Source organism: Acidiluteibacter sp., assembly GCF_055129545.1.
The window spans coordinates 115,344-169,102 of sequence record NZ_JBSRUB010000027.1 but is presented as its reverse complement, the minus strand read 5'-3'; the positions used below and the strand labels follow the sequence as shown (position 1 = coordinate 169,102).

The window sequence follows — 53,759 nt, the reverse complement described above, 5'->3', positions numbered from 1 at the left end:
GATCACCTCTTCCCATTCCGAACAGAGAAGTTAAGCTCATCAGCGCAGATGGTACTGGGTTAACCGGGAGAGTATGTCGTCGCCATTTTTTTAAATCCTCTAAGCATTTGCTTAGAGGATTTTTTTTTGCACAAATTTTTGTTCTAAATTTTTCCGTTTTTTACCGATTATTTAGCATTGTTCTTAATTCATTTCTTGTATAGAATATCCTTTAATTTGAGTAGGAATCTGCTCAAATGTATGGGGTTTTTTACATATTTTTGACCTTTCTAAAACTATGGTTAAACAAGCTTCAATTTTACTATTTCTGTTGTTAGTTAAGTTGTATGGGTATTCTCAAGACTCAACCATTAGTAAATACGTTACATTAATAGAGCACGATACTGCTACCTACTCGCCTATCAATTTAGAACATTTCGAGGATTATCGTTTTAAACATCGGCTTTTTAATACATCAATGGGTAACATAGGTTTACCTACTCATTATCTTGATAGTATCTCCTTACCAAATTACAATGGGTTTTTTCAAGGGTACTCAAGTTCCCTTTTTGAAGGTCGGCAAATTAAATTCTATCAGCAACTAGAGGACGTTACTTTAATCCAATATATTAATGGTGCTAAGAAGGAACAGTACTTTAGAGTATTTCATAGTAATCAGTTTGGGAGAGGTTTGAATCTTAGTTTTGATTACAATCGAATTATTTCGGAAGGTTTTTATCTTAACCAATTAACTGATAACACTCATTTTAATACAAGTCTTAATTATCAAACTAAAAATGAAAAGTACAGGTTAAAGATATATTACCTTATTTCTAATTTAAAAGTACAAGAGAATGGAGGTATAACATTTACTGATGCGACGAGTGTTGGGGTAGATAATTCTGATTTATTAAATGTCAACCTTAGTTCTGCTACGAAGAAAATGAGAAGCCAGTCCGTGTATTTAGACCAGGAATTGGTTCTGTTAGACTCTTCATTTTTTGGAGCAATTCGGTTACTTCAAGAATCTGAATTGGCGTGGAGTTGGAAATGGTATAAGGATAATGGGGTAACCAATTATTACAATTCTATTTATTTAGATTCATCTAAAACATTTGATTCAATACATGCACTTCAATTTAGGAATTCAATTGGATTTAGTCTTTTTGATAATCGGCTTAAATTAAAATATGAACATCAATATCATACTTACACACAGGATAGTATTTTCGACACCATTTACAATTCAGATTATGTAATTGGTCAGTTTAATCAGAATTTAGGTAAATTTAATATAGATATTCAAACTCGAATTGGAATTTCTGGCTACAATAAAGGAGACTATTTGAATCAATTAGGAATTAGTTACAGCATTGATACTATTTCTAAATTAGCGTTTAGTGGAAATTTTCAAGTACAATCTCCTTTCTATTGGCAAAATCGTTTTAGTGGAAATCACGTACGATATTCAAGTCAGTTTTCTGATGAAAAGTTAAATCGATTTGCTGTATCCTATTCAAATACTAAATTGAAAGGAGCTATAGGAATAAATCAATCTATTTCGAATAATAGTATCTATTATAACTTTGATGGTACTCCAGCTCAATATAAAAATGAGATTTCAAAGACACAGTTTTTTCTGAATAAGGATTTTAAGCTGTGGAAATTCTATTTAAATAATACGCTAAAGTACCAGTTGATTTCAAATGATTCAATATTACCATTGCCGGCTTTTATGTCTGCCCATACTTTGTATTATCAGAATGAGTTTTTTAAGAGTAATCTACTCATTCAAACAGGTATTACTTATCGTTTTATTGGAGAATATACTGGTTATGGGTATTTCCCTGAAAATTCTAGTTTTACTTTACAGAATAAAACAACTCAAGGCAAGTTTGGTTATCTAGACTTTTTCTTTAAATTTAGAATTCAACATGCTAGGGTATTTGCAAAGATTGAGAATCTCTTAGGTAATCAATTTAAACCGGAAGGGATGTTGGTTAATGATTATCCTATTCCTGGCAGAGTCTTTAAGATTGGATTAAGTTGGGCTTTGTTCAATTAGTGAATTTTATACAACAAATCTACTTAATAATATACAGTAGTATTATTATTGGTATTCATCGGATATATTGTAAATTGATTTTTAAAAGTAAATGATTAAGGAATTTTTATTTAGATCTAGTTCACCGCGTTGGGTAGTTTTCACTATCGATTTAATTATAGTTTCCTTTTCGGTTCTTATTTCTTATTTACTAAGATTTAACTTTGATATTCCTTATTACGAAGTCGATGTTATGAAAATATCTTTCGTAATTATTCTTTTTGTAAGGGCAATTACTTTTTTTATAGGAAAAACATTTAGTGGCATAATTAGATTTACTTCTTCAGATGATGCTAGAAAGATATTTATTGTGACCTTTTTTGGTAGTGCAATTGTACTGTTATTTAGTATCATTAATTACATGGTAACTAAAAAGTTTTTGGTTCCTTCTTCTATATTAATTTTGGAGTTTATTATCACTTCCTTTATTATGATTTCTGCAAGAGTCTATATAAAGTTAATATATGATGGATTTAGAAGTAGAGATCAAGGTCAAACACCAGTTTTAATTTATGGGGCTGGTGAAGCAGGGATAATTGCGAATAAAACGATTGAGAATAATACCAATAGTCCGTTTTATGTTATTGGTTTTGTTGATGATGATAAAAAGAAAATAAAGAAGAAGCTTGATAACAAGAAAATTTATGATGGTAAGAATTTAGAAGAGGTTTTAGAATTAAAAAAACCATCTCACCTGGTTGTATCTGCCCAAAATATTGAGAAAAGGAAACTTCAAAAGATTATCAATATCTGCTTTAAACACAATGTTCTAGTTTTGCATGTGCCATCTCCAACAAAGTGGATAAATGGGCAGTTGAGTATTAAACAGCTTCGCCAGATTCGAATAGATGATCTTTTGGGAAGAAAGCCAATACAGATCTCTAATTCTATTATTAGTAAAAAATTAGATGATAAGGTTGTTTTAGTTACTGGTGGCGCTGGGTCAATTGGATCAGAAATAGTTCGGCAAATTTCAGTATTTAACCCACAATTATTATTAATTGTTGATCAAGCTGAATCAGACCTTTATGATTTGGAAATGGAATTATTGGCCAAGAAGATTAAAATAAAAATAGAACCAATTATATGCGATATATGTGATTTAGAAAGGATGCGTAAAGTATTTGAAATATTTAAACCCAACGTAGTTTATCACGCAGCAGCTTATAAACATGTTCCCTTGATGGAGAACAATCCTGCAGAAGCAATTAAAACCAATATATTGGGTTCGAAGATTGTTGCTGATTTATCCAATGAATATGGAGTAGAATTTTTTGTAATGATTTCGACAGATAAAGCTGTGAACCCAACAAATGTGATGGGCGCATCAAAAAGAATTGCTGAAATCTATATACAATCACTAAATGTAGAATCAGACACAAAGTTTATAACAACTCGATTTGGAAATGTATTAGGATCTAACGGATCTGTAATCCCTTTATTTAAAAGACAAATTGAAGCAGGTGGACCAATTACGGTTACCGATCCTGAGATTACTAGGTATTTTATGACGATACCTGAAGCTTGTCAACTTGTTTTAGAAGCCAGTGCTGCCGGAGATGGAGGTGAAATTTTTATTTTTGATATGGGTAAATCTATTAAAATTAAGGATTTGGCTTCTCGAATGATTAAACTTTCAGGCTTAGAAGAAGGTACTGATATTCAAATTATATACACAGGACTTCGTCCCGGCGAAAAGCTATACGAAGAGTTGTTAAATGATAAGGAGAATACGATGCCAACTCATCACCCCCAAATAATGATAGCCAAAGTTAGATCTTATGACTTTAATGAAATTAATACTAGTATCTTGAAATTGATTTCTGGGGTTATTCAAGAAAGCAATGAATCTCTGGTATCTCAAATGAAATTAATTGTTCCTGAATTCAAGAGTAATAACTCAATCTATGAGTCTTTAGATAAAAGTCAAGTAGATTAGAATTTGCTGCGTACTTTTACATTTGATTTCTATAAATTAAACGTAAGAAAAGACTAGAATATGATTCCATTTTCTCCTCCAAAGATATATCAAGAGATTATTGACGAAGTTGTTGATACTTTAAAATCAGGTTGGCTAACTACAGGTCCCAAGACTAAACTTTTTGAGAAAAACCTGGCAACTTATTGTAATACAGAAAAAGTATTATGTTTGAATTCATCAACTATCGGTATGGAATTGATATTAAGATGGTTTGGAGTCGGTTCTGGAGATGAAGTTATTGTTCCCGCCTATACCTATTGTGCTACAGCTAATATCGTGCTGCACTGTGGAGCTACTCCAGTGATGGTAGATGTGAATGATGATTTTACTATAGATTTAGATGAAGTACGAAAGAAGATTACTTCCAAAACTAAAGTGATAATACCTGTAGATGTTGCAGGATTACCCTGTGATTTTGATGGGTTAAATGAACTAATTCAATCGTATGAAGTTCGATCAAAATTTAATCCAGCCTCAGAAGAGCAAAAGATGCTCGGACGAATACTATTGATGGACGATGCTGCTCATAGCCTTGGAGCCACTTATAAGGGAGATCGAATGGGTGTGCAGTGTGATGTAACTGTTTTTTCTTTTCATGCAGTAAAAAACCTAACAACTGGTGAGGGCGGATCTATTGCATTGAATTTGCCGACACCTTTTAATAATGAGAGAATCTACAATCAGTTAAATACAAAGTCTCTTCACGGTCAGAATAAAGATGCTTTAGCGAAAACTCAGAAAGGCAATTGGCGATACGATGTGGTTGAGGCCGGTTATAAAGCCAATATGACTGATTTAGCTGCATCTTTAGGTTTAGTTGAGTTGAAGTACTATGAAGTAGATACGATAGCTAGAAGAAAGGAAATTTATAAGTTGTATTGTGAAGGTTTTGAGAATGAAAGTTGGGCAAAGTTGCCGCTTTTCAAAGATGAACTTCGGGAAACTTCATACCATCTTTTTCTCTTAAGGATTAATGGAATTTCGGAATCTCAGAGAGATCAAATTATAAGTGAAATTTTTGAACAAGAAGTTTCTGTAAATGTCCATTATCAACCCTTACCGATGTTGACTCAATATAAAAATTTGGGTTATAAGATGACAGATTATCCTAAATCGTTTGAAAATTACAAGTGCGAAATTTCTTTACCTGTATACTTCGATTTAACCGAAGAACAAGCACAAACTGTAATTTCTGCCGTAAAATTCGCATATAAAAAAGTGATGGGAGAATGATTAAGCGACTGTTTGACCTTTTCTCCGCATCTTTTGTTCTTCTTTTATTCTGTCCATTTTTTGTACTTATTGCACTATTAATTGTGATCGAATCAAAAGGAGGAGTTTTTTATCGTCAAGTTAGAGTAGGTAGGAATGAGAAGGAGTTTTTATTGTTTAAGTTTAGAACAATGGCAACAGGTTCAGATAAAGAAGGGTTGATAACAGTTGGAGCGAGAGATAGCCGGATTACTAAGGTTGGTTATTATTTAAGGAGATATAAAATTGATGAATTTCCACAATTACTAAATATCATTATGAATGATATGAGTGTTGTTGGCCCTCGGCCTGAGGTTCCAAAATATGTAATCTTATATTCACAGCAACAAAAGAAAGTACTTCAAGTTAAGCCCGGACTTACTGATTTGGCCTCATTGGCTTTTATTGATGAAAATACAATCTTAGGTAAAGCAGTAGATCCAGAAAAAGTCTATATCAATGAAATTATGCCAGAAAAATTAAGAATGAATTTAAATTACATTGAAAATCAGTCTTTTATTGGAGATTTGAAAATTATTCTAAAAACAGTCTTTAAGATATTTAGCTAAACCAATTAATTGGCATTATTTACAGTGTGATTGTATACTTCGACCATCTTCTCTATACAAATTTGGTTGTCGTAGTTATCAACAATAAATTGCCTTCCATTTTTTCCAAATAGAGCTCTAGTCTTGGGATTGGCAATTAATTTATTTATGGCAGCTACTAATTGCGAAATATTTTCAGCTTCCACTAATAAACCAGTTTCGTTTTCTTTTATTACTTCAGGAATACCTCCAACATTACTGCCAATTACAGCAATTCCAGTAGAAGAAGCTTCGGCAATAGCTACCCCAAAGCTTTCAACCCTCGAAGGGAATACTGCGATATCTATTTCTTGATAGGCTTTAACTAATTCTTTTCCGGACTTTCTACCTGTAAAAGTGACGTGCTGTTGGATATTTAGTTTTGCTACCAATTGCATTAACTCTTCTGTTTGAGTTCCGTTCCCGGTTAATTGGAGTTGGACTGTGGGATTTGATTTTAGCACATCGGAAAAGGCTTTAATCAATAAATCAATTCCATATACTGGTTCAAATGACTTAACTGTTCCTATGGTTATAAATTCTTTTTTTTGTTCTGTTGATGGTATAAAAAAAGTGGTGTCAGTTCCGAATGGAGTTATTTTAATAGACGTATTCGTATATTTTTTAGTTTCCTTGGCCATATCAAAAGAGGTAGATAAAATTATACTTGCTTTTGATAAACTATAACTTAATATTTTTTTATGGATCAAACTCTTTTTAGGGAAGACATAAACATCACTTCCCCAAACTGAAATGAGATAGGGCTTAAAGTCACTTAATGCTCCTAATAAGCCATAACCGGTTGCGTAATGAGCATGTAAAATGTCAGGTTGCGATTCTTTTATATGCTTCTTTAAATGATTTAAAGTTTTGAGATAATTAAGTTTTTTTATTGGCTGTTTGTTTAATGTCTTTACATCAAATGAGATGGGCTGAGTGTACCTTATGTTTAGATCGGAATACCAGTTTTCAATTGGGGTTGAAAAACCAAAAATTTCAATATCAATTCTTGATTTAACTAAACCAATTGCCCATCGTTTAATGTGAGGGGAGTTTATATCTCCAAGAATTAGTACTTTCATTCTGAAACTAATAATTGATTAACAAATCCGAATAGGATATACATGGGCAAGAAATAGATGCATGAACTAGGAGAAATTGCACCTAGAACAAATATTAACATTGATATTAACGATGCTTTGTAGTAGTATTGGTTTTGGCTATTTCGTTTTTTCCATAAGGTGAGAACTGTTCTAGCATACCAAATAATCCATACTAATAGCAAAAGAACACCTCCATTTACCATTAATTCTAACCAAAAGTTATGCATTGAAGTAATGTGCTTTTTACTAACGCCACCTTTTAATTCTTGGTAATAGATATCATTTCCTGCTCCGACTCCTATTAGCTTATGTTCTTTCCATAAATCTAAAGCATCTATAATTAGAGTTTTTCGGGTATTGTCTGCATTTTCTGTGAGAGAAGGCTGTTCTGATGAATTACTTTCTTCTTCCAAAATAATATCTAATTTATCAAAACGATGAAATGGAATAGCTGGAGCAAGAAAAGTTTGAATTTCTTTAAAGGAATTGATATTAGATGGGGTGCTAGAATAAAAGTTGGTAGATAATGAAATCATAAAAATTACCACTGCAATATACTTCAAGACATCCGCTTTTTTTAATAAAAATGAAATTGAAAATAACCCAAATAGAATTGCTAAGACGTTTAGCCTTGAGCCGGTATTAAATATAATTAGAAATACTATAATTGACCCAATTATGGAAATTAGATTGTTCTTATTAAAAAATATAAAAGGAAATGAAATGCTAAATATGAGAGCTAAGTCATTTGGATTCCAATGAAAACCTGCTGAATAGTTAATAATGTTTTCAAGGTCAATTCCCGGAAAAAGAGAAGGGTCGAAGCTTTTTCGTCCAAAATAGGCTAAATATGGAGATCCAATCGAAACAAACCATTTAAAATTTGTGAAAGCTTCTATTAAACAGATAATAACATCAAGAGCTAATCCAATACTGATGATTAGTATTAAGTATTTTAAGTGTTTTAGTTTTGGAAATAAGAGCTTGATTAAAAAGAAGATGGAACACCCTAAGATTAAGTAAATGATATAGTTAATTGCATAAGGGACATTTGCACTCCACAATAGCGAAAAACAAAACCAAACGATTGTTATTGGCAAAAGAAAATCAAAAATAGACCACTTATTTGATTTTATTAAGTCGATAAATTGTTGAAAGTGTTTTAAATAATAGACTGCTCCTATTGTAGTTATTAATAATAAACTAATATGGAAGAGGTATAGAGCACCATAACTTATTCCCGAACCTATGTATGCCGCAAGAATTACAAATAGCCCAAACGATCTCAAAGTGCCTATTTTTTTAATTGTATTCATAATTAATATAAGTAACTTTTATAATTCAGTTTTCGGAGTATATTGATAGATGAGCAACGAATTGAAGAAAGCAAAAAACACTATTCCAGCTTGAGTTTCTAAAGTTGATTCGGTTAAAAATGAGACGCTCATCAACAGTATAAAAAATGTAAGTAATTTATTGCCTTGTCTCAAAGCATAAATTAAAGTAAATAAAAGGCTTCCTCCCAAGATGATGAATCCCATAATTCCTAGTGTAATGTACCACTCTATGTATTGATTATGTGCATTAAATCTATTTTTGAAGGCAAATGGAATATTATCGACTTTATACTTTTCCATGAGGCTATCCTTGCTATCTCCTGTGCCAACACCAAATACTGGATTTTCTTTAATAATCTGAATGGCTTCTTTCCAAATAAGAACGCGAATCATAGTGCTCTCAGTATCATTGTTTTTAATTTCCTTATCTAACAGAGCTGCTTTAAAGTTAATAAAGCGTTCCTTAATTTTTGAATTTGTATTTATTGTAATTCCACCTATTAGCAAAGATGCAATGATAACACTTATGGGTAATAATTTTGAATATTTGTTTAAATGTTTAAAGCTATAGTAAAATATAATCCCTAACATAATTATTATTCCCATTTTGCTTACTAATAGCATATTAAAAATGAGAAAGTAAACAATGAGTAGTAATTTCAAAACCAATGTTCTATTTGACTTATTAGACTCACATTTTTGGAGCATTAAAAAGACACAAAAATTAGTATATATTGATAAGTAGGTCGGATTTAAGAAGATGGAAAGTTCAGTATAAATTGGAATATGAGTAAATGAATTTTCTACTAAATTGAATATTAGGCAAATAATTGTGCTAAGAAAACAAGATATAATGAATGCGAACAATAATTTATTAAAACTCTTCTTTTCAAATGTAGTTGTAGCTCCAATAATGATAGGCATTATTAATAATGAGAGTTTATACTCGATCTCTCTAATTCCAAATGGAATATTCTCTGTATAAATTAAGCCTATTAAATAGACTAAGTATGTACTTATAAATAGTAATATTCCTTTCCTAACTTTTAAATTATTGATTGTTGTTTTTAATGGTTGTAGGAGAAATACACTTGCTGCAAGTAAAATTATTGCAGGAGATAATAGTGCTTTAAATGGAATTAAAACAATAAGTATTAAATACGTATAAAAGTGTAAAGGAAATCCTCGTAACCTTTTCATAGTTTATCTATTGGTAGACAGGTCATTAAATTTTACCCCTTTTTTTAGTAGCTGAAATCTTACCCATCCTCTTAAATAGCCCACTCCATACGAACAGTGTATGGATATAAAAGTAAAAAATAATACTGGAGTTAATAGCAATGATTTATTTCCTAATGCTAGTTTTAGACTTACCAATAAATTAAGAAAGCTGTGTGATATCCAGATTGCTAAAAAAAGCATGCACCCCCATTTTAAGGAAACGATACTTAATGCAATTGAAACAATAGTTGACAATACAAATATTGGTGGGACAAATTGCCTTAGAGTAGCTGCTGAGCCGACTTTTTTATTTACTAGAGGTTTGAAGTATCCGTAGAAATAGAACATTTTAGAAATCTTTGAAATCGTATCTCTAGCTAAATACTTTATTTCTAAATCTGGTAAAAGGAAAATTTTCCCACCACTTTTACCTAATCTGGCATTAAACTCATCATCTTGATTCCGAATTAATTCTTCATCAAATAGACCAATTTTTTCAAATGTTTTACTTTTATAGCAGCCAAATGGAACCGAATCAATTTCTACCGGCTTATCAATACCAATTCTATGATGAGAATCGCCAATACCAAATGGGGATGAAATAGCTATAGAAATTGCCCGCGCTTTTAATGATTCATTTCTAGGATGTGCGATCATAGCTACACCTACATTATCCGCATTTAATTCAAATAAATTGGAGACTAAGTAACTGATGTAGTTTGTAGGATATTCACAATGTGCATCTATTCTCACAATGACCTCTCCTTTAGCCGCTTTAATTCCTATATTCAAACCTGTAGGAACAATTTTTCTAGGGTTGTTTAACAGTTTAACTGATGGGTATTTTACAATCTTTTGTTTGATAACATCTTTGGTATTATCATCACTTTCACCATCAATTATCAGCACCTCCATTTTTTCATTTGGATAGTCTTGATCAATGATGTCCTCAATTACTTTCCCAATATATTGGAATTCGTTTCTGCAAGGTATTATTACGGAAATAAATGGTTGGTTTTGCATAGTGTAGTTTGGCGATTAAAGCCATTGCTTTAATTCCTTATTCATTTTATAAATGGAAAGCAAAGTTAATATCATTAACAAAGTTAAACTAGTTAGAAATGATATATAGAACCAAACGTAATCAAATTCTAAACTGCCAACTATAATTGATGATAAACAGAAAAATAGCATTGAAATTATCAAATTAATGCTATTTACAGCTTTAACATAATAAGCATCAATTACACTTCTCAAAGTGATAAAAATCGCATAAAAGACAGCACCTGACATGATTATTTTAGTATCAGTCACCCAATACTCCACATTTTCTCCTAGATATAGATGTAAAATTTCTTCCGCAAATATTTGATAAATAGTTAAGCCAACTCCTGATAAAATTACAGTTGCATATATTGCTCGTTTAGTTTCTATCATTACAGCTTGGTAGTTCTTATCCTTCAATTTTTGACTAATTCCGGGCAACAGCATTAAACTTAATGGTGAAAAGGCAGCACCTACAATATTTAGTAGTGTAATTGAAAATGCCATTTTACCTGCTAGTTCAGGGTAATTAAAATGAGAGACGATAATTATTGGCAACGCAAATAAACCACCAAATGCGATATCACCAGGAACACGCGGAAGACTATATGTTAAAAGAGTTTTTAAATGCTTGAAATTGAATTTTAAATTGGTACTATTTTCTTTATTTAATATGATTATTAAAAAGGAGATGAAGGAGAACAGTAACCATCCGATACCAGTTATTAATAGAACTTTTGGTAAAGTGTCAACTATAAAAAAGGCAACTATTGGTACCATTGCCATATTAATAAATTGAAGGTAATTGGCATAAATGTATTCATGTTTACCTCGCAGATATCCGTACGTCATTAAGTGGAAGTATATTCCTGATATCGAGACTGCCATAGGTAATATAAGCGGTTTAAAAGAATTATCATTAAATAGAAATTGGCTCCAAAAGGTGTCCAAAGGGATGAATGCTATAAATAAGATGACACTAATTAAAAGGAAAAAAATGAATGAAGTGTAATAGTATGAAAATTGTTCAGACTTGCTTTTTGCATGGGTAACATACCTTGTAACACCAATTAATAATCCAAGTAGCAATATAGGTTGAGCAAATGAAAAAAGTCGTTTGTAAATTGACAAATCGGCTAGCCCTTTATTTCCAAATTCTGCGGTACAAAGTTTATAGACGAGTAAGTTGCTAACAAGTACTAAGAATTCAACTATGTATGTGGAAGCATATCCCTTAAATGAGTTGGATTTTATTGCTGACCGTACTATTTTCATTGGTTCAAAGGTATAAAAACATATTCTGTATTCTACTGAAAAAAATAGGTAATAAGTCATCAGCTATAATTAGCTTCGATTATTAAGTTTTGGTTACTTCCTTTTTAAACATTGATTAAAATCTGACTTTCAAATTGCATCTATCTAATTGTAAAAAGTCACTGATATTTTTAAACAGAGTTTACAAAAAGTTTTAATGCATGATTCTATTTTCTTATACATTTCTGCATTGTACTTTTGATCTTGAATTCATTTCCTTTAAAGAATTTCTATTGCGCACAGATTTGTTAATTTAGCAAACAACAAAATCAATAAAATTGAATAACAATCACCAATACTATTTAGGCATATATTATCGATTAGTAGATTTCTTGGCATTAAATGTTGGGTTTTTTTTAGGTGTTTTTATTCGATTTAATAACGATACTAACTTTTCGTATTCTGAGAATGGATATATAAGTTTATTACTCTTTCTTAATATCATTTGGTTTTTAAGTTCTACTTATCAAGGTGTTTACAATTTACTTTCATTTTCAAGTAAAAATAAGCTTGTCTTAAGAACTTTGTTTGCTTTCCTCGTTTACCTTGGAATTGTCCTAGCTTTTAATGGTCTTATAAAAACATACTATTCACGAATCTTTATAATTGTATCGAGTTCTATTTTTGGCGTTTTTGCATTATTATTCAGGTATATTACCAACGTACTTTATAGAAAATACTTAAAAAATAAGATTGATAAGAATGCGATAGTCATTGTAGGTCAAGATATTTATCAACAAGAAGTAAGTTCTTTCTTGGAAGTGGATATCAATCCCGACTTTCAGGAGGTCGTTCGGTTAGAGTTTTCTGGAGAACTTATTACGCAATTGGAAGAATTAAAAAATCGTTTGCCCATTTCGGAATTGTACATCCCATTATCAAAATACACAGAGGATAAGCTAGAAGAATTGTCTAATTATTGTGATAATAATTTTGTGCGTCTGAGGCTAATTATTGATTACAAGAGATTGACAGCTAGAAATTTAATTTCGTATAAATACAATCAAACATCAATTGTTGGGATCACTTTAACTCCTTTAGACGAAACTTACAATGCATTAACAAAGCGGGTTTTTGATGTTGCTTTTTCTGTTTTTGTAATGATTTTTGTTTTCAGTTGGCTTTATCCGCTTATTGCATTTATGATAAAATTAAACTCTAAAGGGCCAGTTTTTTTCAAGCAAAAAAGAACTGGGATAGATAATAAGGAATTTTATTGTTACAAATTTCGATCTATGCGAATCAATGCTGAGGCTGATGCTATTCAAGCCACAGCAAATGATAATAGAATTACTTCAATTGGTAAGCTTTTGAGAATGTCTAGTCTTGACGAAGTACCTCAGTTTATTAATGTGTTGAAAGGTGAAATGAGTATTATTGGTCCTCGACCTCATATGATTAAGCATACTAAAGAATATAATCAGGTAGTAGGCAATTTCATGAACCGACACGCTATTAAACCTGGAATAACCGGTCTTGCTCAAATTAAAGGGTATAGAGGAGAAATTGACGATATCTCTCTTTTACACAATCGTGTGCGATTAGATCGTTTTTATGTCAATAACTGGACATTACTTTTGGATCTCAAAATTGTTCTCCAAACTTTTCTAACGATTTTTAAATCTCACAAATAAATAATGCATTAGGTTTTTTGTTTCTTTTTCTTTGCAGCTGGAAACAGTACATTATTTAAAATTAAACGATAACCTGGACTGTTGGGATGTAAATTTAAATCAGTTGGAGGGTCACCAACGAAATGCTGATAATCCTCTGGATCGTGTCCGCCATAGAAAGTCCAAGTTCCTTTGCCGTAATTACCATGAATATATCTTGCACTGTTTAGTGCCTTATTTTCTCCTAAAATCAAGATCTCAGGTTTGATAAATTGCTTGTTAAAAGCGGTGGTTTGACCCATAAATCCTTTAACAATTGAAGTGTGGTTCTGACACAACATGGTTGGTACCGGATCCCATTTAGCAGAAAACTCAAATAACGTAAAAAAGTCTAATTTTTCGGAAGTTTTACTATGAGCAGGAGTCGCATCAATATTTGAAAATTCATACTCCATAGGATTTGTACTCAAAGTAAAGTCTTTAAAAGCGAAGGTATTTTTGAAATCTAATTTAGAATTGTAATTTGGTGTGGTTCCGTCTCCATCAAACATTGGCTCACAGATGTCTAAATCCATTGCAGATAAAGCAATGTCGTAAGAGTCTGTTCCAGAGCACATCGTAAAAAGGAATCCTCCACCAGAAGTGAATTCTCTTATTTTATTAGCTACACCTAATTTTAATTGAGAGACTTTATTGAATCCTAATTTAGTAGCATTTTCTTCATTGAAACGGACTTGCTCTTTATACCACGGATAACTTCTATAATTGCCATAAAAACGACCGTATTGACCAGTAAAGTCCTCGTGATGAAGATGGAGCCAATCGTAGAGTGGTAGCTTTCCTTGTATGATTTCTTCATCATATATTATTTCGTAAGGAATTTCTGCATAAGTTAGAACTAACGTTACTGCATCGTCCCAAGGTTGCTTATTTTTTGGAGAATAAACGGCCATTTTAGGTGCTTTTTCTAATTTTATTGCATCCATATTGGCTTCAGGATTGGCAATCTCGCTCAGTATGCCATTTGCCTTAGCATCAGGAATCAGTTCAAATGATACTCCTCTTATTAGGCACTCATCCTGAATTGGTTTAGCCGATTTGATCATAAAGCTACCGCCTCTGTAATTCAGCAGCCACTGCACTTCAACATCTCTTTCGAGCACCCAGAAAGCAACTCCATAAGCTTTTAAGTGATTGCTTTGCGATTCATCCATCGGGATAAGCACATAAGAAGCTTTAATTGAAATACTAAAGAGGACTAAAAGAAGAAAAGTGATTTGTTTCATAACTACTCGCCGTTATTGGTAATCCTTAAAATTAAGGATTATTTAGAACGGTACATCATCTTCATCAAAATCATCCATCTTTGACGATCGAGTAATTGTATTGGAAGTGGTATCAAATTCATCGTTCACTGGGATCTCACCAAAAGAATTTCCGCCTGAACCTCCATCTTCACCGAAGAAGTTGTTTTCAAGATTTCCGAATTTGGCCAATTCAGCAGTAAACTTCAATTGAACATCTCCCACCGAACCATTCCTGTGCTTTGCAATTATGATATTCGCAACACCCAAAGTTGAATTTCCTGCTTCGTCTTCAGTGATGCCATAATATTCAGGTCGATTGATGAACAATACCATGTCGGCATCTTGTTCAATAGAACCGGATTCCCTCAAATCCGAAAGTTGTGGACGTCTATCTCCACCTCTTGATTCTACTGCTCTACTTAATTGAGAAAGTGCAATTACCGGAATGCTTAATTCCTTTGCAATACTTTTTAATGATCTAGATATTGTACTAATTTCTTGTTCTCGATTTCCTTTACTGTCTCCACCTGCAGTCATTAACTGCATGTAATCCACAACCAATAACTGAATGTCATGCTGAGCTTTTAACCTCCTTGCTTTGGCCCTCAATTCGAAAACAGAGATTGCCGGAGTATCATCAATGAATATCGGAGCCTCTGTAAGTCCTGCAATTTTTGTATGAATTTGGGCTAGTTCGTCATAACGTAGATTTCCATTCCTCAATTTTCCTGATGAAATCTCAGATTCTGCAGAGATTAATCGAGTAACTAGTTGTAAAGAAGACATCTCCAAGGAGAAGATAGCAATTGGCCTTTTGAAATCAACCGCAGCATTTCGACACAACGATAGTGCGAAAGAGGTCTTTCCCATTGCAGGTCGAGCAGCCAATATAATTAAATCTGAAGGTTGCCACCCGGATGTCATCTTATCCAAAACAGTAAAACCTGAAGGTGTACCAACAATATTTCCATCTTGGCTTTTTGCAGTTTCAATTTGTTTAATTGCTTGACGAACAAGGGTTGACATGTCATCCCAGTTTTTCCGGATGTTTCCTTCCGTCACACTAAAAAGACTGCTTTCTGCTTTATCCATTAAGCTAAAAACATCCGTAGTTTCATCATAAGCATCAGAGATAATCTCCGAGGAGATTCGAATTAGCTCTCTCTGAATGTATTTTTGTGCAACGATTCTTGCATGAAATTCTATGTTGGCAGAGGAGACTACTTTGTTTGTTAGCTGCGAAATATAATAAGGTCCACCTACAATTTCCAATTCTCCTCGTTGTTTTAACGTATTGGTAATTGTTAATATGTCAATCGGCTCTGATTTTTCAAATAAATGCTGTATGACACTAAATATTTTTTGATGGCTGTCTTTGTAAAAACTCTTTGGCTGAAGAATATCTATGGCAGTGTTCACTGCTTCCTTCTCTAACATCATTGCACCCAAAACAGCTTCCTCTAGTTCTACTGCTTGTGGCTGTAGTCTACCATGTTCTAAGTTAGAAAGTTGAATTGTATTTTTCGCTGTTCTTTTTCGCGATTGTTCTCTTAATTTATCTCCCGTATCCATTGGTTCAAATTTAGTAATTTAGACCAGTAACCTTCAAGAATAATAAGCGATTTTAAAATTTAGTTTTAACACAGTTCAATCGTTAAGGCTGGACGAAAAATAGAAATTTTAAACAAAACATGAACAGCAAGTTAACAAGATATAAACAACTATTGAACAAGTTATCAAGATCAAATTTAGTTCAATTTTTCATTTTTTTACTCTTAATAAGCTTTAGTAGTTGTAAAAAAGAGGAAGATAAAGTTCCTCCTATCGTCACTATAGAAACCCCTGAAAGAAATGACAATGTGGATGGAGAATTTGGGTTTATCCTAAAAGGCTCGATTGTGGATAACGAAAATATTAAGGAAATGCAGATCAAGTTGGAGCCCGAATCTCCAAATAATAATTCCAGTTATTACCGTAGAATCATCATTAATAAATCAACTCACAACTTTAATGAAGAGGTGTTGATTGTGGACGAGAACTTTATCTCAGGCTATTACAATTTGAGTGTGACTGCTTATGATGGGACGAATTTCGGTGTAGCGGGAGTTAGAATATATGTTGAGTTCGATCCAATTCAATTTTTGGGATGTCTTTTGGCTAATGAAATAAACAATCAGATTATTATAAATCGGTTTAATCCTGATGAAAGATCTATCATTTCTTATGGCACATCTCCTTTTAGCTTTGCAGGACTTGCTGTTAATAGCAGGAGAAAGTTATTCATTATTGCTGAGAAAGATCAACGCGTAATTACCGCAAGGACTAAGAGTGAGAGCACAACCGTTTGGAGTGTAACTAATCCGAATGTATTAGGAACTTATCAGTATTACTCGCTAATTACTTTTGATAATTTTTTGTATGCGTTAAGTTATAACAATGAAATAGAGGTGCTGAATAAGGATGGTGCTCGGCAGCGGATAATTTCAACTACTTATCGTCCTATTTTAATAACTAAAACTACCAATCGAATTTATACAATTGAGCAAAGCCCTTCAAATGGATATTATATGGGCATATACTATACATCTGGTGTCCAGCAAAATTTGATTCAAACAGATTTTATACCTGTAGGGATTGAGTCTCAGGAATCAGGAGATGTATATGTTATTGGTAATAAAAGTGGACTAGGTAAGTTAATGGAGTACAAAAGTCAAGCTACAGCATTTAATCTAGTTAAAAGCTTTAACTATAAGGTAATTAGTAGTTGTTATTGTGATGAAAAGTTATATTTTAACTCTACAAATGGAAACCTATATGAATTTTCAATTGGATTTAACAATGGAGTTCAACGGGCAAGTGGCATTTATGCAGATTTGATGAAATGCCATCAACCTACTAATCAAATTTATTACAATCATAATTCTCAAGGAAGTTTTGGAATTTTTGATGCAAATTCTAATTCAAAATTATACGAACAAAGCTATTTTAGTAAAGTGCTTGATATTGATTTCTTATATTCTAGATAATAATCCGAATTATTTCACCTTTACTTCAGTTGCTTTTCTTGGAGCTTTTGCCTTGGGTTCTACCACAACACCCATTTCGCAGAATTTATTGATTCGCTCTTCAATTCTTTTTTCAGAATCTAGTGCTTCTAATTTTTTTATTTGAGAAACGATTTCTTTTCTAACAGTAGCAAACATTTCTTCAGGATTTGAATGAGCCCCACCAATTGGTTCTTTAATGATTCCATCAATCAACTTATTTTTCAACATGTCTTCTGCAGTCAATTTTAGGGCTGAAGCAGCTTTTTCTTTAAAATCCCAAGTTCTCCAAAGGATAGTAGAGCAGTTTTCAGGAGAAATGACAGAATACCATGAATTTTCAAGCATCAAAACTTTGTCTCCAATTCCAATTCCTAATGCACCACCAGATGCACCTTCACCAATTACAATACAGATCACAGGTACTGTCAACTGCATCATTTCAATTAAGTTTCTTGCAATGGCTTCACCTTGACCTCTTTCTTCAGCTTCTAAGCCTGGAAATGCTCCAGGAGTATCAATTAGTGTCACGATTGGTTTACCAAACTTTTCAGCCAAGCGCATCAATCGCAATGCTTTTCTATAACCTTCAGGATTTGCCATCCCAAAGTTTCTATATTGACGCATTTTGGTATTAATTCCTTTTTGTTGGCCGATGAACATGTATGTTTTATCATCAATTTCACCGAAACCTCCAACCATAGCTTTGTCGTCCTTTACGGTCCTATCGCCATGCAATTCTAGGAAATTTCCATTGGTTAATGCTTTGATGTAGCTTAACGTGTATGGCCTCTCAGGATGTCTTGAAACCTGTACACGTTGCCAAGGAGTCAATTTGCTATAGATTTCTGTCTGAACCTCCTTTAGTTTTTTCTCTAGCGCTTTTGTTGTCTTTGAAACATCAACTTTACTTTTTTCCTCTATTTGGTTCGCTTGTTCAATTTGTTCAACAAGTTCTCTAATCGGTTCTTCAAAATCTAAATAGGTTGCCATTCTTAAAACTTAAAAATTTCTGTAAAATTACAAATAATCTTTGTGCGAATAAATCAAATCGCGCTGCCAAAGTAAATAGAATATATTTGCAAAAAAATCATTTCAATGAACTTTTTTCCCAACGCTAAAATAAATTTAGGTCTAAACATCACAGCAAGGAGGACTGACGGTTTTCATAACATCGAAAGTGTTTTTGTGCCGATTCTTTGGCAAGATGAATTAGAAATTATTGAATCGAATCAAACTTCATTTGCTTCATCGGGTATAGTTATTCCTGGAAATACAGCCGATAATTTATGTTTAAAAGCCTATTACCTTCTTAAATCAGAGTATGATTTGCCTTCAGTTCGGATTCATTTGAAGAAAAACATTCCGATTGGAGCAGGATTGGGTGGCGGATCTTCTGATGCAGCTTTTGTAATTAAGGGCCTCAATGAGTTATTTCAATTGAAATTGACCGTTTTTCAAATGCAAAATTTTGCCAGAAATTTAGGTAGTGATTGCGCTTTCTTTATTAAGAATGAGCCTGTGTTTGCATATGGGAAAGGCGATGAATTTGAAGAAATTAAATTGAATTTAGTGGGGAAGTATTTGGTGTTAGTTTATCCAAATGAGCACATTAGTACCGCTATGGCCTACAGTGGAGTTCAGCCAATATTTCCGCAATACTCATTAAAAAGCATTATTGAAATGCCAATGAAAGATTGGAGAGAGTTTATGATTAATGATTTTGAAACTTCCATTTTTAAGCAAGTGCCTCGATTACTAAAAATTAAGCAGGAGCTCTATATTGCAGGAGCCGTTTATGCTGCTATGAGTGGAAGCGGATCTACCCTTTACGGCATCTTTGATTCAATTCCTCCGGCAATTAAAATGAAAGAGGCTCAGATACACATCTGTAAATTATAGGAATTACTTTGGAGATTTTATCAGTAGGTAAACAGCAAGTAATCCGTACAATATGTTTGGAATCCAAACAGCAATCATCGGGTTAAAATTTCCGTTGGTAGCAAACGTTTCAGAAATCTGCATGAATAGAATGTAGGTAAAACTTATGGCCAAGCCGACCCCAATGTGGACACCAATTCCTCCTCTCACTTTTCTACTGGCAATTGAAACTCCAATCAGGGTAAGTATGAATGTTGCAAAAGGAGAGGCGATTCGTCCGTATTTCTCTAATTCATAATAAACTGCTTTATGAGAGCCTCTAAATTTTTCCTTTGCTATTGCATCGTTCAACTCGTAATAATCTAGCATCTCTACAGCATTTGATCGCTTATTGAAGTCATCTGGAGTAATGTTTAAGGTGGTATCTTTTGTCCACCCTTCCTTTATGACTTCAGATGTTCCATCTATGTAACGCTCGTAATAGTTTAAAATGCTCCAGCTAGCCTTAACACTATCCCATCTTGCAAAGTCCGAGATTAGTTTGTACGTCAAAACTCCGTCTTTTATAGTTTCTAGTGAGAATTTATAGCCAATGTCAGAAAAAGAATTATAGCTTTCAAAGTAGGAGTATGTGCTGTCATCCAGCTGGATATGTATGTTTTGCTCTGTATTGCTAAATGGATTTCTGATGTATTGTTCCTCAAAGGTTAAACGAACTTTGTTGGCATCTGGTATCAGAAAATTGTTCAAATAGAATGACATTGCAGCCAAAACAGTTGCTGAAATAAAATAAGGCAATAAGAATCGCTTAAAACTCACGCCACTAGATAAAATGGCGATAATCTCTGTATTTGAGGCCATTTTTGAAGTGAAAAAAATCACTGAAATGAAGACAAATAAGAAACTGAATAAGTTAGCGAAGTAGGGGATGAAATTGAGGTAATAGTCAAAAACTATCGCACGCAGAGGGGCGTCTTTTTCTATAAAATCGTCTAATTTTTCAGTGATATCAAATACCACAGCAATGGAAATAATCAATGCTATTGAAAAGAAAAAAGTCCCTAAAAACTTCTTAATGATATATCTATCTAAAATTCCCATTTTAAAGTCTTCGCTGAACTCGTTCTACCATATCTGTTTTCCAAGTTGCAAATGTACCAGCAATAATTTGTTTTCTTGCTTCTTTCACTAACCACAAATAAAAAGCAAGGTTATGCAGCGTCGCAATTTGAGAACCTAAGATTTCTTTCGATGTAATCAGGTGACGAACATACGCTTTACTGTAGGTGACATCCACATAACTGTCACCAAATTCATCAAGAGCAGAATGGTCGTTTTTCCATTTTTCGTTACGCATATTCATTGTGCCATATTTCGTAAAAAGCATTCCATTTCTTGCATTTCGCGTTGGCATCACACAATCGAACATATCAATACCCAATGCTATATTTTCTAAAATATTTGCAGGAGTTCCAACGCCCATTAGATATCGGGGTTTGTCTTCTGGTAAAATTTCGCAAACAATATTGGTCATTTCATACATTTCTTCTGCAGGTTCTCCCACAGATAATCCACCTATTGCGTTGGCAGGTCTTTCAAATGATGCAATTGTTTCAGCCGATTCTTTTCTTAAATCTTTATAGGTGCTACCTTGGACGATAGGCAAGAGGGTCTGATTATATCCGTATTTGGGTTCAGTCGTATCAAATCGATCACAACATCTTTTTAACCAACGATGCGTCATGTGCATCGATCTTTTAGCATATCTGTAATCGCAAGGGTACGGTGTACACTCGTCAAAAGCCATGATGAAATCAGCACCGATTGTTCGTTGCGTATCCATTACATTTTCAGGTGTGAAAAATAATTTCCGCCCATCAATGTGACTGGAAAATTTAACTCCCTCTTCGTTAATCTTTCTTCGTTGAGAAAGGGAATATACTTGATACCCACCGCTATCTGTTAGTATTGGGCCATTCCAATTGTTGAATTTGTGCAGCCCTCCTGCAGTTTCCAATACCTCTAATCCAGGTCGTAGAAACAAATGGTAGGTATTACCTAAAATAATTTGAGCCTTGATATCATCCTTAAGCTCATGCTGGTGCACGGCTTTTACAGTTGCTGCAGTACCCACAGGCATAAATATTGGAGTTTCAATTGTTCCGTGATCCGTTTCAATTAATCCTGCTCGTGCTTTACTATTTTGATCAGTGGTTTCTAGTGTAAACTTCATGTTGAAATGATGGTGTAAAAAGTTCGCCAAAGATACCAAAAAGCCTAGGAAAAGAACTTTACATTTGCGGCTTGTTATATTTGAACTCATGCAATCTTTAGACGTTTCTCTAATTTTCTTTTTGGTCTATGCCACTGTTGCATTGATCTACCTTATTTTATTGTTCTATTTTTTTATTCCTTTGATTAAAAAGGCTACGAAAAGTGAACAGAATGAGGCGAATAATTCTGAGAATGGGGTCTCAGTGATTGTAGTAGCCAAAAATGAGGCGAAAAATTTAGCCATTCACTTAAGAAGTATATTGGAGCAAGATTATTCCAAATTTGAAGTGATTGTTGCAAGTGATCATAGTAATGATCAAACGATAGAGGTGTTGACCGAATTCGAAAAGGAGTTTAAGCATTTAAGAATATTGGACATTCAAGATTGGCACAGTGATGGAAAAAAGGCGGCATTAACGAGGGCTGTATTTTATGCTAAGCATGAATTTTTATTGTTTACGGATGCTGATTGTGAACCTTCTTCAAATCAATGGATTCGATTAATGGCGAAGCAATATGCTGAAAATGTAGACTTTGTTTTAGGTTATGGCGCATACACTAAAACGAGTGGGTTATTAAATGCATTGATTCGATTTGATGGGGCTCAAATTGCGGTATTGAGTTTTGGTTTTGCAAAAGTTGGAATGGCTTATATGGGGGTAGGAAGAAACTTATCTTACCGTAAGTCTCTATTTATAAATTCTAAGGGTTTTACAGAGCACCTCCACCTTATGTCGGGTGACGATGATTTGTTTGTACAGGCAAATGCCACAAAAAATAATGTTGTGATATGCACTAGCTCTGAAGCAACAACTAATTCAATACCTAAAAACACATTGGGAAGTTGGTGGAAACAAAAGCTAAGACACCAAACAACTTCCAAGTTATATCAAACAAAATTTAAATTATTATTAGGGATATATACTGCTTCTAAATTTATCTTGTTCTTATTGTGGCCAATGGCATTCTTGACTTCACATTACATTGAGGTTATCTCTGTATTTGGAGTAGTGTTATTGCTCCATTTTATTATCTTTAGAAAAACATTAAGTTTAATCAATGAAAAAGGGTTGTCCTTATGGACACCTTTATTAGAAGTAATTTTACTTTTAAATACATTGTTTTTATCGGTGTTTTCAATTTTTTACCGCAGTAACAAATGGAAGTAAATAATGACCTAACAGAAAAAGGTCAACGAGACAAAAGGTTAATTCAGCAAGCATTGGGTGGTTCTCAAGCTGCTTACGGTGAACTAATGTCAAATTATAACGATTCCATTTATTTCTTAGTTTTAAAAATGGTACGCGATAAAGAAGAAGCGGAGGATCTTAAAATTGAAATTTTTGGCAAAGCCTTTTTAAAATTAGAACAATACACCACTCAATTTGCATTTAGTACTTGGTTATTCAGAATAGCGTCCAACCACTGCATCGACTTTATCCGTAAAAAAAGGATGAAAACCTATTCTATTGATCAACAAGATGAAGACTCCGAAAATGGATCATGGTCTTTGGATATTCGATCAGAAAATAAAGACCCAGAAGAAGCTTTTATCCATGAGCAAAAAATAAAATTAATGCGTTTGGAAGTCACTAAATTAAAAGAACCTTATCAAGAGTTAGTGACGCTTCGGTATTTCGAAGAGTTAAGTTACGACGAAATTGCAGAGCAACTATCGCTGCCATTGGGAACCGTAAAAGCGCAATTGTTTAGAGCGAGAGCTATGTTGAGCGAGATGCTTGAAAGTAGCCGACATTCCATTTAAAATCAAAATAGAATCCATTTTCATGAATACAGCTATCATCACTAAATACTTTCCGAATTTATCGGAGGTGCAAATTCAACAATTTTCAGATTTACAAGCATTGTACGAAGAGTGGAATGCACAGATCAATGTAATTTCACGTAAAGATTTAGATGAGCTTTATTTACGGCATATTTTACACGCGTTGGGTATAGCAAAAGTAATTCACTTTAAACCGGGTACAACACTATTGGATGTTGGCACAGGAGGTGGATTTCCCGGAATTCCTTTGGCCATTTTGTTTCCTGAATGTGAATTTTACTTGGTGGATGCCATTGGCAAAAAAATAAAGGTGGTACAAGCTGTAGCAGAAGCAATTGGTTTAACCAATTTGACTGCAGCGCATCAGCGTGCTGAAAAGGTAGAAGGGAAGTTTGATTTTATAATCAGTAGAGCAGTAACTCGCACTGCAGGCTTTATTCCTTGGGTACGTCACAAAATAAAGAAAGGAAGTTTCAATGATTTAGACAATGGATTCTTGTTCTTAAAAGGTGGAGATTTAGAGGAAGAGTTAAATGAAGTGAAGTCTAATTATCAAATTTTTGACTTAAGTGATTTTTTTGAAGAAGAATTCTTTGAAACCAAAAAGGTCGTGCACATGACCCTTTCTTAAAAAATGTGAAACGAACATAACCACTCCTTCGTGGTTGTGTACATTTGGAAACATAAACAAACAATTAATAAAACTATGAAGAAGTTATTTACACTATTATCAGCTGCTTTAATATCAGTAGCCATTTATGCACAAGATTTACCACAACCAAGCCCAAAAGCAATGGTGATGCAAAGAGTTGGTTTAACTGATGTAACCATCGAATATTCTAGACCAGGAGTTAAAGAACGTGAGATTTTTGGTGATTTATTGCCTTTCGGAGAATTGTGGAGAACAGGAGCAAATGGGGCTACTAAATTTACCGTTTCTACTGATGTAATGATTGAAGGAAAAGCGTTGAAAGCGGGTTCTTACTCTATCTTTACTATTCCTGGAGAAGCTTCTTGGAAAGTAATGTTCAACACAAATGCGACTGCAAGCACAGGTCAATATAAAGCTGAAGAAAATGCAGTTGAAATTTCTGTAAAACCAATGACTGCTGAAGCTACAGAAAGAATGATGTTTACATTTAGAGATGTAACTGATAAGTCTACAGAAGTACAATTGAACTGGGCAACTACTGCCATTAAATTCAATGTTGAAGCAGATCCATCTGTACAAGCTGAAGAAAATATTAAAGCTGAAATTGCTAAAATTGAAGGTGCATATGGTTTGTATAACAATAGTGCTCGTTACTACTATGACAATAACAAAGATTTAAAACAAGCATTAGCGTGGTCTAAAAAATCAGTTGAGATTAAAGCTCAATTTTGGAATGTTTACACCATGTCTTTGATTCAACACAAAATGGGTGACTTGAAAGGTGCTATCGCAACTGCAGAGCGTTCAAAGAAATTGGCTGAAGAAGCTAGCTACGGTGTTTATATCAAATTGAATGAAAAAAACATTGCTGAGTGGTCTAAAGAAATGAAGAAAAAGTAAGTATTGAAAAATACACAATGGAAAAGAGGAATCGAAAGGTTCCTCTTTTTTTATGTCCAATTTATAGCTCAGCTAATAATTTTAGAAATAAGTTCAACCCTTTTCTTTTCTCCTCATCGAATGAATAACTGATCGATTCAGTCAAGTATCTTTTTTGGGCTGATTTATTAATAATGTCAATGTTTCCAAACTCTATGGCTTCATCAATGTGATCGATGCCATTCGAGCAAGCTGCATTAAATTCTGCGATGTAATCGGCAGGAATTTCTTTATTGGCCACCCAAGCTGCAAATACAAATGGAAGTGCGGTCATCTTGTACCACTCTTCAGATAAATCGTATACATACGGATATTTATCCTCCAATGAAAAAGTTCGATCTCCTATGATTACCGCTGCCTCTCTTGAATCAATGTTATTCTCAAACCCTTCTGTCGCTTGTTCAAATCGAGGAGCAACGTGCCAGTGATTTTTACACAACACTTTACAAAGATTAACCGAAGTCCGAGACTGGTAATCTAACTTGATTTTAGTGACTTCATCAATTGGATAGTGGCTGTATAGGTTAACCGAATGAACTTTGTTAATGGCCCCAATGCAGAAATCTGAAATAATGTGACTCTCTTTCAGTTGTGGGATGATGGCAACAGGAACTAAACCTAAATCTACTTCTCCGGCCAATAGTTTGCGTGCGCACTCAGATGGAATATCTCTGCTGATAATGCTATTGGTTTTGATGTATTCCGACTGTTCTATTCCGTAGGCAAAAGGAAGGGTATTGAGGTAAGAAACGGCAGAGATTTTAATCATTAAAATTCTTTTATTGTGGCAATTGAGAAATGTAAACTTTTTTATGAATGGCTAATGTAGCACCAACTGTGCTCACAATGGCAAAAAATCCTGCAAGAATAAGCCCAATAAATGGAATCAACAAGAGAATTACATACGGCAAACCGATGCCAATAGATAACGTTTTGTTTTGTTGAACGAAACGAACACTTTGTCCATAGTTCAGTTGTTTGCTTTCAAGTCCGTAATCAAGAAAAGAAAAACCATAGAAATAACTAGATACACCAAACAGTAGGATTGGAGAAAGCCAACCTAAAACAGGGATAAATCCAATAATTAACAGCGCTACTGTAATAACCAATTGGTATAAAAAGTTTCGAATAGCCATTGAAAGTCCTCTCAATATGTCATTTAAGAATTGACCCATTTGAAAAGGAATTTTAGTGCCTGTTATTTTTTCAGTTGTATTTGCAGCCACTAACGATAGAATAGGAGAGAGGAGCAACAAAACCACATAACCGCCAACGTAGGCAAAAGCAATGAAGAAAAATATCCGAAGGATAATCCATAATGTCACCGCCAATACGCCAGTCAAAATTTCTGAATTGTACCAAGCTTCCGGGTTTTCAGCTACAAATGATTTTAAAAATTCGATGGTGGTATCAGTTAAATAGGAAACACCCGTAAATCCTAACAGAAACAAGGCAATGTGCATCACAATTGGCCACAAAAAGTAGCGGTACATTTTGTGCGTATTGATGTATGCAAGCGCTTCAGAATAACTAGAGAATGCTGTTTTTATGGCTGTGAAAAATCGCATAGTTTAAAATTAAAGAAATTCTAGAATTTCTCAATTAAGTCAGGCTTTAAACTATTCAAAATAGAGATGTCATCATAAATTTCTTCAAACTTATTTAATTCATGTTTACCCATGTCAAATATACTTTCTCCCTCTTCCCATTGATTATACAAAGGGCTTGTGTCATATTTTTCAGGCCCTTTGTCTTTCGTAGGGTTACTCTCCGGATACCTGAGTGTTAGATGAATATTGGATGGAGTGTAATTTTTAAAGAATATTGGAAAAGGACTTAAGTCGGTCTCAATATAGTATTTATTGATTAGATGATCTAATTTGATGTTATTGTACTTGTCTGAAATATATGGAATTAGATTGTTAATATTGTGCTTACCAGGGTTTATATACTCAAGTGCAATCCCTTTTATATAAAGCTCAAATCCATGGTAAAAATTATAAATGACTGGGATACCTATGTTTGAGGAATTCCACTTTGAGTTTTCTTTGTATCTAGTCGCCGCATTTTCTTTTTGATATATTCCACCATAGCTATTGTTTGTTTCTATCATCGCTTCAATGGAGGCGGAAACAAGATTCCAGTATGTTGAACTTAAGCCTAAAAAGTTCAATTTTCTATCTATCATTTTTTCAGACTCCATTTTATATAATTTGATTTTATCAAAGACGTTACAAAATTATCGTTACGAAAATTTCGTAATGGTTTCATTACACCACAAAAGCCAAAGCCAATTTAATGTCATCATAAGTGACTTTTCCATCAAGGGCATCATAAATTCTCTTCGTACTGATGGGTTCACCTTTCGGTTGCATTTTGTAGGCTATCTCTACTTTATCGCAAATCAACTTTTTGGGTTTGTATTGACTGAAGTTGAAGTCGGGATTTTCTTTTTTCAATCGAATCAAATGCCCAGCAACAGTTCCAGTGGTCATTCCTCGTTCTTCGGCAATTTCTTTTAACGACATCGCTTGGCGCATATATTCCAAGGTCACTTCATAAGTCGATTCTTTTTTGCCTTTTTTCTTTTCTTTGATTTTCTTCTTTTGTCGTTCTATGTCGTTGGCATTAGAAAGTCCACCACAGCTTTTAATGAAAACAATCGCTTCTTTTTCTAATTCTGGAGTGGTGTGCTGCATTTCAGCTTGAGCTGATAATTCTTGGAATCGTAAATCTGCTTTAAAAGCTAAACTATCTACTTCCAGGGCCATTTCATTGAAGCCAACCAATTTCAAATGGTCCAATTTTTTTAATCGCGACAGGCCCACATAGCCTTGGCCTCTTTCGAATGTTTTGGATAAATCAATTTCTGCCGCATCCAACGTCATCCCTTGACATTTATGAATGGTAATCGCCCAAGCCAAGCGCAATGGAATTTGATTGAAACTAGCCAATACTTTGCCTTTTTCATCTTGAACTCCCCAACTTTCTTGATGCGCATAAACCGTTCTGCCATCGTATAATTTCACAGATGGAATGTTTTCGTCGTTGAAACCAATTACCGTTCCCATCGAGCCATTGACATAGCCTTTCTCATTGTTGTTTTTTACAAACATCACTTTGGCGCCAATCTTTAGCTCCAACTCTTCATTCGCTAAAACGGAGTTTTTAAGGGTCATCAACAACTTCTCATTTCCTTTGGTTTCTGCAGTAAATGTTTTCTTTCTGCTGCTTAACTTTTCTAAATGATCGCGGTTGATGCTGTCTACATCATAATTGTGGGTGTACAATTTAGTGGGCTCTATTTCTTCAGAAAAAGAAGTGTGTTCTGCTGCCATCAATGCGGCTTTACTTTGCTGTGAGATTTGACACGCTCTGATTTCGTTCAAAATCTGATTCAATTCTCCGCCTTCTTGTCTGTATTGTTCCGTTAAATATGCAATGTTAAAGTTGGCTTCTACCCAAGCTTCAGACATAAACGCAAACTTCTCACTGCTTCGTTCTCCTTGATTTCCAATCGGAGGAAGCTGAAAGAAGTCACCACAAAGCACCACTTGAATTCCTCCAAATGGTTTTTCGTTGCCTTGAAAGTATTGCAATACTCTATTGACTAGGTTCAGTTGAGTTTTGTGCAGCATCGATATTTCATCGATAATCAGCACATTCGTCTTTTCAAGGTGATCTCTTAAATATTTTTTGTCTTTCATACTCGCCAACTGATTGTTGGTGAGGTGTTCTTTCACACCAATTCCTGCCCAAGAGTGAATGGTCATTCCATTCATATGGGTGGCTGCTATACCGGTAGAAGCAGTTGTCGCTACTGTTATTTTTCGCTCTTTTAGGTACTTGATGTATTGATTGAGAATATACGTTTTACCTGTACCTGCGGAACCAGTTAAGAATACATTTTTTCCTGATTTTAGAAGCGCTAACGCTTTTTCTTGCAGCATAATAAGGTTTTTTGGATTGACGAAGATAATGAAAAAGGAAAGAACTGAACGAATTAAAGTGCCTTCAAAAAGGGAATGATTGAGTCCATAGGTTTGGCTTCTTTTGCTAAGCTACAGGTCCAAAATTGACGTTGACCGTAACTCCACTTTTTTAGAAAATTGGGCTTTTGATTAACCTGCTGAATCAAGGTTGGTTTGTCTATCCAACCAATTAAAAAAGTATCGTTGAGGTAGCGAAAACATGCCAAGCGATCATAAATTTCTTGAACGGAGTCTGTTGATTTAATCGAAGGTTGTTGTTGCAGCCACAAGTCTTTTGCAGCTCTTCTCTGATTAAAAAACAATTGAATATGTACATCACTTTTCAAATCCTCTATCGTTTCTTCTCCTCGTCGGATGAGTTTGATGTCACGCTGACAAATGGCCGATTCAATGGTTCTGTCTTGGTCGGGAACTAATGAAGTTTTCAATTCGATTTCTACGGATTGTGATTTTCCTTGATAGATAAAATCCACATCCATATTACTTTTTCGATTCAGCTTATTGGTTGAAGAAAATTGAATGTCGTGTGTTTCAAACCAAGTTCTGACTGCGATTTCACCAACATAACCTCTGATTTTACTATCCAAAGCCACATTAAGTGATCGATTTCTCAAGTTGTCAATAAAAAGCTGTTGTTGCGCTTGGGCTATGGCTTCATAGACTTGCTGCTCGGTAACTGCTATTTTATTGGCTTCTATCATGCTTTGAAACTCGCTTTATAATACTGCAAGATATTATTTTCTAACCCTTTAATTGGCTTTCCATTTTTATTGGTGTAGCCTTCCATCACCTTTTTACTGCGCTGATAAGTCACTTCCTCGCAAATTTTATTTTCATTGTTGGTGATCAACGTACATTGGCGCTGACCTCCATCTGCTTTATTCTTAAGCATTGTAGCGTGTAAACTTGTTCCGCTACCTGCGAAGAAATCGAGGAGGTGCAATGACTTTTTGTGTGCAAATAAATCCAGTACAAATTCGATTAGCGCTGTTGGTTTTGGATAGGAAAAAATGTCCTGATTCAAGATATTTTTCAATTCTGAACTTCCAGTTGAGTTCGAAAACTCAATCAATGCTCTATGAGGAATTAGGCGTTGTCTTTTTTTGTTTTTGTTGTCGACGAATTGGTATTGTTTAATGTAAACTTTCCACTTTTCTTTCTGCTGCTTGAAAACGATGTAGTCATTTTCAATTCCCCATTCGAATTTCTCTTTTCCCCACCGCCAAGTATTGGGTTTACCAAATGCACCACCCGACCACATTTCAGTTCCGTCAGGAGCAGTAATCGCATAATCCAAACTTGTGCTATAGCTACCTTTATAATCTAAATCACGCAAGTAAAATTTACCACGGTGTTTAATGTGTTCGTCTTTCAGTTTGTATTTTGGATCGTTTTCAGCGCCTGCATCTTCTTTGCTGAAGGTCAAATTCTCGATCTGTTTGGCATAGCACAACACATAGTCATATTCTACAGCAATTTGTTTGCTATCGTGTCCAGATCCTGATTTGTTTTTTCGAACTAAATTGGCTACAAAGTTCTGACTTCCAAAAATCTCATCGCACAATAACTTTAATCGAGCATGTTCAGCATCATCTATGGAAATAAAAATGGCGCCATCGTTTTTCAGTAATTGATGCGCGATCTCCAAGCGTTTTGCCATGAATGAAATCCACTTGGAGTGTCTGTAATCGTCTTCTTGATCTACGTAATGATCGTTGTACTTGAAGTCTTTATTTCCTGTGTTATATGGAGGATCAATGTAAATAAGGTCGAAAGATTCTTCTTTATTTTTTAAGCAGGTTAAGCCGTGCAGATTGTCTCCTTCAATTAATCGGTGGGAAATACCAGTGGTGCCTATTTTCCTCTTTTTGATTTCTTTTAAATCCGTTTTTTTCGAGGCCAACTCTTTTTCTATAGCTTCTTCTTTCGCTTCGTAGATCAGTCCACTTTTGGACGCTACTTCAAGTCGCTGAATGAGTGCTTTTTTTTCGTCGTCAGTAAACGAGTCAGCACGTTTTATTTTTTCGATTAACGAATCTTTCATTCAAGCGAAGATAACAAAAGGGAAATAGAAATGAATGGAGAAATTAGTTGGCTTCTCTAGCTCTGCGATCCAATTCTTCTTGAATCAATCGCAATTCTCGTCCAGTTTGACCAGCTATGGAAGTGTTTTCGTCTGCTCTTCGAATCAAGTAAGGCATTACTTCTGAAACTGGTCCATAAGGCACATATTTAGCCACGTTGTAATCCTTTTTAGATAAGTTGAAACTGATGTGATCACTCATTCCCAATAATTGAGAGAAGAATAAGCGTTTGTCGTCTCTATTTATGTCTTTAGCGTCAATTAGTTCAGTTAGTAATTGCGAGCTTGCTTCATTGTGGGTGCCACAACAAATGGCAATTTTATCCAAGTGCTCTACACAAAACGTGATTGCTAAATTATAGTCTGTATCTGTAGCTACTTTGTCAGGCTGAATAGGGGATGGATACCCTTTTTTTGCCGCTCGTTCCCGCTCTTTTTCCATGTATGCTCCTCTAACAACCTTCATTCCGATGTAAAAACTTTCATCTACCGATTGCTTGTACAATTGTTTCAAATAGTCTAATCTGTCGTGTCGGTACATCTGTGCAGTATTGTAAACCACTGCTCCCTCTCTATTGTATCGGTGCATCATAATTAATGCAATTTCATCGATTGCGTTTTGGATCCAGCTTTCTTCTGCATCAATCATCAATGGAATACCTCCATTGAACGCATTTTGACAAATAATATCGATTCTATTTCTACCTTTTTGGTAGTCCAATGTTTCTTGTTCCGACAACTCTTCGTTGGCGCTAACTTTTTCCAACACATCAAAAGGCATTAATGCAGTTACTTTAAAAACACAAAAAGGCACATTTGCATCTTTTTTTGCTCGCTCAATAGAAGCTACAGCTTTCCCCATAGAAAGGTCAAAATCTTCATCTGTTTCTTTTCCTTCAGCTGAATAATCAAGGATCGTTTTTACATTAAATTGAGATAACTCTTGAATTCTAGCTTCACAATCTTCAATGCTTTCTCCTCCACAGAATTGCTCAAAGACAGTAACTTTTACCATTCCTTTTACGGGTAATTTTAGGAATAAAGCCAGTTTTAATAAAGGGGCACCAATTTTAGTTAGCCAGTTAACGCCCATTAACTTAAAAAGCCAAAACGCTTTTTTTAGCTGAGCATTACTTTTATTCTCGAATGCAATTTTTGTATTGTTAAATGTTACCATTTTGCTTAAAATAATGGGGCAAATGTAGGCAAATCGAAATCATATATTTTCTCATCAAAGGGATAAAAATCTTAACCTATTTTCTGGGATGTCTAGAACAATTTAGGATCACTTTGGTTAAATTTGAAGTAAATATAAATTTCTATGATTCACATTATTTCTCCAGCAAAGTCATTGGACTTTGAAACAAAACCTCCATTTGATATTCATTCCGAAAGTGTTTTTCAAAATGAGTCGGAACAGATTATGAAGAAACTCAGTGCTCAATCTAAAAAGAAATTGAAGGATTTAATGAGTATCAGCGACAATTTAGCGGAGTTGAACTATGAAAGAAATCAAATTTGGGAGTTTCCATCAGCTGTGAATGAGCAAGCCAAACAAGCTGTGCTTGCTTTTACAGGTGATGTTTATATAGGAATGGACGCTACTAATTTTTCAAAAACTGATTTGGAATACGCCCAAGAGCATTTGCGCATTTTGTCGGGGTTGTATGGATTGCTGCGTCCTTTGGATTTAATTCTTCCTTATCGATTAGAAATGGGGACGGATTTAAAAATCGGAACCAAAAAGAATTTATATGATTTCTGGGGCAATAAAATCACAAAATCCATCAATGAATCACTGAAAGGTCACCAAGAGAAAGTGTTGGTGAATTTGGCTTCCAATGAGTACTTTAAAGCGGTAAAATCAAAAGAAGTGGACGGCGAAATTATTAGCCCTGAGTTTAAAGATGAAAAAAATGGGAAATTGAAAATCATTTCATTTTATGCAAAAAAAGCAAGAGGAATGATGAGTAATTACATCATAAAAAATAAAATTGCTCACGCAGAAGATTTGAAAGGGTTTGATTACGAAGGGTACAGATTCAATCAAGAATTGTCTACTTCAGATAAACCTGTATTTACGAGAGCAGAAAACTGGAAATAAAGATGAGCGAGAGAAGGACACACAATCCAATAGACAAAGATAAAATCACAGAGACACCGAGCACGCTACCTTATGCGCACAATGTGAGTTCGGCAGTCATCTTTCCGGATGATAAAGAGCGAATCAAGTCGACGGCTATGTCAGCGATGGCAGAGCAAACGAATACGCAGATGAAGCAGATTTATGATCAAATGGAATTGTTGATCAAGCAAGCCAATAAATTAAAAAGTAGAGTAGAAATATCTGAGCAGATTTATAAATCGGAGATGGGGTTTAAACCCATCGTGGGACATACTTACTTTTTCTACAAAAGAGAATCCGGTAAAGATTTGTTGTCCATGATTGCACCCGACCAATGGGGAAGAATGGGAGGCTTTAAAACCTTTGTGGCAAAAGCAAAATTACTTTCAGACCACACTTGGGAAATTTTAGATTAATGAAGAAAATACTATTCGTAGCTTTTGCGATACTATCGATTGTTGGGTGTAACCAACCTGAAGAGAAAGAAAGTTCATCCGATAATTCACTTGTATATTTAGAAGGGGAAGCGCAAGGAACCACTTATCACATCAAATATTTGGATGCTCAAAAACGAGACTTCAAAGTCCAAATGGATTCCATTCTGAAAAAGATAGATGAATCGATGAGCACTTATTTGCCGACTTCATTGATTAGTGAATTGAATTCGCAAAAGTTATCCGTTGAGGTAGACGATTTGTTTTTAGCGGTGTTGAATAAGTCGTTTGAAGTGCAAGAAAAAACGAATGGCGCTTTTGACGTAACGTTGGCTCCTGTGATTAATGCATGGGGATGGGGGTTTCAAAACAAAGCTAAAATAGATTCAGCGCTAATTGACAGTTTGATGCAATTTGTAGGACGAGCTCATTTTACCATTCAAGGAAATACAGTAACAAAAGACGATTCATCAGCCATGTTGGATTTTAATGCCATTGCACAAGGGTATTCAGCTGATTTGTTGGCCAATTTCTTGAAAGCGAATTCCATCACAGATTTTATGGTAGAGTTAGGTGGAGAAGTGGTGGCTAAAGGAGTGAATGAAAACAATGAGGTTTGGCGATTGGGAATTGATAAGCCAGTTGAGAATGCTGAAACTAGAGAATTGAGTGCAGTATTGTCGTTAGACGGAAAGGCATTGGCAACTTCAGGAAACTACCGTAAATTTTATGAAGAAGATGGGATTAAGTATTCTCACACCATTAATCCTGAAAATGGATATCCAGTTCGTCACAGTTTGTTGAGTGCATCAGTTGTGGCCGACGATGCTATGACAGCAGATGCGTATGCCACCTGCTTTATGGTGATGGGATTGGAAAAATCCATCGAGTTTTTGAAAAGCAATCCAGCTTTGGATGCTTTTTTAATCTATTCAGACAGCACGGGCAAATTCAAAACCTTTCAAACAAAGGGCTTAAAGTCTAAATTGGAAATGATTGAGGATTAATCGTCTGACGCTTTACATTTCTCTTCAGGGCGAGCGCCACAAACTCCACAAGAAGCGCCTTCTTCTTGCAACATTGGATTGTTGCTAGCACAAGTTCCTGCAAATTTTCCATTCTTTTTGAAGAGTAACTTTACAGCAATTCCTGCAAAACCAAGGGCTAAAAATACAACTGAAATCAAAAATACTTTCATGAGATTTTATTTTATCTGCAAATTTAAGCAAAGCTGTTTATTTGGGTAAGGAAATGAGTGTTTTTTAAGCTTATTTGGGATGGGATTTATTTTAGTTTTGATATGGAATATCCATTGATTTATGAAAACATCAGTGAACAAATAGTAAACATTTTATCCTGGAGAGTCGCACCATATTTTTATCTTATATTTTTCTATAACATCTGTTTTGTTAAATAGGAAGTAGTAGTTTATACCTGAGCAATTTATATCACTTTTAATGTTGAATTCGACAAAAGTTAAATTTTTATATTTAAGTCTTTCTGAAAATCTAATTAAATAATGGTTAGAATTAAAGTCTTTAGGGTTTTCTGTTAACTCAATTCGTTTTAATCCAGAAGTATTTTGAATTTTAACTTTTTCAAAATCTAAGCTAGTCCAAATTAATGAATCAAACCATGCAAGTTGAAGACTTTTTAATGCTATTTCAGGGTCTATTTCTTGGTAACTAGAATTATAGACATGGAGAGTTGTTCCAACTTTGTAATTGTTGTTTGAACAATCACATTCCTGTTTGAAAATACTATCTGTTTCAATTTTATTAATGTAATACTCAAGTGCTTCTATTTCATAATTGACATCCTGTCCAAGAGTTGTAATAGAGATAAAGCAAAAAAATATTATTAAAGTATTTCTCATTGGATATTTGCAATTAATTATTCTTTTTGGAGTGAGATATATAAAATTAGTACTTTCAGTTTGCAAAATGAGTAAAAGCTAGGAATTGGCTTTTAATGAATGTTTAATATAATAAAATAATCACGCAGATTTTATGGCTAATAAAAGTGAGTTTTTTTAGGATATTAATAGTTAGTTTGTTGATCTTAGGTTGGATTAATTTTTTATTTCTATGAACTTTCCATTTTTGAATTCATATGCGACTGGATCTCCAAATGTTTTTCTATAATTTTTATCCATTATATTGTCAGAAGGTGGATTTAATATCACGAGTTGACTATTAAGTTTTAATTCGATTCCTAAAGATGAATTTAAGACATCAAGTATTTCTCCTGTATGATAATCCACAACTGCAAACATTTGACACGCAGTACCACACCCCCATTTTAAATATCTGTAACAACTAAGAAATTGATTTGATTCGTCTTTAAACTGTTTTTCTAAGTCTCTTTTTAGATAATTTGGTAACTTTTTCAGATCATTCCAAATTATCGTATCAGAAATTATTCCTAGTTCACACTTCTTATTTATTTGGTAATCAGAAAAACTAAATTTATCAGAAAAGTCTTTATAAAATTCTACTTCAGTTTGACTAAACAGATTTCCATAGCTGAAGTTTAAAATAAAGAGAATGATTAGTTTCATAATTACTTACCGCTGTATATAATTCCCTTTCCCAGTCTTTGTAACCGAAAGTTCATTTGGAACACCATAAGAATAAACATCTCCATTACTTTCCAAGAATACTTCTAGTTTTTCAACCGCTCGAGTGTGAATACTTCCTGTATGAGCATTGACTACAAAACCTCTTTCTGCTACTAAATTTTCAGCTTTGATCAGTCCAACTCCACCGAGGTACAAAATAGACTGTTTACTTTTTCCAGCTGCCTTAATAACAGATGGACCGGTATGTATTTTAAGATAGCTCTCATCGCTTTCAAAGTTGAGGTTCAAATCACCGCTAGACTCCCAACAATCCACTTTAAAAATGGCAGGCTTTAATGTATTCAAACAATTGACTTCCCCCGATCCACGATATGTGATTTCATTAAATGTATTGCTAGTAACGGTTACTTTAATCTTCTTTTTGTAACTCCTTACAAAGTTGCATTTGTTCTCATTCCGTATAGAAAGCTGTCCGTTTTTTATTTCTGTAATGATATTATCAATGACTCCGCTGCCTGCTTCTACTTTAATTGACGAAATAGAATCCCAGATCAAATCCAAATCAATCCGATCGTCTAATTCTATGATTTGAAAATCTCCTGATGGTCTAAATTCACTCTTTACTGAACCTGTAGAAGTGAAGCAATCGCCCATGTGTTCTTTCTCACAAGAAAGAAGAATGACAGAAAGGAATAAGTAGAGTGCTATTTTTTTCATAAAGTATATCCTATTCCAAATTCTAAATATTCTGCTTTAAAGGCATGAGTTTTAAGAATTAAATGAGTGCTTAATTTGTTTTCAAAAGTATAAATCAATCCCAACCTTCGGTAAGAGTTTCCTTCTTCTTTGTATTTCGATTTCAAGTAAACTCCAAGTTGAAGGTACAATCCCAAACGATCAAAAGTCAATGTGTGAGAAGCACCTATCCCGATTTGCATAGCTCCAAGGTCACTATTAACGGTGTCGCCTAATGCTTCTAATTCCTTCACTAAAGCGCCACTTTGAAATAAATTTGATTCTAATCCCAATTTACTTTTGGAAGTCACTTGCTTTTCAGCAGCAATGGAAAGGATTCCTGAGAGATACTTTTTGTCCAATACAGCAGAGGTTTCACTAATGCCAAATCCTGTGCGAATGGATAATTTGATGGGGTTCACTTTTCGGTTGAATTCAGCTTTTTCAATTGGGTCGATTACTTGGATATCACCAATGTCATAAGCCAATCCAAGTCCAACTGTAGGAATATTGATACCCAAATTTGGTTTAGAAAATGCGGCATTACTGAAGTGGGTAAAAGAAATATTCGCGTGTAAATTCATTCGATCTGTCAGACTAACATAAGAGTCCATCATTAAGGTTAAAAATGAATTGATATTCGATCCAATGGCCACATTTTTAAAATTTTCAGTTTCATCAAAAGGATTGGAAATATATCCGATACCGGCCCCCATCCTAAAATCAAGATTGAAATTCACTTTTTTAATGATAGGGATAGAAATGTATGGATGAATTCCATATCCATTTCCTAAATATTGATTTAAATGAGCAGCATAAAATGCCATTCCCCATTTGGGTAGATTGTATTCGCTTTCCCAATTTTTCTCCCCTAGTGTGTTTTTTTCAAAATAGAGTTCAAAAGCAGAAATATGTTGTCTAGTAATGAACTCCATTGTTTCAGAATGGTTCAAAATAAACCCATATTGCGCTCGAGTACCAACAGTAAAGGGATATTTTTTTATCTCTTCTTGGGCGAAGAGGGTTAAAAACTGAAAAAGTACAATTAAAAGGGAAAGTTGTTTCATCAATAATAGTTGGTCCCTCAAAAGTATAAAAAATGAAGCTTAAATTTTTAATCCCATTGGAGGTGCGTATTTTTGCACAAAATTGAGTTATGGATAAACGACTAGAGGCATTTAAACGATTGCTTGACATCATGGATGACTTGAGAGAAAAGTGTCCGTGGGATAAGAAGCAAACCATGCAAACGCTTCGACACCTAACCGTAGAAGAAACCTATGAACTGGTAGATGCAATTCACGATGAGGATTATCCGGAAGTTAAAAAAGAGCTAGGTGACTTGTTTTTACACTTGGTTTTTTACTCAAAAATTGGGTCAGAAAGCCATGGTTGGGATGTGTCAGATGTATTGAATGGAATTTGTGAAAAGTTGATTCACAGACATCCACACATATATGGAGATGTAGTCGTGAAAGATGAACGGGAAGTATTAGATAATTGGGAGAAGCTAAAGTTAAAAGAAGGGAATAAGTCCGTATTGGAAGGCGTCCCTCGTTCTTTACCAGCTTTAATTAAGGCGATTCGAATTCAAGATAAAGCCCGAGGAGTTGGATTTGATTGGGAGAAGAAAGAGCAAGTTTATGAGAAAGTAGAAGAAGAGTTAGCTGAACTGAAGGTGGAGGTTGAAGCCAATTCTCCGAAAGAGAAAGTAGAGGACGAGTTAGGCGATGTATTGTTCTCAATCATTAATTATGCGCGATTCTTAGGTGTTAATCCGGAAGATGCGTTAGAAAAGACAAACAAAAAATTTATAAAACGGTTTCAGTACCTAGAAGTAGAATCGGCCAAAGATGGAAAAGTGATGGGAGAAATGACATTGGCTGAAATGGATGAATATTGGAACAAAGCAAAAACGATATAAAATTAGAAATTATGGCAGTAGAAAAAATTACCGACCAAAGTTGGGAAGAGAATGTATCAAACAAGGAAAATGTAATCATTAAGTATTATGCAGATTGGTGTGGCTCATGCAAACTGTTTGCTCCTAAATTTAAGAGACTATCTAACGACGAGAAATATGCAGACGTTTCATTTTTAGAAGTAAACGCAGAAGAGAATGAAATAGCAAGAGCAGCTGCTGGTGTAGACAATTTGCCATTTTTCGCCATTTTCAAGAATGGCAAATTAGTAGAAGGAACTGCTACGAGTAAAGAGGACGTGGTCGTTTCATTAATTGAAAAGCTGTAAATATGAAGATTCCAATAATAAAAAAACTAGTAGAAAATCACACACTAAGTGAACTAGAAAGCGCAGAAAATGCTATTTTAGAGGAAAATAAACCTGAAATAGTAGTAGAAGGTGATGATGAAGGAGAGCAGCTTACACATGTGATGGCAGCAATCTGGATTCAAAACGAGATGCAAAAGGAAAATATCCCATTTCCAAAAGCTTTGCGAGCTTATACTCAGAAAGTCAGAGTTTCTATCGGAGGGTAGGTATTATATAAGCTTATGAAATTAAAATTACTCCTGTTCTCATTATCCTTTTTTTTGGTTTCTACCTTGCTGGTAGCTCAAAGATGGAATCAAGAAGTTAGTCCTACTTTTTCAGCTAGAAAAAATCCTGTTTCATTCGTTATTGGAAATACAGCATATTTAGGCACAGGTTTTAATGGAAGTTATTTGAATGATTTTGAATCATATAATTCTGTAACTAAAACTTGGTCGACTATAGCCCCTATTCCCGGAGCAGGAAGGGAAGCAGCAATCGCATTTGAAATAGGCGGCGATGGTTATGTTGGGTTAGGATGGAGTACCAGTGGTGGGTCTTCAAATAGCTCAATGTATAAATATAACCCAACTTTAAATAGTTGGACATTAGTGGCTCCTTATCCGGGATCCGGAGGTAGGGCTTCTTTCTGTGTAGTGCACAATGGAGAAGCATATATTGGTGCAGGAGGGCAAGGGAGCGCATCTCTTCATAGAGACTTATGGAAGTATAATCCGATTTCAAACACTTGGACTTCTCTGGGCAATTTTCCTTTCACCAATAGAACTGGGGGTGAAGCTTTTAGTTTAGGAGGATTTCTTTATTTTGGATTTGGACACAATAACTCTGTTGATTATAAAGATATTTGGAGATATAATCCTAATAATAGTACTTGGTTACAGATTAATTCATTTCCCGGAGTTCCAAGATTGCAGCCAATATCTTTCGTCATAAACGGAACCGCCTATGTTGGGGGTGGTCATCGACTATCTGGTGCTGTGTTAAATGACTACTATGAGTTTAACCCTGCATTAAATACATGGACTACCTTGTGTAATTTTCCAGGAGTTGGCCGTTCCAATGCTACTGGATTTGTTGCGGATAACCAGGGTTTTGTTTTTGCGGGAAGGGCCGGAGGTACAAATTATTTGAAAGATCTATGGAGTTATTTTCCTTTAACTTCAACTTATATGGATACCGTATTGTGTGGGTCTCAAAGTCTTTTTGTTGATAAACTAATTCTTGGAGGAACCTATTTGTGGAAAAACAACTCCACTTTGGCGACACAAACTATAACCCAGCCTGGCATCTATTGGGTGGATGTAGTTGTGAATGGATGTACAGTTAGAGATTCCATTGAAGTATTTTATTTTCCAACCCCGGCTATTAATCTAGGAAATGATACTTCTCTCTGTATAGGTGAGACATTACTTCTTGATGCCACCATAGCAGGTGGAAGCTACGGTTGGAAAAACAACTCCACATTGGCAACGCAAACAATCACTCAAGCTGGGATTTATTGGGTAGATGTGACAGTGAATGGATGTACTACTCGAGATTCTATTACAGTAACTTATTTACCAAATCCAATTGTGGATTTAGGAAATGATACTATTTTCTGCGATAACAGTTCACTTTTTTTAGATGCCACTACTGCAGGTGGAACCTATCTATGGCAAGATAATTCAACATTATCAACTTTTACAATTACCCAAACTGGAATTTATTGGGTCGATGTAACAGTGAATGGTTGCACTACTAGAGATTCAATATCGGTGACATACGCCACTCCACCAAATATAAATCTTGGTAATGATACTAGTATATACAACAACAGTGTATTAAATTTAGATGTGACTACCATTGGTGGGACTTATCTGTGGCAAGATAATTCAACTTTGGGAACTTTTACTGTAACTCAGGCCGGTGTTTATTGGGTTGATGTAACTTTAAATGGATGTACAACAAGAGATTCTATAATAGTTAATTATGTCCCAAATTCAAATACAATCTCAGGGATCATAAATGAATATGCAAAAGTAACTCAGATAATTTCTTCGCCATGTAGTGATACATTAGTTGTTTCTGATACAACGGGGTTTAGTCAAATTGATAACCTTTTAATTATTCAGATGCAAGGGGCTACAATTAATTCATCTAACACGAGTACTTATGGTGATATTATAAGTTTAAATGATGCAGGAAACTATGAATTTGCAAAAATTCGATCAGTTGGAAGTAATTTTATAGTTATCTCTGGAAGCCTAACCAAAAGTTATTCGACAGCTTCATCAGTTCAGGTCGTTACGATACCAACTTTTTCTAAAGTGAATGTTAGTAATCGGTTAACTGCAAAGAAATGGGATGGTAACGAAGGTGGAATTTTAGCATTAGATGTTATTGATACCTTAATTTTAAATGGAAATATTGAGTTAGAGTCATGCGGTTTTAGGAAAGGATTAACTTATTCAGGAGCGGGTTATTCATTCAGTTCTAGCAGCTGTGGCAGAACAAATTACTTTGCACCACTTGGAAACTTTAATGGTGGCGAGAAAGGTGAAGGGATTACTATTAATCCAATTATACAGAATTATGGAAGGGGACATGTCGCTAATGGTGGCGGTGGTGGTAATAGTCATAATTCTGGCGGAGGAGGAGGTAGCAATGCAGGATTTGGAGGGAAAGGAGGAAATGAATTCTCTAATTGTCCTAGTCCAGCTGCAATTGGCGGGATTGGTGGAGAAATTTTACCATATACTTTATCTTCAACCAAAGTGTTTTTAGGTGGTGGTGGAGGTGGAGGTGACTCTAATGGTCCAAATGGCTCTGATGGAGGAGCAGGAGGAGGAATCATTTTTCTAAAATCAAATGTTGTAATAGCCAATAATAAAACCATTTCAAGTAATGGAGAATCTGCTGGAAGTTCTGGTAGTGATGGAGCTGGAGGTGGAGGAGCAGGAGGTGCTATAATGCTTGATTTTTCAATAGTTCAAGGAACTCTTATCGTGAGCGCAAATGGAGGAGATGGAGGAGATATGACTAATGGAGGTTCTTGTGTTGGTACCGGAGGTGGAGGTAGTGGTGGATATATTAAGTATTCAAATTCATCGATACTAGGAAATACTAATATGAGTTCTTCAGGTGGACTTGGTGGGATCGCTACAAGTCCATTAGTATCTTGTTTTAACACAAACTATGGTAGTACTTCAGGCACCAACGGAGCTATACAATCTAACTTAAGTACTTTATTTACTTATACCAGTACACAGCCATTTTTAGTCTCTCTTGGGAATGATACGATTCTTTGTAATAATGATCCACTTTTGTTTGATGTGACTACTTCAGGTGGATCCTATCTTTGGCAGGATAATTCTACTCTTGGAACCTTTACAGTAACTCAAACAGGAACTTATTGGGTAGATGTGACAGTAAATGGCTGTACCATTAGAGATTCAATTAATGTGAAGTATAGTATTCCTATTGTAAATCTCGGAAACGATACCACTTTATGCGCTGGTGAGACATTACTTCTTGATGCCACCACAGCAGGTGGAAGTTACGGTTGGAAAAACAATTCCACATTAGCAACGCAAATAATCACTCAAGCCGGAATTTATTGGGTCGATGTGACAGTGAATGGCTGTACTACTCGAGATTCTATTACAGTAACCTATTTTCCAAATCCAATAGTGGATTTAGGAAATGATACTAACTTCTGCGATAATAGTGCACTTTTATTAGTTGCCACTAATGCAGGAGGAGCTTACCTATGGCAAGACAATTCTACACTTGGAACTTTTACAGTGACTCAAACCGGAATTTATTGGGTAGATGTGACGGTGAATGGTTGTACTACTCGAGATTCTATCGAAGTGACTTATTTCACGCCACCTTTAGTTAATCTCGGAAACGACACCGCTTTGTGTTTAGGTGAGACTTTACTTCTTGATGCCACTATTGCAGGCGGAAGCTACGGTTGGAAAAATAATTCCACTTTAGCAACGCAAACAATCACTCAAGCTGGAATTTATTGGGTCGATGTGACAGTGAATGGATGTACTACTCGAGATTCTATTACAGTAACTTATTTACCAAATCCAATTGTGGATTTAGGAAATGACACTTTACTCTGTAAAAATGAGGTACTCACACTAGATGTAACTGCTATCGGAGCATCATACTTATGGAGTAATGATTCGGTTAACCCTATTCAATCTTTTGTGCAATCGAGTTCAATTTGGGTGGATGTTACGGCGAACGGATGTACGACCCGAGATACGATTAATCTAAAATATATTGATGTGCCTTTCTTGAACTTTATGGATACCATATTGTGCGCAAATGAGAGGTTATTATTGGATGCCTTTAATGAGGAGTCAGTTTATTTATGGCAAGATGGAAGTTCGGACTCCAAGTATAATATTAATAAAGATGGAATCTACTTTGTTCAAGTATCTAATCAATGTGGAACTATCTCTGATACTGCGCAAGTTCAATTTATAGAATGTGATTGTTTTGATAATGTATCGAATGTTTTTAGTCCAAATGATGATGGAGTGAATGATGTTTTTGAAACGAACATAGATTGTCCAATTACCACTTTTAAAATGAATATTTTTAATCGTTGGGGAGAAAATGTTTATACAACAGAAAATCAATATATATACTGGGATGGCAGAATTGGAGGTTATAAAGCACCTACGGGAACTTACTTTTATATCATTGAATACACTAACCCTTATTCACAAAGTAGATTTACATACAACGGAACGTTAACTTTAGTGAGATAAATTCATTTCTCTAGTTTTTATTTTTTTACTAGTGGACGCTTTCTTGTTGTGATACGTCTTAATTTTAGCACATAATTTAGACTTAATTGTTAAGTTTAAGAAATTGAGAAACAACAAAGATCTAATTAAATCGTTTTACCAAATCAATGCCTAATCGGAGCCTTGCATATCTAATTTTTATTGTCCATCTCTTTATTGGATTGAATTCTTATGGGCAATCATGGATTACTAGGACAGTTTATCCTGGGAATGGGATGAGAAGTAGTACAGGTTTTGATATTGGTAATAAAGGATATATAGTAAATGGATCAAATGGTGTGACCAATTCTACCCAACTATGGGAGTATGACAATATCACTAATGGTTGGACTCAAAAAGCTAATTTCCCGGGCACAGGACGAAGATTAGGAACTTCTTTTACAATTGGAACTGATGCTTACGTTGGTTTAGGTTGGAATGGTGCTGTGACCTACACGAACATGTATAAATATAATTCATTAACTGATACTTGGAGTCAAATTGCAGACTATCCGGGAGTTGGTGGTGCAGGAGCAAAGGCAACTTCCGTGAATGGTCTTGGATATGTAATTGGGGGGAATCAGTCCGGAGTTGGACCATTTAATGAGTTTTATGAATACAATCCGGCTACAAACACTTGGCGACAAATAAATAACTTTCCAATAGGTGCAAGGAGCGAGGGAATAGCCGAAGCCATCGGAAATGAAATTTATATTGGTTTGGGCCATAATTATATTAATGATTTTGATGACCTTTGGAAATATAACCCTGTTACAAATACTTGGGTTCAACTGGCTAGCTTGCCCGGTCCTGGAAGATTAAACGCCATGTCATTTGTCGTAAATAGTGAATTAGTCACAGGAGGAGGATATCAATTGGGATCAGGGTTAGACCAGGGAGACTACTATCGTTATTTTCCTGCACAAAATACTTGGCAATCGATCTGCGGTTTTACTTCAGGAGACCGTTCAAATGCTTCGGCTTTTGTAATAGGTAATCTCGGTTATGTAATCGGAGGTTGGAGAAGCAATAATATTAGGTCAATGTTTCAATATACTTCACCAGTAACTTTGAATACTGATACATTTTATTGTGAAGGATCTATTTTAGATCTGAACGTTAGAAAAGCGGGTTATTCTTATCAATGGTTTGATAACACTACATCTCCTAATTATCAGATAAGTCAACCTGGAATTTATTGGGTAGCCTACGATAGAGGAGGGTGCAAATCAAGAGAGAATTTTAATGTGACTGAAAGACCTGCTCCCAAAGTTAATTTAGGTGTTGATACTGTCTTCTGTAGTCAGATCCCTTATGTTTTAGATGCAACCCAAACGAATAATGTTTCAACATACTCGTGGCAAGATAATTCAAAAGGTTCCACCTTTTCTGTGACTAACACGGGAATTTATTGGGTAGATGTGACCACAAACGGTTGTACCGTTCGTGACTCTGTTTCCATCACATACAATCAAAGTCCAACGGTGACATTAGGTGGCGATAAAGTGATTTGTGATGGAGATCAAATGGTTTTAGATGTTACTTACGCTGGTGCCACTTATTTGTGGAATGACAATTCAACTTCACCTACTTTATCAATCTCAGAAGGAGGAATTTATTGGGTGGAGGTTACAGCAGATGGCTGTACCACCAAGGATACAGTGACTGTAACTAAGTATAACAAGCCCGTTATAGATTTGGGAAACGACACTACAGTTTGTAATCAACGAGCAATAACTCTTGATTCGAAAATTACGACAAATGGCGCCACCTTTAAATGGCAAGATGGGTCAACTAACTCTACTTTATCTGTCAATAAAACCGGAGAATATTGGGTGGAGGTAACTTTGGGAACATGTGTGGCAAGAGATACGATAGGAGTAACTTACAGCGAAATTTCCTCCATTTCACTTGGAGAGGATAAAATAGAGTGTGAGGGTGATGAGGTTATTTATGATGTCACCTTTGCAGGAGCTACCTATTTGTGGCAAGATAATTCTTCACAACCGATATATACAATTACTAAATCAGGACTTTATTGGGTAAAGGTTTCTAAAGATGGTTGCGTAAAAGTAGATTCTGTTAATATTATTTTTTCCACGACTCCTACTGTTGATTTTGGAAATGATACATTAATCTGTAGTACAGATTCTTTAATACTAGATGCTACTTTTTCGAATGCATCGTATCGTTGGCAAGATGGTTCAAGAAATGCGAAACTCCTTGTTGTAAAGACAGGTAATTATTCGGTTACAGCAAATGTTGGACGATGCGCCGCAGCAGATACCATAAATGTGACATTTATTAAAGCACCTAAGTTAAATTTTGGGGAAGATAAGGTCATGTGTTTTGGAGATGACCATGTAATATATTTGGCTCCTAATTATGTGGATTATTTGTGGCAAGATGGCTCTGAAAAGTCGAGATATATTATAGAAGATCCTGGGACCTATTCTGTATATGCATCTAATATTTGCGGAACTGATTCAGATACAATTCGGATTGATTATAGAAATTGTGAATGTGATATTTTTATGCCCAATGCGTTTTCTCCTAATGGTGATGGTCATAATGAACAGTTTGGAACCACTTATGAATGTGATTATGTCAATTATAAGTTTCAAGTTTATAACCGTTGGGGGCAATTGTTATTTGAAACAAGAGATCAAAATCAGAAATGGGATGGAACTTTTGGTGGTAAAATATCACCTCCCGGAAATTATGTTTATTCGATTAAATACAGTTTGAAACCAGACGGACTGTTTGAAGAATTCTCAGGAAGTTTTCTACTAATTCGATAAATACCCGCATAAAAAAAGTCCTAACTCGAAAGTTAGGACTCATTATCTATTTTATATTTAGTTGGCTGATAAGTATGAAGCAACACCGTCATGAGTTGCATTCATTCCTTCTTTTCCTTTTGACCAGTTCGCTGGACAAACTTCACCTTTTTCTTCAAAAAACTGCAATGAATCAACCATTCTTATGGCCTCATCAACATTTCTACCTAAAGGTAAGTCGTTTACGATCTGATGCTTTACGATTCCTTCTTTATCGATTAAGAATAAACCTCTGTAAGCTACCATTTCGCCGTGAGCCATCATTTGACCTTCGTCATTGTAGTCCCATTCTCCAGCTAAAACATCAAAGTTTGTGGCTATCGTTTTGTTTGTATCTGCAATGATTGGGTAAGTTACTCCTTGAATACCACCATTGTCTTTAGCTACCTGCAACCACCCCCAGTGAGACATCTCTGTGTCAGTAGAACAAGCAACAACTGCTGTATTTCTATCTTCGAACTCTTTTAATTTTGCTTGAAATGCATGTAATTCAGTGGGACAAACGAAAGTAAAATCTTTAGGATAAAAGAATAATACAACATGCTTTTTCCCTAAATACTGATCCAATGAAAAATTCTCTACTATTTCTTCACCATTTACAACTGCACTTGCTGAAATGTGAGGTGCTTTTTTTCCGACTAATACTGCCATTTTATATTGTTTTTATGATTTATTTTTATTGACAACAAAGTTAACTAATGAGGGTTCTAAATGAAAGAAAAAAAACTTAAAAATCTTTAATAAACAAGAGTTTAATAGGTCGCTATTATGGCCAGTATAGCTCCGACTAAAATACTTACTATTTTCATTTTACTGAATTTATGATTTTCGCTGGTCTCTAATAAAATGGTAGTTGCAATATGCAATAAAATTCCAACTGCAAGCGCCATTAGGTATGGAAATAGATTGGCAAATTGGTCGTTGTGGCTCAACCAATGGCCTAGATATCCGCCCAAGGGAGCCATCAAGGAAAAGATTATTAGTGCGATGACTACATTTATTTTTTTGATTTGATTGGCCAATAAAAGGCTAGCTAAAACAATAGAGATTGGAATTTTATGTAGTAATATGCCAATCAAAAGTGGAGACACTTCGTGGCTATGATCCCCTTCATGAAAATGAAAGGCAGGTGCTGCTTCAACAAATGCATGGAAGCACAAACTCAAGAAAACCAAAAAAGGAAATTTTTTCACATGGTTGTGATGAACATGCATATGCCCATGCTCAATGCCACCCGAAAAGTAATCGAGTAGCAATTGCATAAAAAATCCAATTAAGAGGAATAAACTGACTTCTTTTGGAGCATTTGTAAATAACTCAGGAAGCAAGTGAAGAAAACAAATGGCCATTAAAAAAGCACCACTAAAAGAAAGTAAAAGCTTAATGTTTTTTGTGCCATTTGGTTTAAACCAAACCATTGCGATTCCGCTAATTGCAGAACTTAAAAACAAAAGAAGAACAGCCCATGTAGTCATTTAATTGATTTTTTTACAAATTAATATTAATCGATCAGAATTGTTTTCTTCAAATTGTTCAAGGTGGTAATTTCCAAAGGTATGTAGAATCTCTAACCCTGATTCATTTAAATACTCTTGAAATTGGGAGAGCCTGATATCTTTAACATATTCTGTAAAATGATACTGCTCGTCCTCATCAGAAAATTCGATTTCTTTTGTGATATAACCTTTAGCAAGAAACTTATTAATGTTAAATGTGATACCTTCTATAGTCTTCTCCTCTTTGACTGGTAAATTAGAAATGACTTTTTTAACATTCAGAAAGTCAATAACCAAATAACCATTGTTGACTAAATTGCCGGCCATGGATTGAATCGCTTTTTTATTTTCAGCCTCGTTCTCAAAGTATCCAAAGCTAGTAAATAGATTTAACGCAACATCAAAATAGCCTGGTTTGAAGACTTCTCGCATGTCATGACGCGCAAAATGAAGGCTCGAACTTTCATCTTTTTGAGCATATACAATACTTTCGGCGGATAAATCAATACCTGTGACATCAAATCCCAGTGTGCTGATAAATTTAGAGTGACGGCCCTTCCCACAGGCGATGTCAATTATCCTTAACCCGCGTTTAAGGGAAAATCGATCTATTAATCGTTGAATAAAAAGATGTGCTTCTTCCTCATCACGACTTTGGTAAAGTAAGTGATAATAGGGAGAGTCAAACCAATCTTTAAACCATTCTTTATTTATCATATTAAGCCTTTATTTGGATCAATTTAGGAACGCAAAAGTAAATAAACTAGATTCACAAGGTCTCCTAATTTTAACATTTAAGGGATTATTATTTTTTTTGAAATAATAATAGGTTATTTACTTAAATTTATTTTTTTTTGTGTCACAATATGCATTATATTAGCACTGTAAATAATTGCTGTATTGCGATTGTTGTTTTTCAGCAAAAAGTTGAGAAATTTATTATGAAGTAGCACACCTAGTTGGGATGGATATAGACTTGTACAACTTTTATAGCCTTATGAAACAAGACGATATAATATTGTCTTACAAAGGCGACGTTTCCTCAGAGTTAGTGACATCAGTGTTGCAGATTGTAGAATCTAAGATGGATAAATTAGATGAACCATCGAAGATTAGAAAGAAAGTCTATAATGTATTGGTAGAAGCTTTGCAAAATCTTTATCATCATATCTCTGAAAATCCTGGTTTAGTAGGAAATGAAGACGTTTCTTCAGTCATATTTGTGATTGGAAAATCAGAGGAGTCTTATTTAATATGTACAGGAAACTACATGGATAACAATCATGTGGATGGTTTAAGAGAAAGAATTGATAAAATTAATTCTCTAGAGCCTGATGAACTCAAAGATTTTTATAAGGAAGTACTGAATAACGGAATGATGTCAGAGAAAGGTGGCGGTGGTCTTGGAATGATAGACATCGCTCGAAAGTCTGCTCACAAATTAGAATATGATTTTAAAAAATTAGACGATAAATATACGTTCTATAGCCTTTTGGTTAAGATTGGAGAATATTAAAAAGTAGAGAAAATGGAAAATTTAACAATAGAGGGTACACCAAAAACCCCAACAATTGAATTTAGTTTAGAGGAAGGTTCATTATTAATCAAAGGCCGTTCAATTCCTGAAAATTCTATTGAATTTTATAAGCCGCTAATTGATAAATTAGAAGAATACTCAAGTACTCCTAAACAAAGTACTTCAGTTCGGATTCAATTAGAGTATTTTAATACCAGTTCATCTAAATGTATTTTGGATGTGTTTAAAAAGTTAGAAAAAATCAATAGCGGTGGCAGTGAGACGGTGATTAACTGGTATTACGAAGAAGACGATGAAGATATGTTAGAAGCAGGTGAAGATTACCAAGCGATCATTAACATTCCTTTTAAAATGGTAGAAATGGAAGAGTAATACTCTTCTAATTTAAAACACAAAAAAAGCTCCTTAATAAATTGTTTTAAGGAGCTTTTTCTGTGGGTAAAAGTTTGGTGCTACTTGGCGAATTTAACTTTTGAGAATTGCTTTTCTATCCAATCTAACAGGTGTTTCAATAAATCAAAATATAGAGTGATGGCTAAACCAATTGAGAAAAGCCAGATCACTAAAAGGTTTGCAGAAAAGGTAGTTATTTTCTGTCCAAAAAGCTCTTTTGATGGAGCGAAAAAATGAGCTCTAAATCCATCTGGATCTTTAAATACAGGATTGGAATGTTGAACCAATTTATTATTCCACTCAATAATTTTATTCAAATCATTTTTATTAGTTACCAAGTCAGTTAATGATTCATTGGTATAGTCATCCTTTAATTTTATAAATGCCTCTCGATCCTCATCTGTTTTATTTAAGGCTACAACAATTTTATCTTTTTCTGAAGTTAGTTTATTGTATTGGTCAATAAATAAATCATTCAGTTCGGTTAAATACTCTTTTAATAGCTCGATTGTAGGGCCATCAATTTGCTCAATACTTAGTTTGTCAAGATTCGAAAATATATTTTCAGGAACTAGTTTTTGAACCTTTATGACTTCATTTTTTAATAATTCAATGCCGCTGATAACTTCTTCTCTTTTAGTTTTATCTGCTAGGTTTCTTTCTACGAAGTTTACCTTTTCCTTCATTCTACCCATCCAAAAATTCTTCTTGAATCCGTAAGTTTTCAACTCTTTATCAGCGTAATAGAAGTTTTTATTGAATTTGTTATTTTTAAATTGATTAACAGCAAGTGCTTCAAAAGCCCATTTACTCACCATAATGTCTCCGCTCCATGGGACTTTGTTTTGTATTGTGATAGTAGGATTTAGCTTTTCGAATTTTACAATCACCCCACTTAAAATCAATTGTGGAATCACCAGAAAAGGAATCAAAATGTAAATAGTGACTGCCGAATTAAAGGCTGAGGAGATATTCAGTCCTAACATATTGGCAAAGCAGGATGTGGAGAAAAGAATCAACCAATAATCAAAATACATTCCTTGAATTTCTAAGATTGAGTTTCCTACTAAAACGAAACTGAGCGTTTGAATTGCAGAAACAATGAACATGATACTGATCTTAGAAAATAAATAACTTCCCTTACTTAAGTTCAAAAACTTTTCCCGTTTTCTAATTTTTTGATCACGGATAATTTCTTCTGCGGCCACTGTTAGTCCCATAAATAAAGCAACAATTACCGACATAAAAATATAAGCGGTGATGTTTTCATTTTCTCTAAATATGTAACCAGTATTTAAAGCGGCATCTACATTTTTATACTTCACAATAAACGCAAGAATAAAAGCTAGAATTGGAGCCTCTAAAAAGTTGATCAACAAGTATTGCTTGTTGGTCAGTTTACTTAGAATGTCTCGCTTTAAAAATACTTTAAACTGCTTGAAAAGAGAGGGTATCTTGAAAGTAATGACTGGGTTTTCAGTATTTTTGATAGCAGCTAATGGTCCGCCTTCATTCTTTTCTTTATAACTTTCTTGCCATTCAGGAGGCGAGGTTTTTCTACTATCTGTTAGATTTCCATATTCATCAATTACCTTGGATTCTATTATATTAAAAATCTGTTCAGGGTTTACATTTCCACATTCCCCGCACTCACTTTCCGATTTATTGGCTTGATTGGCCAATGTTTTAAAATAAATAATGGCATCAACAGGATTTCCATTGTAAATTAAATAACCACCCGTGTCTAAGATGAGTAGTTTGTCAAACATTTTAAAGATGTCTGAAGATGGTTGGTGAATGACCACAAAGATTAACTTTCCTCTTAATGAAAGTTCCTTTAGTAGATCCATGATGTTTTCAGAATCTCTTGAAGATAGACCAGAAGTAGGTTCATCAACAAAAAGTACTGCTGGCTCTCGAATCAACTCCAAAGCTATGTTTACTCTCTTTCGCTGACCACCGGAAATGGTTTTATCCATTGGGCTACCAACTTTTAAATCTTTGGTTTCATATAGTCCGAGTGAATTAAGGACTTTAATCACCATTCTAATTAATTGCTTCTCGGATAAATTTCCGAAACACAACTTTGCATTAAAAAATAAGTTTTGAAATACGGTTAACTCTTCAATTAATAAATCGTCCTGAGAAACATAGCCAATAACCCCTTCAATTTTCTCTTTATTTTCAGGGTCATTGATATCAAAACCATTGATTCTAACTGCACCAGTTGTTGGTGCGTAATTTCCATTCAATACATTTAGTAGTGTGGATTTTCCAGCACCACTGGCACCCATAATTCCAATCAACCCACCTGACTCTTCTTGAAATGACATTGGATGAAGTCCAATGTTGCCATTTTTAAATTGAAACGTAAGGTTATCAGCTGTAAAAGTTGTAAGCTCCTCATTGGTGTCTGACAAAAACTTACTAATAATATCACTGTAATAGATGGTAGATAATTTACTTCCTCTTAGTGCTGATCCTTGGTTGAGGATGTAAATCTTATAAGGAAGAATAATCTGTCCATTTAACTGTAATTCTGATGTTCCTAAATATTTTACAAAGAGCATTCTGACACTCTTTACAAAAAGGATTCTCAATTTTCCATTTAGCCCTTCAGCTTGAATAAACTTGGTTTTTGAATTGGCCTCTGGAGCTTGGCTTCCTACTATTAGGAAATCTTCAGAATCTATGGAGTGATCAACATCTGACTCAATAAAGGACTTACAACGCTTATATTCTTCGGGCTCTATATTAAATGTATCTGCAACTGTATCTACAAATTCTAATGCTTGTGGCACTACATCTTCATCAAGATAAACGAACTCTAATAATTTAAGGAGTACAAATATCTTTTGTTTTTGAGTCAACTCCTTATTGATTTGCGTACAAATCACCAATACTTTTACAGAGTTAACTGAGGTTCTTTTTCTTGCTTTAGATCCGTCTTTTTTTCTGCTTTGTTGTTCAACAAATTCATCAAAAACCTCAAGGTATTTATTGACTAGTTCTTGATTGAGTTGTTGCTTCAAAAAGAAAGCAACAAA

General features: G+C 34.6%; 47 protein-coding genes and 1 rRNA gene (1 of these 48 only partly in view). 22 read left to right on the top strand and 26 right to left on the bottom strand.

All coding sequences use genetic code 11. The features are described from left to right. From rrf to ACTB0X_RS14630, 5 genes are all read left to right on the top strand, one after another. Positions 1–88, top strand: a 5S ribosomal RNA gene (gene rrf, locus ACTB0X_RS14650); the annotation flags it as partial. Positions 89–277: 189 nt separating this feature from the next. Next, positions 278–2,044 carry a putative porin gene (locus tag ACTB0X_RS14645; RefSeq protein WP_463025798.1) on the top strand — a complete coding sequence of 589 codons (1,767 nt, stop codon included), beginning with the start codon at positions 278–280 and terminating at the stop codon, positions 2,042–2,044. Between the two features lie 232 nt (positions 2,045–2,276). Next, positions 2,277–4,022, top strand: coding sequence for a polysaccharide biosynthesis protein (locus ACTB0X_RS14640; RefSeq protein WP_463025797.1), 1,746 nt, complete (start codon positions 2,277–2,279; stop codon positions 4,020–4,022). Between the two features lie 60 nt (positions 4,023–4,082). After that, a complete protein-coding gene (locus ACTB0X_RS14635; RefSeq protein ID WP_463025796.1) occupies positions 4,083–5,297 on the top strand; it encodes a DegT/DnrJ/EryC1/StrS family aminotransferase in 1,215 nt (404 codons plus the stop codon). Continuing rightward, the gene (locus tag ACTB0X_RS14630; protein WP_463025795.1) at positions 5,294–5,884 is read left to right on the top strand and encodes a sugar transferase; all 591 of its coding nucleotides are present in this window, start codon (positions 5,294–5,296) and stop codon (positions 5,882–5,884) included. The genes ACTB0X_RS14635 and ACTB0X_RS14630 overlap by 4 nt, the downstream gene beginning before the upstream one ends. Positions 5,885–5,889: 5 nt before the next feature. On the opposite strand, the gene ACTB0X_RS14625 is transcribed toward ACTB0X_RS14630, so the two are convergent. From ACTB0X_RS14625 to ACTB0X_RS14605, 5 genes are read right to left on the bottom strand one after another with little or no spacing between them, the layout of a single operon-like run. After that, entirely contained in the window at positions 5,890–6,984 is a 1,095-nt protein-coding gene (locus ACTB0X_RS14625) for a glycosyltransferase (protein ID WP_463025794.1), read from the bottom strand. Next, complete coding sequence (locus tag ACTB0X_RS14620; protein WP_463025793.1) at positions 6,981–8,321, bottom strand: O-antigen ligase family protein; 1,341 nt, start codon at positions 8,319–8,321, stop codon at positions 6,981–6,983. Before ACTB0X_RS14620 ends, ACTB0X_RS14625 begins: the two co-directional genes overlap by 4 nt. 18 nt (positions 8,322–8,339) lie before the next feature. Next, positions 8,340–9,542, bottom strand: coding sequence for an O-antigen ligase family protein (locus ACTB0X_RS14615; protein WP_463025792.1), 1,203 nt, complete (start codon positions 9,540–9,542; stop codon positions 8,340–8,342). Positions 9,543–9,545: 3 nt separating this feature from the next. Next, positions 9,546–10,586 carry a glycosyltransferase family 2 protein gene (locus tag ACTB0X_RS14610; protein ID WP_463025791.1) on the bottom strand — a complete coding sequence of 347 codons (1,041 nt, stop codon included), beginning with the start codon at positions 10,584–10,586 and terminating at the stop codon, positions 9,546–9,548. A 15-nt stretch (positions 10,587–10,601) separates the two neighbouring features. Next, complete coding sequence (locus tag ACTB0X_RS14605; protein WP_463025790.1) at positions 10,602–11,882, bottom strand: lipopolysaccharide biosynthesis protein; 1,281 nt, start codon at positions 11,880–11,882, stop codon at positions 10,602–10,604. 317 nt (positions 11,883–12,199) lie between these two features. On the opposite strand from ACTB0X_RS14605, the gene ACTB0X_RS14600 reads away from it, so the two are divergent. Continuing rightward, entirely contained in the window at positions 12,200–13,555 is a 1,356-nt protein-coding gene (locus tag ACTB0X_RS14600; protein WP_463025789.1) for an exopolysaccharide biosynthesis polyprenyl glycosylphosphotransferase, read from the top strand. 8 nt (positions 13,556–13,563) lie between these two features. Here the strand turns inward: ACTB0X_RS14600 and ACTB0X_RS14595 are convergent, their stop codons facing one another. Together ACTB0X_RS14595 and dnaB are read right to left on the bottom strand one after the other, a co-directional pair. Next, complete coding sequence (locus tag ACTB0X_RS14595; RefSeq protein WP_463025788.1) at positions 13,564–14,820, bottom strand: asparagine synthetase B; 1,257 nt, start codon at positions 14,818–14,820, stop codon at positions 13,564–13,566. A 42-nt stretch (positions 14,821–14,862) separates the two neighbouring features. Then, positions 14,863–16,413, bottom strand: coding sequence for a replicative DNA helicase (gene dnaB, locus ACTB0X_RS14590; protein WP_463025787.1), 1,551 nt, complete (start codon positions 16,411–16,413; stop codon positions 14,863–14,865). A gap of 119 nt (positions 16,414–16,532) precedes the next feature. Between dnaB and ACTB0X_RS14585 the strand changes: the two genes are divergently transcribed. Further along, entirely contained in the window at positions 16,533–17,867 is a 1,335-nt protein-coding gene (locus tag ACTB0X_RS14585) for a hypothetical protein (protein WP_463025786.1), read from the top strand. A gap of 9 nt (positions 17,868–17,876) precedes the next feature. Here the strand turns inward: ACTB0X_RS14585 and ACTB0X_RS14580 are convergent, their stop codons facing one another. Beyond that, positions 17,877–18,878 carry an acetyl-CoA carboxylase carboxyltransferase subunit alpha gene (locus tag ACTB0X_RS14580; protein ID WP_463025785.1) on the bottom strand — a complete coding sequence of 334 codons (1,002 nt, stop codon included), beginning with the start codon at positions 18,876–18,878 and terminating at the stop codon, positions 17,877–17,879. A 105-nt stretch (positions 18,879–18,983) separates the two neighbouring features. Here ACTB0X_RS14580 and ispE point away from each other — a divergent pair, with 105 nt between their 5' ends. Then, positions 18,984–19,787, top strand: coding sequence for a 4-(cytidine 5'-diphospho)-2-C-methyl-D-erythritol kinase (gene ispE / locus ACTB0X_RS14575; RefSeq protein WP_463025784.1), 804 nt, complete (start codon positions 18,984–18,986; stop codon positions 19,785–19,787). A 3-nt stretch (positions 19,788–19,790) separates the two neighbouring features. Here the strand turns inward: ispE and ACTB0X_RS14570 are convergent, their stop codons facing one another. After that, on the bottom strand, positions 19,791–20,867 hold the full coding sequence (locus ACTB0X_RS14570) for an LptF/LptG family permease (protein ID WP_463025783.1): 1,077 nt from the start codon (positions 20,865–20,867) through the stop codon (positions 19,791–19,793). Position 20,868: 1 nt separating this feature from the next. After that, positions 20,869–21,999, bottom strand: a complete 1,131-nt coding sequence (gene tgt, locus ACTB0X_RS14565) for a tRNA guanosine(34) transglycosylase Tgt (protein WP_463025782.1) — start codon at positions 21,997–21,999, stop codon at positions 20,869–20,871. 88 nt (positions 22,000–22,087) lie between these two features. Between tgt and ACTB0X_RS14560 the strand changes: the two genes are divergently transcribed. The 4 genes from ACTB0X_RS14560 (at position 22,088) to ACTB0X_RS14545 (ending at position 25,378) form a co-directional block, all read left to right on the top strand. After that, positions 22,088–23,209: a glycosyltransferase gene (locus ACTB0X_RS14560; protein ID WP_463025781.1), complete on the top strand. Its 1,122-nt coding sequence runs from the start codon at positions 22,088–22,090 to the stop codon at positions 23,207–23,209. Next, entirely contained in the window at positions 23,200–23,805 is a 606-nt protein-coding gene (locus ACTB0X_RS14555) for an RNA polymerase sigma factor (protein ID WP_463025780.1), read from the top strand. Before ACTB0X_RS14560 ends, ACTB0X_RS14555 begins: the two co-directional genes overlap by 10 nt. A gap of 22 nt (positions 23,806–23,827) precedes the next feature. Next, positions 23,828–24,457 (top strand): 16S rRNA (guanine(527)-N(7))-methyltransferase RsmG, encoded by a 630-nt coding sequence (gene rsmG / locus ACTB0X_RS14550; RefSeq protein WP_463025779.1) that lies wholly within the window; start codon positions 23,828–23,830, stop codon positions 24,455–24,457. A 75-nt stretch (positions 24,458–24,532) separates the two neighbouring features. Beyond that, a complete protein-coding gene (locus ACTB0X_RS14545; RefSeq protein WP_463025778.1) occupies positions 24,533–25,378 on the top strand; it encodes a DUF2911 domain-containing protein in 846 nt (281 codons plus the stop codon). A gap of 61 nt (positions 25,379–25,439) precedes the next feature. Here ACTB0X_RS14545 and ACTB0X_RS14540 read toward each other — a convergent pair whose 3' ends face one another. The 7 genes from ACTB0X_RS14540 to ACTB0X_RS14510 form a co-directional block, all read right to left on the bottom strand. Beyond that, positions 25,440–26,186 carry a menaquinone biosynthetic enzyme MqnA/MqnD family protein gene (locus ACTB0X_RS14540; protein ID WP_463025777.1) on the bottom strand — a complete coding sequence of 249 codons (747 nt, stop codon included), beginning with the start codon at positions 26,184–26,186 and terminating at the stop codon, positions 25,440–25,442. 10 nt (positions 26,187–26,196) lie between these two features. Continuing rightward, positions 26,197–26,985, bottom strand: coding sequence for an EI24 domain-containing protein (locus ACTB0X_RS14535; protein WP_463025776.1), 789 nt, complete (start codon positions 26,983–26,985; stop codon positions 26,197–26,199). A 20-nt stretch (positions 26,986–27,005) separates the two neighbouring features. Continuing rightward, positions 27,006–27,620 (bottom strand): hypothetical protein, encoded by a 615-nt coding sequence (locus ACTB0X_RS14530; protein ID WP_463025775.1) that lies wholly within the window; start codon positions 27,618–27,620, stop codon positions 27,006–27,008. 67 nt (positions 27,621–27,687) lie between these two features. Then, positions 27,688–29,367, bottom strand: coding sequence for an AAA family ATPase (locus ACTB0X_RS14525; protein ID WP_463025774.1), 1,680 nt, complete (start codon positions 29,365–29,367; stop codon positions 27,688–27,690). A 53-nt stretch (positions 29,368–29,420) separates the two neighbouring features. After that, complete coding sequence (locus ACTB0X_RS14520; RefSeq protein WP_463025773.1) at positions 29,421–30,110, bottom strand: hypothetical protein; 690 nt, start codon at positions 30,108–30,110, stop codon at positions 29,421–29,423. Beyond that, entirely contained in the window at positions 30,107–31,453 is a 1,347-nt protein-coding gene (locus ACTB0X_RS14515; protein ID WP_463025772.1) for a site-specific DNA-methyltransferase, read from the bottom strand. The genes ACTB0X_RS14520 and ACTB0X_RS14515 overlap by 4 nt, the downstream gene beginning before the upstream one ends. 43 nt (positions 31,454–31,496) lie before the next feature. Beyond that, positions 31,497–32,669 (bottom strand): proline dehydrogenase family protein, encoded by a 1,173-nt coding sequence (locus ACTB0X_RS14510; protein WP_463025771.1) that lies wholly within the window; start codon positions 32,667–32,669, stop codon positions 31,497–31,499. Positions 32,670–32,813: 144 nt separating this feature from the next. Between ACTB0X_RS14510 and yaaA the strand changes: the two genes are divergently transcribed. The 3 genes from yaaA to ACTB0X_RS14495 are packed head-to-tail and all read left to right on the top strand — an operon-like array spanning position 32,814 to position 35,058. Next, on the top strand, positions 32,814–33,596 hold the full coding sequence (gene yaaA / locus ACTB0X_RS14505) for a peroxide stress protein YaaA (protein WP_463025770.1): 783 nt from the start codon (positions 32,814–32,816) through the stop codon (positions 33,594–33,596). Positions 33,597–33,598: 2 nt separating this feature from the next. Then, positions 33,599–34,033: a DUF2452 domain-containing protein gene (locus tag ACTB0X_RS14500; protein ID WP_463025769.1), complete on the top strand. Its 435-nt coding sequence runs from the start codon at positions 33,599–33,601 to the stop codon at positions 34,031–34,033. Continuing rightward, positions 34,033–35,058: an FAD:protein FMN transferase gene (locus ACTB0X_RS14495; RefSeq protein ID WP_463025768.1), complete on the top strand. Its 1,026-nt coding sequence runs from the start codon at positions 34,033–34,035 to the stop codon at positions 35,056–35,058. The genes ACTB0X_RS14500 and ACTB0X_RS14495 overlap by 1 nt, the downstream gene beginning before the upstream one ends. Here ACTB0X_RS14495 and ACTB0X_RS14490 read toward each other — a convergent pair. The 5 genes from ACTB0X_RS14490 to ACTB0X_RS14470 all read right to left on the bottom strand — a co-directional run bounded on the left by ACTB0X_RS14490 (position 35,055) and on the right by ACTB0X_RS14470 (position 38,434). Next, positions 35,055–35,249 (bottom strand): membrane or secreted protein, encoded by a 195-nt coding sequence (locus ACTB0X_RS14490; protein WP_463025767.1) that lies wholly within the window; start codon positions 35,247–35,249, stop codon positions 35,055–35,057. The two genes, ACTB0X_RS14495 and ACTB0X_RS14490, sit on opposite strands and share 4 nt — an antisense overlap. A 153-nt stretch (positions 35,250–35,402) precedes the next feature. Continuing rightward, positions 35,403–35,927: a hypothetical protein gene (locus ACTB0X_RS14485; protein ID WP_463025766.1), complete on the bottom strand. Its 525-nt coding sequence runs from the start codon at positions 35,925–35,927 to the stop codon at positions 35,403–35,405. Between the two features lie 195 nt (positions 35,928–36,122). Beyond that, positions 36,123–36,611: a hypothetical protein gene (locus ACTB0X_RS14480; RefSeq protein WP_463025765.1), complete on the bottom strand. Its 489-nt coding sequence runs from the start codon at positions 36,609–36,611 to the stop codon at positions 36,123–36,125. A 6-nt stretch (positions 36,612–36,617) separates the two neighbouring features. Beyond that, positions 36,618–37,349 carry a GIN domain-containing protein gene (locus ACTB0X_RS14475; RefSeq protein ID WP_463025764.1) on the bottom strand — a complete coding sequence of 244 codons (732 nt, stop codon included), beginning with the start codon at positions 37,347–37,349 and terminating at the stop codon, positions 36,618–36,620. Further along, positions 37,346–38,434, bottom strand: a complete 1,089-nt coding sequence (locus ACTB0X_RS14470) for an acyloxyacyl hydrolase (RefSeq protein ID WP_463025763.1) — start codon at positions 38,432–38,434, stop codon at positions 37,346–37,348. Before ACTB0X_RS14470 ends, ACTB0X_RS14475 begins: the two co-directional genes overlap by 4 nt. A gap of 89 nt (positions 38,435–38,523) precedes the next feature. Between ACTB0X_RS14470 and mazG the strand changes: the two genes are divergently transcribed. The 5 genes from mazG to ACTB0X_RS14445 all read left to right on the top strand — a co-directional run bounded on the left by mazG (position 38,524) and on the right by ACTB0X_RS14445 (position 47,247). Further along, on the top strand, positions 38,524–39,291 hold the full coding sequence (gene mazG / locus ACTB0X_RS14465) for a nucleoside triphosphate pyrophosphohydrolase (protein WP_463025762.1): 768 nt from the start codon (positions 38,524–38,526) through the stop codon (positions 39,289–39,291). An 11-nt stretch (positions 39,292–39,302) separates the two neighbouring features. After that, on the top strand, positions 39,303–39,617 hold the full coding sequence (locus tag ACTB0X_RS14460; RefSeq protein WP_463025761.1) for a thioredoxin family protein: 315 nt from the start codon (positions 39,303–39,305) through the stop codon (positions 39,615–39,617). A gap of 2 nt (positions 39,618–39,619) precedes the next feature. Beyond that, positions 39,620–39,865 (top strand): DUF6952 family protein, encoded by a 246-nt coding sequence (locus ACTB0X_RS14455; RefSeq protein ID WP_463025760.1) that lies wholly within the window; start codon positions 39,620–39,622, stop codon positions 39,863–39,865. A gap of 15 nt (positions 39,866–39,880) precedes the next feature. Beyond that, a complete protein-coding gene (locus tag ACTB0X_RS14450; RefSeq protein WP_463025759.1) occupies positions 39,881–44,428 on the top strand; it encodes a T9SS type B sorting domain-containing protein in 4,548 nt (1,515 codons plus the stop codon). Positions 44,429–44,682: 254 nt separating this feature from the next. Beyond that, positions 44,683–47,247, top strand: a complete 2,565-nt coding sequence (locus ACTB0X_RS14445; RefSeq protein WP_463025758.1) for a Kelch repeat-containing protein — start codon at positions 44,683–44,685, stop codon at positions 47,245–47,247. 57 nt (positions 47,248–47,304) lie between these two features. Here ACTB0X_RS14445 and ACTB0X_RS14440 read toward each other — a convergent pair whose 3' ends face one another. The 3 genes from ACTB0X_RS14440 to ACTB0X_RS14430 form a co-directional block, all read right to left on the bottom strand. Next, on the bottom strand, positions 47,305–47,937 hold the full coding sequence (locus ACTB0X_RS14440) for a peroxiredoxin (RefSeq protein ID WP_463025757.1): 633 nt from the start codon (positions 47,935–47,937) through the stop codon (positions 47,305–47,307). Between the two features lie 101 nt (positions 47,938–48,038). Further along, positions 48,039–48,761 (bottom strand): ZIP family metal transporter, encoded by a 723-nt coding sequence (locus ACTB0X_RS14435; RefSeq protein ID WP_463025756.1) that lies wholly within the window; start codon positions 48,759–48,761, stop codon positions 48,039–48,041. Next, positions 48,762–49,499 carry a class I SAM-dependent methyltransferase gene (locus tag ACTB0X_RS14430; RefSeq protein WP_463025755.1) on the bottom strand — a complete coding sequence of 246 codons (738 nt, stop codon included), beginning with the start codon at positions 49,497–49,499 and terminating at the stop codon, positions 48,762–48,764. A 247-nt stretch (positions 49,500–49,746) separates the two neighbouring features. Here ACTB0X_RS14430 and ACTB0X_RS14425 point away from each other — a divergent pair, with 247 nt between their 5' ends. Beyond that, entirely contained in the window at positions 49,747–50,298 is a 552-nt protein-coding gene (locus ACTB0X_RS14425) for a SiaB family protein kinase (RefSeq protein ID WP_463025754.1), read from the top strand. A gap of 12 nt (positions 50,299–50,310) precedes the next feature. Continuing rightward, complete coding sequence (locus ACTB0X_RS14420) at positions 50,311–50,691, top strand: DUF1987 domain-containing protein (protein WP_463025753.1); 381 nt, start codon at positions 50,311–50,313, stop codon at positions 50,689–50,691. 80 nt (positions 50,692–50,771) lie between these two features. Here the strand turns inward: ACTB0X_RS14420 and ACTB0X_RS14415 are convergent, their stop codons facing one another. Next, positions 50,772–53,759, bottom strand: partial view of an ATP-binding cassette domain-containing protein gene (locus ACTB0X_RS14415; RefSeq protein ID WP_463025752.1) — the 3' portion only. The gene runs 84 nt beyond the window's last position; 2,988 of the gene's 3,072 nt are visible here — the last part of the coding sequence; the start codon falls outside the window, past its right edge; it ends in the stop codon at positions 50,772–50,774.

Excerpts from the sequence above, each read along its gene's own strand:
- ACTB0X_RS14615 (WP_463025792.1), bottom strand. The coding sequence starts at position 9,542 with ATGAAAAGGTTACGAGGATTTCCTTTACACTTTTATACGTATTTAATA.
- ACTB0X_RS14455 (WP_463025760.1), top strand. The coding sequence starts at position 39,620 with ATGAAGATTCCAATAATAAAAAAACTAGTAGAAAATCACACACTAAGT.
- ACTB0X_RS14490 (WP_463025767.1), bottom strand. The coding sequence starts at position 35,249 with ATGAAAGTATTTTTGATTTCAGTTGTATTTTTAGCCCTTGGTTTTGCA.
- mazG (WP_463025762.1), top strand. The coding sequence starts at position 38,524 with ATGGATAAACGACTAGAGGCATTTAAACGATTGCTTGACATCATGGAT.
- ACTB0X_RS14535 (WP_463025776.1), bottom strand. The coding sequence starts at position 26,985 with ATGCGATTTTTCACAGCCATAAAAACAGCATTCTCTAGTTATTCTGAA.
- ACTB0X_RS14520 (WP_463025773.1), bottom strand. The coding sequence starts at position 30,110 with ATGATAGAAGCCAATAAAATAGCAGTTACCGAGCAGCAAGTCTATGAA.
- ACTB0X_RS14530 (WP_463025775.1), bottom strand. The coding sequence starts at position 27,620 with ATGGAGTCTGAAAAAATGATAGATAGAAAATTGAACTTTTTAGGCTTA.
- ACTB0X_RS14545 (WP_463025778.1), top strand. The coding sequence starts at position 24,533 with ATGAAGAAGTTATTTACACTATTATCAGCTGCTTTAATATCAGTAGCC.
- ACTB0X_RS14640 (WP_463025797.1), top strand. The coding sequence starts at position 2,277 with ATGAAAATATCTTTCGTAATTATTCTTTTTGTAAGGGCAATTACTTTT.
- ACTB0X_RS14480 (WP_463025765.1), bottom strand. The coding sequence starts at position 36,611 with ATGAAACTAATCATTCTCTTTATTTTAAACTTCAGCTATGGAAATCTG.
- ACTB0X_RS14445 (WP_463025758.1), top strand. The coding sequence starts at position 44,683 with ATGAGAAGTAGTACAGGTTTTGATATTGGTAATAAAGGATATATAGTA.
- dnaB (WP_463025787.1), bottom strand. The coding sequence starts at position 16,413 with ATGGATACGGGAGATAAATTAAGAGAACAATCGCGAAAAAGAACAGCG.
- ACTB0X_RS14495 (WP_463025768.1), top strand. The coding sequence starts at position 34,033 with ATGAAGAAAATACTATTCGTAGCTTTTGCGATACTATCGATTGTTGGG.
- tgt (WP_463025782.1), bottom strand. The coding sequence starts at position 21,999 with ATGAAGTTTACACTAGAAACCACTGATCAAAATAGTAAAGCACGAGCA.
- ACTB0X_RS14595 (WP_463025788.1), bottom strand. The coding sequence starts at position 14,820 with ATGAAACAAATCACTTTTCTTCTTTTAGTCCTCTTTAGTATTTCAATT.
- ACTB0X_RS14435 (WP_463025756.1), bottom strand. The coding sequence starts at position 48,761 with ATGACTACATGGGCTGTTCTTCTTTTGTTTTTAAGTTCTGCAATTAGC.
- yaaA (WP_463025770.1), top strand. The coding sequence starts at position 32,814 with ATGATTCACATTATTTCTCCAGCAAAGTCATTGGACTTTGAAACAAAA.
- ACTB0X_RS14580 (WP_463025785.1), bottom strand. The coding sequence starts at position 18,878 with ATGGCAACCTATTTAGATTTTGAAGAACCGATTAGAGAACTTGTTGAA.
- ACTB0X_RS14610 (WP_463025791.1), bottom strand. The coding sequence starts at position 10,586 with ATGCAAAACCAACCATTTATTTCCGTAATAATACCTTGCAGAAACGAA.
- rsmG (WP_463025779.1), top strand. The coding sequence starts at position 23,828 with ATGAATACAGCTATCATCACTAAATACTTTCCGAATTTATCGGAGGTG.
- ACTB0X_RS14460 (WP_463025761.1), top strand. The coding sequence starts at position 39,303 with ATGGCAGTAGAAAAAATTACCGACCAAAGTTGGGAAGAGAATGTATCA.
- ACTB0X_RS14645 (WP_463025798.1), top strand. The coding sequence starts at position 278 with ATGGTTAAACAAGCTTCAATTTTACTATTTCTGTTGTTAGTTAAGTTG.
- ACTB0X_RS14540 (WP_463025777.1), bottom strand. The coding sequence starts at position 26,186 with ATGATTAAAATCTCTGCCGTTTCTTACCTCAATACCCTTCCTTTTGCC.
- ACTB0X_RS14485 (WP_463025766.1), bottom strand. The coding sequence starts at position 35,927 with ATGAGAAATACTTTAATAATATTTTTTTGCTTTATCTCTATTACAACT.
- ACTB0X_RS14510 (WP_463025771.1), bottom strand. The coding sequence starts at position 32,669 with ATGGTAACATTTAACAATACAAAAATTGCATTCGAGAATAAAAGTAAT.
- ACTB0X_RS14500 (WP_463025769.1), top strand. The coding sequence starts at position 33,599 with ATGAGCGAGAGAAGGACACACAATCCAATAGACAAAGATAAAATCACA.
- ACTB0X_RS14625 (WP_463025794.1), bottom strand. The coding sequence starts at position 6,984 with ATGAAAGTACTAATTCTTGGAGATATAAACTCCCCTCACATTAAACGA.
- ACTB0X_RS14635 (WP_463025796.1), top strand. The coding sequence starts at position 4,083 with ATGATTCCATTTTCTCCTCCAAAGATATATCAAGAGATTATTGACGAA.
- ACTB0X_RS14470 (WP_463025763.1), bottom strand. The coding sequence starts at position 38,434 with ATGAAACAACTTTCCCTTTTAATTGTACTTTTTCAGTTTTTAACCCTC.
- ACTB0X_RS14425 (WP_463025754.1), top strand. The coding sequence starts at position 49,747 with ATGGATATAGACTTGTACAACTTTTATAGCCTTATGAAACAAGACGAT.
- ACTB0X_RS14450 (WP_463025759.1), top strand. The coding sequence starts at position 39,881 with ATGAAATTAAAATTACTCCTGTTCTCATTATCCTTTTTTTTGGTTTCT.
- ACTB0X_RS14525 (WP_463025774.1), bottom strand. The coding sequence starts at position 29,367 with ATGCTGCAAGAAAAAGCGTTAGCGCTTCTAAAATCAGGAAAAAATGTA.
- ACTB0X_RS14440 (WP_463025757.1), bottom strand. The coding sequence starts at position 47,937 with ATGGCAGTATTAGTCGGAAAAAAAGCACCTCACATTTCAGCAAGTGCA.
- ACTB0X_RS14585 (WP_463025786.1), top strand. The coding sequence starts at position 16,533 with ATGAACAGCAAGTTAACAAGATATAAACAACTATTGAACAAGTTATCA.
- ACTB0X_RS14555 (WP_463025780.1), top strand. The coding sequence starts at position 23,200 with ATGGAAGTAAATAATGACCTAACAGAAAAAGGTCAACGAGACAAAAGG.
- ACTB0X_RS14605 (WP_463025790.1), bottom strand. The coding sequence starts at position 11,882 with ATGAAAATAGTACGGTCAGCAATAAAATCCAACTCATTTAAGGGATAT.
- ACTB0X_RS14420 (WP_463025753.1), top strand. The coding sequence starts at position 50,311 with ATGGAAAATTTAACAATAGAGGGTACACCAAAAACCCCAACAATTGAA.
- ACTB0X_RS14620 (WP_463025793.1), bottom strand. The coding sequence starts at position 8,321 with ATGAATACAATTAAAAAAATAGGCACTTTGAGATCGTTTGGGCTATTT.
- ACTB0X_RS14515 (WP_463025772.1), bottom strand. The coding sequence starts at position 31,453 with ATGAAAGATTCGTTAATCGAAAAAATAAAACGTGCTGACTCGTTTACT.
- ACTB0X_RS14560 (WP_463025781.1), top strand. The coding sequence starts at position 22,088 with ATGCAATCTTTAGACGTTTCTCTAATTTTCTTTTTGGTCTATGCCACT.
- ACTB0X_RS14430 (WP_463025755.1), bottom strand. The coding sequence starts at position 49,499 with ATGATAAATAAAGAATGGTTTAAAGATTGGTTTGACTCTCCCTATTAT.
- ACTB0X_RS14630 (WP_463025795.1), top strand. The coding sequence starts at position 5,294 with ATGATTAAGCGACTGTTTGACCTTTTCTCCGCATCTTTTGTTCTTCTT.
- ispE (WP_463025784.1), top strand. The coding sequence starts at position 18,984 with ATGAACTTTTTTCCCAACGCTAAAATAAATTTAGGTCTAAACATCACA.
- ACTB0X_RS14475 (WP_463025764.1), bottom strand. The coding sequence starts at position 37,349 with ATGAAAAAAATAGCACTCTACTTATTCCTTTCTGTCATTCTTCTTTCT.
- ACTB0X_RS14570 (WP_463025783.1), bottom strand. The coding sequence starts at position 20,867 with ATGGGAATTTTAGATAGATATATCATTAAGAAGTTTTTAGGGACTTTT.